Here is a 53,290-nt window from a genome sequence, read left to right as displayed (position 1 = left end):
ATGCCGCCAGCGTTCAATCTGAGCCAGGATCAAACTCTTCAGTTTAATCTCTGTTACTTTGCCCTTTTACAGGCACCGTCATTGCTGACGGGTCGCTCACTCAAAAAACTGACAGGCCACTACTTTCGTAGCGCCTATTTCATTATTTCTTGTGAACATTTGATATTTTAAGTTAGACGCCAATCCGAAGATTGACGCTGCACTTACATCAAATGCCCACACTTATCGACTGTTAATTGTTAAAGAACTGTATTCGGTGCTACTTTCGCGCTATTAACAAAGCGTTGTGTTTGTCAGCTGCGAAGAAGGAAGAGTATGAAGCGTTTCGGCTAATTCGTCAACCTTCTTTTTTACTACCCAGCCCCGGAAGGCCGCCCCTTTTGTGCCGCAAACTACTGCGTCTCATCGGGGAGGCGAATCATATCAAAGACCGTCGAAGTTTGGCAAGCGCTTTTCCAGGAAAGCGTGCATGCCTTCTTTTTGTGCAGGCGTGCCGAAGGCAGCCTGGAACAAGCGGCGCTCATAGGCGACGCCATCGGTCAAGGTCGTTTCAAAGGCGCGGTTGACGCAATCCTTGATCATCATGGCCACCGAGGTCGGCATGGCGGCGATGGTCTTGGCGGCAGCCAGGGTTTCTTCCAGCAACTTATCGGCCGGCACGACGCGCGACACCAGGCCGATGCGTTCCGCCTCGGCGGCATCGATGGTGCGTGCCGTGAGCAGCAGATCCATGGCCTTGGCCTTGCCGATGGCGCGCGGCAAGCGCTGCGTACCGCCCGCGCCAGGCGTGACGCCAACCTTGATTTCCGGCTGGCCGAATTTGGCGCTGTCGGCGGCGATCAGGAAATCGCACATCATGGCCAGTTCGCAGCCGCCACCGAGCGCATAGCCGGCCACCGCGCCCACCACCGGTTTGCGCACGCGCAAGATATGCTCCCAGTTGCGGCTGATGTAACCCTGGGTAAAGGTATCGGGATAAGTATAGTCGGCCATGGCGGCGATGTCGGCGCCGGCGGCAAAGGCTTTTTCGCTGCCCGTGAGCACGATGCAGCCGATATTCTCGTCCGCGTCGAATTTCAGCAAGGCGTGGCCCAGCTCATTCATCATGTTGTCGTTCAAGGCATTCAAGGCCTTGGGACGGTTCAGGCGGATGACCGCCACCTTGTCCTGGATGTCGATGATCAGGTCTTCGTATTGCATAGTGTCTCCTCTCGATGAACGGTGCAACGATTGTAGCGGCTAACGGCAGCGGCGCGGCAGGTGCGCTGCTATTATTGTGAGTCCGATCACCTTTATCGAGCAGCGTATTTTCTCCTCCTTCTTCCAGTACTGCACCCGCTATCTGCGCGGCGACGGCAGCGCCGCCAGCGTCAATTTCCGCCGCCTGTGGTTCAGCAACGGCCTCAATTGCTTCGGCGCCCAGATCACCTCGCTGGCCCTGCCCCTTTGCGCGGTACTGCTGCTGCATGCGACGCCGGAACAGATGGGCGTACTGGTCGCGCTACAGGCGCTGCCGTTCGCCCTGTTTGGCTTGCCCGTCGGCGTGCTGCTGGACAGGCGCAGCAAGCACCCGATCATGCTGTTCAGCGAAAGCATGTCCGGCCTGGCCCTGGCCAGCGTGGCCGTGGCCTACTGGTGCGGCGTGCTGTCGATGCCATGGTTATATATAGTGGGATTCATCATCGGCACGGGCTTTGTCGTCGGCGGCGGCGCCGAACAGGTGTTTCTGACTTTCCTCGTGGGCCGCGATGGCTTGATCGATGCGCAATCGAAATTTGCCGCCACGGAATCGGCTTCGCGCCTGATCGGCCCCGGCCTGGCCGGCGTGCTGGTGCAAGTGCTGTCGGCGCCCGTCGCCATCCTGTGCACGGCTTGCGGCTATCTGGTTTCCGTCTTCAATCTGCGCGCCATGAGCGTGCGCGACCCGCGACCGGTTCCCTCCGACAAGCACGCCCTGCGCGACATCGCCGACGGCTTGCTGTTCGTCTGGCGCGAGCCGCTGCTGCGCGCGCTTGCCTGGGGCGCCGGCATCTGGCACTTCCTGTTTTACGCCAGCATGGCCTTGACGGTGCTGTTCGCCACGCGCGACCTGGGCATGAGCCCTGGCGTGCTGGGCATGACGCAGATGCTGGGCGGCGCCGGCGTCTTGCTCAGCGCCTTTATCGTCAAGCCGCTGACGACGCGCTACGGCGCTGGCCGCACCATCCTGATCGGCCTGGCTTCGACCTCGCTCTGCTTTGCCCTGACGCCAACGATTCCCGCCGCGCTGTTCGGCAGCGCGGCGGCCAGTGCCGTCGCCTATGCCATATTGATGTTCTTTTTCGATTGCGGCGTGATGCTGTTCTTTATTCCCTACCTGGGCTTGCGCCAGAAAGTCACGCCCGATCCCATGCTGGGCCGCATGACATCGACCATGCGCTTCCTGACGGTGGCAACGGCGCCGCTGGGCGCGCTGGCCGCCGGCTGGGTCGCGGAACATTTTGGCGTGCGCAATGGCCTGGCCTGCATCGCGGCAGGCAGCATTGCGTTGACGGTCGCCATGGTATGGGGCACGCCGCTGCGTAGCGTGCGCACCTGAAGCGAGGAACGGGCATACACTGATGAAAGATTGCCTTGGCGACACTATTCATGCCAAAGCCTGTGAGGTTTGATTTACATCAAGGTTTTAATTGATGTAAATCCATAAGCTGTCTTACATCACTTGAGGAGCACGCCATGTTTAACACCATCTTATTTCCCACCGACGGCTCGCCGTTGTCCGACAAAGCCGCCGAGACCGCCCTCGCCTTTGCCCAATTGAACAAGGCCAAGCTGGTCGCCATCAGCGTGGTGCAACCGTTCCCGTTCTCGCCGATGGCCGACGGCGGCATCGTGCTCGACGCCAGCCTGTATGAACAGCAGATGCAGGAAGCTTCGCAACGCGCGATCGACAAGATCGGCGCAGCGGCGCGCGCCGCCGGCGTGGCTTTCGAAGGCGTGGTGGCAGTGTCACCGAGCCCGCACGACGAAATCGTCAATGCGGCGCAAACCTACCATTGCGACATCATCCTGATGGCCTCGCATGGCCGCAAGGGCTTGAACAAGCTGTTCGTGGGCAGCGAAACGCAAAAAGTGCTCGCGCATACGCATTTGCCGGTCATGGTTCTGCGTTAAGCCAGACAATAACTACCCCGGCGTCGCGCGCAGCAACTCACCGCGCCGGTGCCTGCTTCGGCAACAATACCCACACGGCGCCGCTCTGCTTCATGCGGCCCGCATTCTCGGCCGCTTCCGCGCCAAAGCCAAAGAAATAATCGACACGGATGGGCCCGCGAATGGCGCCGCCCGTATCCTGCGCCATCACCAGGCGCTGCATGGGAATCTCGCTATTGGCTTGCGTCGTGGACAAAAACACGGGCGCGCCCAGCGGCAGGAAGCGCGAATCGATGGCCACCGAGCGCTGCGGCGTCAACGGCACGCCCAGCGCACCCTTCGGCCCCACTTTCGGATCGGGCAAACGCTCTTCCTTGAAGAAGACATAGCTGGGGTTAGCGTTGAACAATTCATCCTTGCGCGTCGGGTGGCCGGCAATCCACGCCTTGATGCCTTGCGCGGACGCCTGGCTCAGGGTCAGCTCGCCCTTGTCGACCAGGTAGCGGCCAATCGACTTGTAGGGGTGGCCGTTTTGATCCGCATATGCCACGCGCACGGTTTCCTGCGTATCGGTCAGCTGCACGCGGCCGGAACCCTGCACCTGCAGGAAGAACGCCTCGACTTCGTCATCCACCCACAGCAATTCCTTGCCCGTGACGGACGTGGCGCGCTCGATATCGGCGCGGGTCGCGTACGGTATCACCTTCTTGCCGACCAGCTTGCCCCGCAGGCGCATGTTCTTCAGTTCCGGATACACGCCAGCCAAGTCCACCGAGACCAGGTCGTCAGGCACCTTGTACAGTGGCGTCTGGTATGGACCGCCGCGCTTGCGCGCGCCGTGCAGCAGCGGCTCGTAGTAGCCGGTGACGAGGCCCGTGCTGGCACCATCGGCCGTAATGACTTGATTGGGCACAAAGAAGGTCTCGAAGAACAGACGGATGGCCTTGTCGCTGTCGGCATTCACCTGGCGCGCGATCGTGCACGATTCCTTCCAGTCCGGACGCTTCACCAGCACGCCGCACGAAGCCATGAAGGCTGGCCAGGCGGCGCGCATGTCGTCGCGGGCCCAACCAGGCAAGGCGGCGAACTTGGCGGGCACAAAGGTGGGCGCTGCCACATCCGCGGCATCCTTGGCGTCGGCCGGCTTGGCGGGCACGGGCCTGACGACGGTCGGCGCGATGGGCGGCGCCTTGCCGCCGGCGGCGGCCGGTGGCGCCGATGGCGTGGTACAGGCGGAAAGCGCAAGCGCGACGGCGCCGATGGAAACGGGTAGACTACCGCGTGTCAACAGACGGCGGGTAAATACTAAGCTGCGGGTAAATAACATAGGGGTGCGTATGTGGATCTTGATGATAGAGGCGCTGGTGGCGTTCTTCTTGCTGGCATTTATAGTCTGGTGGACCATGTATTCGGGTAAAAAACCCGCGCCACCGGCACGCAAACAGCTCGGCGAAGAACAGGACGGCACCGAGAAACTGAAATAAGGGGGCGCGAGCCCCCGGCGAGGCATCAATGCAGGGTGCGCGGCACCGACAGCACGAACTCGGGAATCGGCGCTTCGAACTGATGGCCGTCTTCGGCCACGCAGAAGTATTCGCCATGCATCGAGCCTTGCGGCGTGCCCAGCATGGTGCCGCTCGTGTACTCGAACTGCTCGCCCGGCTGCAGCAGCGGCTGGTGGCCGACGGCGCCCAGGCCCCGTACCTCTTCCACCTTGTTGTTCGCATCCGTGATGACCCAGTGGCGCGAAATCAGTTGCGCGCCGGCCGTGCCCGTGTTGACGACGCGGATCGTGTAGCTGAACACGTGCCGCCCCTGGTCCGGTGCCGATTGCTCGGGCAGGTATTGCGTCTTGACCGTTACCGTAAATTCATAAGTCGCCATCGTCATTCCTATTCAGACATTGCCAGTCGTATTGTGTGTCGCGCGCGACGCATTGACCATCGCGCGATGCGTATTCTGTGTTTCACGGTCCTTCAATGAAGCATGGTACCGGCGTCAAGCGTAAAATAGCGCATCTTCGCATTTTCTACTCTCAGCCTTTAGCCACCATGACAACATTCCGTATCGCTCCCAGCATCCTGTCCGCCGACTTTGCCCGCCTCGGCGAGGAAGTGCGCAACGTCGTTACCGCCGGCGCCGACATCATCCACTTCGACGTGATGGATAACCATTATGTGCCGAACCTGACCATCGGCCCGCTGGTGTGCGAAGCGATCCGCCCGCACGTGCAAGTGCCCATCGACGTCCACCTGATGGTCAAGCCTGTCGATCGCATTATCCCGGATTTCGCCAAGGCTGGCGCGAACATCATCACCTTTCACCCGGAAGCGTCGGATCACGTCGACCGTTCCTTGCAGCTGATCCGCGACAATGGCTGCAAATCGGGCCTGGTCTTCAACCCGGGCACGCCGCTGCACTACCTGGAACACGTGATGGACAAGATCGACATCATCCTGATCATGTCGGTCAACCCGGGCTTCGGCGGCCAGTCCTTCATCCCGCAAGCGCTGAAGAAAATCGCCGAAGCGCGCCGCATGATCGACGAATCGGGCCGTGACATCATGCTGGAAGTCGATGGCGGCATCAAGATCGACAACATCGCCGCCGCCGCAGCAGCAGGCGCCGACACCTTCGTCGCCGGCTCGGCCATCTTCGGCAAGCCCGACTACAAGGCCGTCATCGACGCCATGCGCGCCGAGCTGGCATCCGTCAAGGGCGCCTGATGCAAGCGGGCACGGTGAAAGACCACGTACTGGCCGGCGTGCGCGCCGCCATCATCGACCTCGATGGCACGATGCTCGACACCGTGCCCGATTTTCATGTCGCCATCAACGGCATGCGCGCCGAACTGGATCTGGCACCCATCAGCGCCGAGGCCATCAAGCGGATGGTGGGCAAGGGCTCGGAAAACCTGATCCGCACCGTGCTGGCGCTCGACTTCGACGCGGCCGGCGTGGAACAGCATTTCGAGCAGGCGATGGACGGTTACCAGCGCCACTACCTGGCCATCAACGGCCAGTTCAGCACCCTGTATCCGGACGTGGAAGCGGGGCTGGCGGCGATGAAGGCGGCGGGCCTGCGCCTGGCCTGCGTCACCAACAAGCCGATCGCCTTTGCCCTGCCCCTGCTGAAACTGAAAAACCTCGACCAGTATTTCGAGATCGTCTACGGCGGCGATTCGCTGCCAAGGAAGAAACCGGATCCGCTGCCGCTGCTGCAAGTGTGCGTGGACTTCGACCTGGCGCCCGCCAAAGTGGTGGCCATCGGCGACTCCTCGAATGACGCGCAAGCGGCCAGGGCTGCGGCTTGCCCCGTATTGACGGTACCGTATGGCTACAATCACGGACACTCTATACACGATACCGATTCCGATGGTATAGTAAAGACACTGCTCGAAGCAGCACGTTTTATTGGCATGCAAAACTAAGCGGCATACTGACCAAACCCAACACCATATCGTGAACACGTTTCTCATCAAAAAACACAATGTCACCCAAACCGGCTCGATTGAGGCCTGGCTTTGGCGACGCTGGCAATCCTGGCAGGCTTAAGGGCCGAGCCGTTACGATTGCTGCCGGCTGCACACGCGTCCTTTGCGCCTCTTGCGCAAGTTCCATGTACCGGCAAGTTTTTTGATAACCCACCGCAGGGTTTGTGCACTATGCACACTCATACCCTGACGGCATGGAGAGAAACATGACCGAACTCGAATTCAAATCGCTGGGCCAGCAAGGCTACAACCGCATCCCCCTGATCGCGGAAGCGTTCGCCGACCTGGAAACCCCGCTCACCCTGTACCTGAAACTGGCACAGGCCCAACACGGCGGCAAGAACACCTTCCTGCTCGAATCCGTCGTCGGCGGCGAACGCTTCGGCCGCTACTCCTTCATCGGCTTGCCCGCCACGACCGTGTTGCGCAGCTACGGCAAACGCACCGAAATCGTCAAGAACGGCAGCGTGATCGAAGAACACGAAGGCAATCCGCTCGACTTCATCGAACAATTCCAGTCGCGCTTCAAGGTCGCCCTGCGCCCCGGCATGCCGCGCTTCTGCGGCGGCCTGGCCGGCTACTTCGGCTACGACACCGTGCGCCACATCGAGAAAAAACTGGCCGGCGGCGCGCCGAAAGATGACCTGAAGCTGCCCGACATCCAGCTGATGGTGACGGAAGAACTGGCCGTCATCGACAACCTGTCCGGTAAACTCTACCTGATCGTCTACGCCGACACGGCGCAGCCCGAATCGTTTTCGAAAGCACAGCAGCGCCTGAAGGACTTGCGCATGATGCTGCGCCGCGGTGTCGATGCGCCCGTCACCAGCGCTTCCGTGCGCACGGAAACCATCCGCGATTTTTCCAAGGAAGACTACCTGAAGGCGGTCGCCAAGGCGCATGAATACGTGATGGCGGGCGACCTGATGCAGGTGCAGATCGGCCAGCGCATCCGCAAGCCATATGTCGATTCGCCGCTGACCCTGTACCGCGCCTTGCGTTCGCTCAATCCATCGCCGTATATGTACTTCTATAATTTCGGCGACATGCAGATCATCGGCGCCTCGCCCGAGATTTTGGTGCGCAACGAAACGACGGCTGACGGCGGCAAGAAAGTCACTTTGCGTCCGATTGCCGGCACGCGTCCGCGCGGCGCCACGCCCGAGCGCGACGCCGAGCTGTCGGCCGAGCTGCTGGCCGATCCGAAAGAGATCGCCGAGCACGTGATGCTGATCGACCTGGCGCGCAACGACATCGGCCGCATCGCCGAAACGGGCAGCGTGCAAGTCACCGACCGCATGGTCATCGAAAAATACTCGCATGTGCAGCACATCGTCTCGAACGTGGAAGGCACCCTCAAGGAGGGCCTGTCGAACCTGGACGTGCTGCGCGCGACCTTCCCCGCCGGCACCCTGACGGGCGCGCCGAAAGTGCGCGCCATGGAAGTGATCGACGAACTGGAAATCACCAAGCGCGGCATCTACGGCGGCGCCTGCGGCTACCTGTCGTTTGGCGGCGAAATGGACGTGGCGATCGCCATCCGCACGGGCGTGGTCAAGGACGGCATGCTGTATGTGCAGGCCGCGGCCGGCATCGTGGCCGACTCCATCCCCGAAATGGAATGGCAGGAAACTGAAAACAAGGCGCGCGCCGTACTGCGTGCCGCCGAACAAGTGCAAGATGGCCTGGATGGAGGGTTTTAAGATGCTGCTAATGATCGACAACTACGACTCCTTCACCTACAACATCGTGCAGTATTTCGGCGAGCTGGGTGAAGACGTGCGGGTCTACCGCAACGATGAAATCACGATCGCACAGATCGAGGCGCTGAACCCGGACCGCATCTGCATCTCGCCCGGCCCGAAAGCGCCGGCACAGGCGGGCATTTCGGTGGAAGTACTGAAACACTTCGCCGGCAAGAAGCCGATACTGGGCGTATGCCTGGGCCACCAGGCCATCGGCGATGCGTTTGGCGGCAAGGTCATCCGCGCCAAGCAGGTCATGCATGGCAAAACTTCCCTCATCGCGCATACGGGCGTGGGCGTCTTCAAGGACATTCCCAGCCCCTTCACAGTGATCCGCTACCACTCTTTGGCGATCGAACGCGCCTCGCTGCCTTCCTGCCTGGAAGTGACGGCGTGGACGGACGACGGCGAAATCATGGGCGTGCGCCACCGGGAATACGATATCGAGGGCGTGCAATTCCACCCTGAATCTATCCTCTCGGAGCACGGCCACGCCCTGCTGAAGAATTTCCTCGAGCGCTGATCCCATGCGCACGCCCCGGCGTGCCATCAGTGTCCTCCTGCGCCATCATTGAAGAAGGAAGCATCATGCCGATCACCCCACAAGAAGCCCTGCTGCGCTGCATCGAACACCGCGAGATCTTTCACGACGAAATGCTGTACCTGTTCCGCCAGATCATGTCCGGCGAAATGTCGCCCACCATGATCGCGGCCCTCACCATGGGCTTGCGCGTGAAAAAGGAAACCATCGGCGAAATCGCCGCCGCCGCGCAAGTGATGCGCGAGTTTTCCACCAAGGTGCCCATGGCCGACACCACCAACCTGCTCGACATCGTCGGCACGGGCGGCGACGGCGCGCACACGTTCAATATTTCCACCGCCTCGATGTTCGTGGCGGCGGCGGCGGGCGCGCGCGTGGCCAAGCACGGCGGGCGCAGCGTGTCGTCCTCGTCCGGCAGCGCCGACGTGCTCGATTCCTTGGGCGTCAACATCAACCTGCAGCCCGAGCAGATCGCCCAGTCGATCGCGCAAACGGGCATCGGCTTCATGTACGCGCCGAACCACCACGCGGCCATGAAGCATGCGGCGCCCGTGCGCCGCGAATTGGGCGTGCGCACGATCTTCAATATCCTCGGTCCGCTGACCAATCCCGCCGGCGCGCCGAACATCCTGATGGGCGTATTCCACGCCGACCTGGTCGGCATCCAGGTGCGTGTGCTGCAGCGCCTGGGCGCACAGCATGCGATCGTCGTGTATGGCCGCGACAATATGGATGAAGTGTCGCTGGGCGCGGCCACCATGGTGGGCGAATTGATCAACGGCGAGATCCGCGAATATGAAATCCATCCCGAAGACTTCGGCATGTCGATGATCGCCAGCCGCAATCTGAAGGTGGCCGATTCCATCGAATCGAAAGCGAAGATGATGGAAGCGCTGCGCGGCGAGCCTGGTGCCGCCGCCGACATCGTGGCCCTGAATGCGGGCACGGCGTTGTACGCGGCCGGCGTGGCCAGCTCGATCGAAGACGGCCTGGCGCGTGCGCGCACCGCCGTCAGTTCGGGCGCCGCGCTGGCGAAACTCGACCAATTCGTGCGCGTGACGCAGCAGCTGGGTGCCCCGCCGCAAGCGTAAGCTCTCCGCCCTCCTTGATAGAATAGCGACCATCATGTCCGACATACTCGATAAAATCCTGGCCGTAAAAGCCGACGAAGTGGCCAAGGCCAAAGCCCGCCGCAGCCTGGCCAGCCTGCGCGGCGACGTGGAAAGCGACAGCGCCCTGCGTGCCGGCCTGCGCGGCTTTGAAGCGAGCCTGCGCCAGCACATCGCCGCCGGCAAGCCCGGCATCATCGCCGAAGTCAAAAAGGCGTCACCGTCGAAAGGCGTGATCCGCGCCGACTTCCGTCCGGCAGACATCGCCGCCAGCTATGCGGCGCATGGCGCGGCCTGCCTGTCCGTGCTGACGGACGAACAGTTCTTCCAGGGATCCGTGGATTATCTGCAGCAGGCGCGCGCCGCCTGCGCCATTCCCGTGCTGCGCAAGGATTTCATGGTCGACATGTACCAGATCTATGAAGCGCGCGCCATGGGCGCCGACTGCATCCTCCTGATCGTCGCGGCGCTCGACCATGGCCTGATGGCCGAGATGGAAGCGTGCGCCCACGAACTGGGCATGGGCGTGCTGATCGAAAGCCACGACGGCGAAGAACTGACGGCGGCATTGAAACTCAAGAGTGCGCTGATCGGCATCAACAACCGCAACCTGCGCACGTTCGAAACGTCGCTCGACACGACCATCAATCTCTTGCCGAGCATCCCGCAGGACAAATTGATCATCACTGAATCGGGCATCCACAGCACGGCCGACGTGCAACGCATGCGCGATGCGCACATCCACAGCTTCCTCGTGGGCGAAGCGTTCATGCGCGCACCGGACCCCGGCGTGGAGCTGGAACGCCTGTTCAGTTAAACCATGGTAGGCTGGCAGTCATGAGACACGCGATCACCGTCCTTGCCACTGCTGCCCTGCTGTCGGCTTGCCAGACTGCGCCCCCGCCAGCGGAGCGCATGCCCCGCACGCCGGCCGCGATACAGCTTGCCGCCAGCATCGACGCCTACAAGGCGCTGGTGGCACAGCAGATCATGGCGGCCAACGCAGAATACACGTTCAGCGGGCGCCTGCCGCTCATGCTGCCGGCCATCGTCGTGCTCGACCTGAGCGTGGGTCCCGATGGCGAACTGAAAAGCGTGCACGTGCACCGTTCGCGCGACAGCGAAGCATCGGCCGCCGCGCTGGCCGCCGTGCGGCGCGTGCAGGTCTTCTTTCCGCCGGCCGCACACCTGATGCGCCGCCACGCCCGCACCTTCGATTTTTCCGAAACTTTCCTCTTCAACGACCAGTACCGCTTCCAGCTGCGGACATTGTCCGGTCCTCAGTAAACGCACAAGCATCGAGTTCGATGCGGTCTCGTCCACGCTCCTTGGCCAGGTACAGGGCCGCATCGGCGCGCGACAGCAACTGTTCCAGCCCTTCCACCACCGATGCCTGGCAAGCGACGCCGATGCTGACCGTACATGGTGGCAGCCCCGCATGACTGGGCTCGCGCAGCAAGGCGCGGATGCGTTCGGCCACGCCCAGCGCGTTATGCACCGGCATATCCGGCATCAGCACGACGAACTCCTCGCCGCCGAAACGCGCCACGCAATCCGATTCGCGCAGGGCGCCTTTGATAACGGCGGCCACATGCGCCAGCACCTGGTCGCCCACCGCGTGACCGTGGCGGTCATTGATCAATTTGAAGTAATCGAGGTCGATGCTGAGCAGTGTCAGCGGCAAACGGCGGCGCCGCAGATTGCCTATCTCGCGCGCATAGGCGTCGCCAAAGCCGCGCCGGTTCAGCACCTGCGTCAGCGGATCGTGGGTCGAGCGGCGCTCCAGTATCTGCTGCAGGCGCCGGGTCGCCACCGTCATGAAGCCTACCGTCAGCAGCAGCGCCATGAAATTGGCAACCGCCAGATAGATGCCGGCCGGCGTGCCTGCCACCGTCAGGTTCACGCTGGCGCCGCCATGCAGCAAGGCCGACACGCCGCGCACCAGCACCACGACGGCTTGCAGCAGCATCAGCGCGCCAAAGAACAAACTCGAGAAATGGCGCTCGCCATGGCGCCATACCAGTTGCACCTGGCGCGCATAAAACAGGAAGACCAGCAGGGAGAATACCGCCACGCGCGCCGAGAAGTCGGGGTGCGCCAGCAGCCACCAGCAATTGCCGGCGATGGCCAGGACAAGTATCAGCAGATAGGCGCGGCGGCTGGGCGCCAGGCCAAAGAATTTCTCCGTGCCCAGCATCGACAGGCCGATGCCGGCCACCAGCGCCGCATTGGCCGCGATTATGGACAATGCCTGCGGCAGCACCTCGCGGGTGCCGAACAGCAAGGACGCGCATACCAGCAGCAGCAAACCGGCCGCCCAATGTCCGAGGCCATGCACCTCGCGCCGGAAACTGCGGTACACCGAGAACATGACGACGCTCATCGCCCCGCACATCAGGGTCGTCATCAGCATAATCGTTCGAGGATCGAGGGTTTGCACGTTGGGCGCGGTCGAAAAGAATCAGTTCGGCAATTTTAGTTTAGTTAAAGAAAAATTAGTTCATTTGCAGTAAATATGATGGCAATACGCCAATTTCAGGGGAGGCGTCACATTGAGACATTGCTGCCTGAAATAGAAAACCGGCCAGTGAGGCCGGTTTTCTGTCTTACTGCATGACAAACAGCATCATGCCGCGCTAGGACGCTTCGGCCCCGTGGCTTTCTTTGTCGCCGGCAGCAGGGCCAAGCTGACACCGGGCACGCGGTCGCCCTGCAGAACGGCGGCAAACGTCATCAACTCGTCGCGGCGGAAGGCGTGCACCGTCACTTTGGCACCGACGGCATAGCGGCCCAGCAAGGTGTCGAGGTTCGCCGGGTTGCCCGTCACGCGCAAGCCATCGACGGCCACCAGCACGTCGCCCGCCGACAGGCCCGCCACGTGGGCGCCGCCGCCCTGGTGCACCTGCGCCAATTTGGCGTCATTGCCGTCGCGGCCCAGGTTGACGTCCAGGCTGGCTTTTTCCGCCTTGCGCGCGTCGCTGTATTTCACGCCGAACGGCGCCAGCAGGCGCGCCAGCGGCACGTCGTCCGTGCCGCGGATGTAGCGCTCGAAGAACGGTTTCATGCGCGTGCCTGAAACCTCGTCGAACAGGGCTTCGACTTCGGCCGGCGTCACGCCGCGCGCTTTACCCTTGTAGAAATCACGGCCATAGCGCTGCCACAGCGCCTGCATCACATCGTCCAGCGATTTTGCGCCATTCGTCTTGCTGCGCAAAGTCAAATCGAAAGCCAGCGCGATCAGCGAACCCTTGGTGTAGTAGCTGACGATGGCGTTCGGCGCGTTTTCATCCTGGCGGTAGTACTTGCCCCAGGCGTCGAAGCTGGAATCGGCCACGCTTTGCTTGGTGCGGCCGCTGCCGCGCAGCACGCTGTTGACGGTCTTGCCCAGCAATTTGAAATAGGCCGCTTCGTCGATCAGGCCCGCGCGCACCAGCATCAGGTCGTCGTAATAGCTGGTGAAACCCTCGAACAGCCACAGCAGCGGCGAATAGCTTTCCGCCTGCAGGTTGTACGGCGCGAAGGCGGCCGGCTTGATGCGCTTGACGTTCCAGGTGTGGAAGTACTCGTGGCTGCACAGGCCCAGGAATTTCAGGTAGCCATCGCCGATTTCCGTGCCATTGGAGGCCGTCGTCGGCAGGTCAGCGCGCGCGCAGATCAGCGCCGTCGAGGCGCGGTGTTCGAGGCCGCCGTAACCGTCGCCGACGGCCATGGTCATGAACACATAGCGGTCCATCGGCGCTTTCTTCGTCTTCGGCTCGAAGAAGGCGATCTGCGTTTCGCAGATGGCTTTCAGGTCGCGGCACAAACGCGGCAAGTCCAGGTTCGGCACCTTGCCCGTGACGACGATATCGTGCGGCACGCCATATGCGGTGAAGGTGGCCAGCGCGAAGTCGCCCATTTCCACCGGATGGTCGATCAGCTCATCGTAGTTGGCCGCCTGGTAGCTGCCGAAGCCGTAGCGCTTGGCCTTCAGTTCCGGCAGGGTGGTGGCGACTCGCCAGGTCTTGCAGGCCGCATCCTTGGGCTGCACGATGTGCACTTCATGGGCGTCGGATTCCTGGCCCAGCACGCGCAAAAACACGCTGGTGCCGTTGAAGAAGCCATGATTCTGGTCCAGGTGGGCGGCGCGCACGGACAGGTCCCAGGCGTAGACGTCGTATTCGACCGTCAATGGGCCCTTGCACGGGGCGGCTTGCCACGAATGCTTGTCCAGTTTGGTCAGCGCCACGGCCTTGCCCTCGGACTCGGCGCGGATGCTGACGATGTTGCGCGAAAATTCGCGGATCATGTAGCTGCCCGGGATCCAGGCCGGCAAGGCAAATACCTGGCCGATGGCGGCTGGCGACTTGACGGTCAACGTCACCTTGAACATGTGGCCAGCCAGATCAGCGGCGGCGATGCTGTAGATGATGCCGGCGGCCGTCGTGGTTTTCACTGCGATTTTCACTGCGGTTTTCGCCGCGGCTTTGCTTGTGGCTTTGCCGCTTGCCTTGGCTCCCGCCTTGGCGGTGATTTTTTGAATCGGTGCTTTCTTCATGTTTTCCTCGTGTCTGGCATGGATGTTCTACAATCGCCCGGGCGCGCCAGGCACCGGCGACAAATCGTCAGGGGTATCAATATCGCGCAAGATGCCGCCGTCGTCCACTGTCACTTCGCACACGGCATGGCTGTTGACGATGCTGCGCGCGCCCTGGTCGCCATCGAGCGCCAGCAGCAGCGGCAAGTGAAGAGCGCTGAATGCGACAGGATTGCCGCGCCGTCCCTGGAACACGGGCACGGCGATGTGCGCACCATCGCCGACAGCTTGCGACAAGGCGGCGATTGTAGCCGCTTCCACGAAAGGCATGTCGCCCAGGGCGATCAGCCAGCCCGGCGCGCCGCGCACGTAATCGATGGCGCAGGTCAGCGACGCGGCCATGCCCGTGTCGGCGTCATGGCAGACGCGTACCTCGCAGCCGAGCGCGCCGAGCACGCGCGCCACCTGCGTATCGTCGGCGCGCACCACGGCCAGCACGCGCGGCAGGGCCGCCAGCATGTTCCTGGCCGCTGCCACTACCACGGGCAAGCCCGCATGCGGGCCTTCGGCCAGCGGCTGCAATAATTTGTTCTGTACGCCGGAAGGGTCGAACCTGCGTCCCCTTCCGGCTGCCAGCAAGATGCCGACCGTACTCAAAAAACCGCTGCCGTCATGCGGCCGCCAGGTCGAACGGCAGCTTGCGCAGGCGCTTGCCCGTCAGGGCGAACAGCGCGTTGGCAAACGCGGGCGCCAGCGGCGGCACGCCCGGTTCGCCCATGCCCGTCGGCGCATCGCCCGACGGCACCAGGTGCACCTCGATCACAGGCATGTCGGGCATGCGCGGCACGGGGTAGTCGCCGAAGTTCTGCTGCTCCACCACGCCATCCTTGAGCGTGATGGCCGCGCCGGGGATGGTCATGCCCAGCGCCATCAGCGCGGCGCCCTGCACTTGCGCCTCGATCGTCAAGGGGTTGACGGCCAGGTTGCAATGCACGCCCGCCCATACCTGGTGCAGCTTGGGCGCCCCCTCCACCACGGAGGCCGTCACCACGTAGGCGACGACAGAGTTGAACGACTCGTGCATGGCCACGCCCCAGGCCTGCCCTTTCGGCAGCTTCTTCTTGCCATAACCGGACTTGGCCACGGCAAGGTCCAGCGCGGCGATGTGGCGCGTGTGCTTGGCGTCGATCAGCTGCTTGCGGTAGGCGACGGGATCCATCTTCGCCACGTGCGCCGCTTCGTCGATCAGCGTCTCCATGACGAAGGCCGTATGCGTCGAGCCGACGGAGCGCCACCACAGCACGGGCACGTTTGCCTTGGCCGTATGCACGGACAGCTTCATCGGCAAGGTGTACGGCTCGCCCATGCCTTCGACCATGGTGCCGTCGACGCCATTTTTCACCATGAACGCTTCGAACGGCGTGCCGGCCATGATGGACTGGCCCACGATGGTGTGGTCCCAGGCGAGTATCTTGCCCTTGGCGTCGAGGCCGATCTGCGCGCGGTGCACATGCGACGGCCGGTAGTAGCCGCCCTTGATGTCATCCTCGCGGCTCCACATCAGCTTTAATGGACCGCTCTTGCCCGCAGCCCGGTACGCCTTGGCGACGTTGACGGCTTCGACCACGTAGTCGGACGAGGGCACGGCGCGCCGGCCGAAGCCGCCGCCCGCCATCATCGTGTGCAGGGTCACCTGCTCCGGTTTCAGGCCGGAAGTAGCGGCAATCGCCGCCTGGTCGCCCGTCTGGAATTGCGAACCGACCCACATCGTGCATTTGTCGGCCTGCAGGTCGACCACGCAATTGAGCGGCTCCATCGGCGCGTGCGCCAGGTAGGGGAATTCGTAGATGGCTTCGATCTTCTTCGGCGCCTTGGCCAATGCCGAGACATCGAATGCGCGCGCCACCGTGCCCGGCGTCCTGGCCAGCGCCTTGAAGGCGGCCAGCTGCTTGTCGCTGCTGACCTTTTCCACGGCGCTGCTGTCCCACTCGATCACCAGCGCATCGCGCCCCTGCTTGGCGGGCCAGTAACCGTCGGCGATGACGGCCACGCCGCTGCCGCCACGGTCGGTTTTCACTTCCAGCACCTCCAGCACGCCCTTGATGGCTTTCGCCTTGCTGGCGTCGAATTTCGCCACCTTCGCGCCAAACACGGGCGGGCGCGCCACCATGGCCACCTTCGCGCCGGGCGGCTTGAAGTCGATTCCGAACTGCTGTTTTCCCGTGGACTTGGCGGCCGCGTCCAGGCGTTTCACGGGTTTGCCGATGATGGAAAATTCGCGCGGGTCCTTCAGCTTGACGGTGGCGGGCAAGGGCTGGCGCATGGCCGCGTCGGCAAACTCGCCATACGTCGCCTTTTGTCCGCCGGGGCCATACAGCACGCCCTTGGCGGCCCGTACCTGGTCGGGATTGACTTTCCACTGCGCGGCGGCGGCGCCCACCAGCATGGCGCGCGCCTTGGCGCCGATTTCGCGGTACTGCGTAAACGAATGGGCGATGCTGCCCGAGCCGCCCGTCATCTGCATGCCATAGGCGGCATCCTTGTACTGCTCGCCAGCCGGCGCCAGTGCGCCATGCACCAGGCTCCAGTCGGCGTCGAGTTCCTCGGCGATCAGCATGGGCAAGCTCGTTTGCACGCCCTGGCCGAATTCCAGCCGGTTCACCTGCACCGTGACCGTGTTATCGGGGGCGATGTGCAAAAAGGCGTTCGGCGCATACACGGGCTTGGCGGGAGCGGCATCGGCCGCCTGCGCCAGCTTGCCTGCGCCGGGCAGGAAAAATCCCAGCATCAAGCCGCCGCCGGCCACCGCGCCGGCCTTCATGAATCCACGCCGCGAGACGCCATCGGCCACCGGCGCCGATGCCAGCGCCGTGCCCAAGGTCACTGCGCCATGCTGCAATGCTTCCTGATTCAACCATTCGATACGCATGTCGCTCTCCTCAGGCCAGGGTCTTGGCCGCGTCCTTGATGGCTGCGCGGATCCGTTGATAGGTGCCGCAGCGGCAGATATTGCCGCTCATGGCGCCGTCGATGTCGGCATCGCTGGGCGACTTGTTGGTGCGCAGCAGCGCCGTGGCGCTCATCACCTGGCCGCTTTGACAGTAGCCGCATTGCGGCACGTCGTGGCGCACCCATGCCGCCTGCACGGCCTTGCCCACTTGGTCGTTTTCCATCGCTTCGATGGTGGTGATCTTTTGCGCGCCCACAGATGAAATGGGCGTGATGCACGAGCGGATCGGCTGGCCGTCGAGGTGCACCGTGCAGGCGCCGCACAGGGCCGCGCCGCAACCGAACTTGGTGCCCGTCATGTTCAGGTTATCGCGCAGCGCCCACAAGATGGGCGTGGAAGGATCGGCGTCGACTTGCGTGTCGCGTCCGTTGATATTCAAGGTAATCATCTGCTGCTTCCCCTTTTTTGGATTGTTATGGCGTCTACGAACTACACTTGATGATACGACAGCGGAAAAAAACGCAAAAAAAAGCGCGCCTTGCGAGGGCGCGCCGTCCAGCCTTCCTGGCGACAGCCCGGATTACTTAATGGTCGAGAATTTCTGTTCCAGCGTCTTCGCATCGACCGCGCCCGGAATGCGGCTGCCGTCGGCAAAGAAGATGGCTGGCGTGCCCGAGACGCGCAATTGCTGGCCCAGGGCGAGGATTTTTTCGTGCGGGTTGGCGCAAGTGGCGGCGACCGTGGCTGGCGCCTTGCCGTTCAACATCCAGTCATCCCAGGCCTTGTTGCGGTCCGGCGCGCACCAGACATTGCGCGACTTGACGATGGAGTCCGGCGACAGGATGTTGTACATGAAGGTGTAGACGGTGACGTTGTCGATTTCCTTCAGCGCGTTCTGGCGGAAGCGCTTGCAGTAGCCGCAGTTCGGATCTTCGAACACGGCGATCACGCGCTTGCCGTTGCCCTTGACGGTTTTCATGGCCGAATCGAGCGGCAAGTCCGAGAACTTGATGCGGTTGACTTCGTCCAGGCGCACCTTGGTCAGGTCCTGCGACGTCTTGGCGTCGAAGACGTGGCCGACGAACAGGTATTGCGCGGATTTGTCCGTGTACAGGATGTCGCCGCCCGTGCGCACTTCGTACAGGCCGCCGTACGGGGTTTCCTTGACCGAGTCCACCTTGGCGCCTTCGCCCAGGCGCGGCTCGATCAGCTTTTTGATGCTCGCTTCCGTCGGCGTTTCCGCGCCGGCGCACGACATCATCAGGCCCGAGGCCAGTACCAATGCGATTCTGCTCATTTTGATCACTATCACTTCTCCACTTGAAACGCCCGGCGGGACTGGCCTCTGGCCCGGCGTCGTTATCTTTTCGACAAAACGATCGCCGCAGACCAGCTGCGGCGACCTTGAATTTTCACTGCTGCCATTATCCGGCGATATCTTAAGATACGCTGATATTTACGGATGTCCCAATGCGTGCGAGATCATTTTTCGCTTCAGCGCAGGTAATTTATCCAGCAAGTTTAATCCCAAATTGCGAACCACGCGCAACGGCTCCAGATCGGCGCCGAATAACCGCGCCAGGCCGTCGGTCGCCAGCTGCATCAACAGCACGTCTTCCTTGCGCGCGCGCGCATAGCGCGCCAGCACGCGCTCGTCGCCGATGCCGCGGTGCGCTTCGCGTTCGCCGATCGTCTTGACCAGCTGCGCCACGTCGGCAAAACCCAGATTCATGCCGTGGCCGGCCATCGGATGGACCACGTGGGCGGCGTCGCCGACCAAAGCCACGCGCGGCGCGACCATGGCGTGCGGGCGCATCAGGGTCAGAGGAAACGCGCGCACCAGCTCCGGCTGCAGCGGCGTGAGTTTACCCAGCTTATCGTGGCAATACGCGGCCAGGCGCGCGGCCAGGGCGTCGGCCGGTTCGGACATCAAGGTATCGGCCAGCGCATCGGGCGCCGACCAGACGAGAGAGACGCGCTCGCCCGGCAGCGGCAGCAGCGCGACGATGCCTTCGCTGCCCGTAAACCACTGGTGGGCCGCGCCATGGTGCGGCTTTTCGCAGGCGAAGTTGCTGACCACGCCGCGCTGGCCGTAGGAGCGGTAATCGAGACCGATGTCGCACTGGCCCCGCACCCACGACTGGGCGCCGTCGGCGCCCACGACCAGCGCGCAAGTGATGGTGTCGCCGCCGTCGAGGTGCACGATGGCCGAGTCGTTCGTCCATTCCAGGCGGCTGGCGCGGCCCTGCAGCACGCTGACGTTCGGCGCGAATTTCAGGGCGGCGTCCAGCGCCTGGCCCAGGTTGCGGTCTTCGATGATCCACGCCAGTGCGCCCACATGGGCGCCGTAGGCGTCGAAACCGAGTCCGCCCGCCTGCGCGCCGTCGCCGTTGACCAGCATGGCATCGACGGGCGCCACCCTGTCGCCCTCCAGCGCGCCCCATACCTTCAGCGACGACAGCAGCTGGTGCGCAGTATGATTGAGCGCATACACGCGCACATCCCAGCTGGCTTCGACCGGCCTGGCGGTGGGTGCCGGAGGGTTCGCCGGGGATAACAGCGTGACGCTTTGTCCTGCCTGGGCAAACGCCAGCGCCGTGGTTTTCGCGATGGCGCCATTGCCGACGATGCAAACGTCGCTGTGGCTGTGCATGAAGCGCCGCATGGTGGGGGGAGTGGGACTGTTCATGCGGTCATTATAGCGTTTGCCGCCCCCGTTTCAGCTAGTCAGGAAGTACAGAACGCATGCCCCAGGTCAAGCGGCGCCATGAAACACGGGCAGCACGTATTCGCCGATCTCCTGCATCGTCTCGGCCAGCGGGCGCCGGTTCTGCCGCAGCTGCAGGCCAATATGCCGCACGCCGGCCGCGCGCATGGCGTGCAGCTCGGCGATCAGGCCATCGCGCCCCGTACGCCCGCCGAAGCGGAAGCGCTGCAGCGGCAAGGTCGGATCGTCATCCAGGTCCAGGTGGATGAAGCTGACATACGGCTTATCGTCCCCGGCCACGGCGCGCCATTGGGCGGAACGCCGGGCATGGTCTTCCGGCGTGCCCGGATAGGCGAGCCAGCCGTCCATCTGCGCGCCTATCCAGGCCGGCGACTGCTGCGCCAGCCCCGCCACCAGCAGCGGCAACGGTGCGGCCGGCTTGGGCAGCAGGCGGATGCCGGGCGGCAGGCGTATATCTCCCCAGTCGCGCAGCATGGCCACCTGCTCGCGAAAAGCCTCACCGCGCTGCGCGAAATCGCGGCCGAAGACGGGATACTCGACGGGCCGGTCGCCGCTGGCCACGCCCAGCAGCAAACGCCCGCCGCTCAACTGGTCGACGCTGGCCGCCGCTTTTAAAGTCAGCACCGGTTCGCGCAGCGGCAGCACCACGGCGGCCGTGCCCAGCAAGATGTTCTCGGTGACGCCGGCCAGGTAGCCCAGATACGTAAATACCTCGAAGACCTGGGCCGCGTCGCCGAACGACGGATCGTACAGGGGCACGTCGCGCAGCCACAGGGTCCGGAAACCCAGGCGGTCGGCCAGCTTTGCCAGCACCGCATGCTGTCGCATGTCCGGCTCGCCCGGCACGCGGCCGCAGGCCGCATTCGCCTGGCGCCCCGTGGACCACCAGTCATTATCGAGCGGCAGTTCCAGGCCGATACTGAAACCGCCCTGCCCCAGCTTCGTCATGGCGCCCATCTCAATCCCACTGCGGCGCCAGGCCGTCCGGGTTGGCCAGGCGCTCGCCCCGTTCCAGGGCGGCCATCTGCGCCATCTCGTCCGGCGACAGGGTGATGCGCCGGAAATGCAGGTTCGCTTCCAGGTTGGCGCGCTTCGTCGACGACGGAATCACGGCAAAGCCCTGCTGCAGCGACCAGCTCAGGGCCACCTGCGCCGGCGTCACGCCATGTCTGGCTGCAATGGCCGCGATCACGGGGTCGGCGACCACCTTGCCGTACGCGAGCGGCATATAGGCCGTGATGTGGATGCCCTGGCTGCGCGCGAACTCGATGACCTTGCGGTTTTGCAGGAAGGGGTGGATCTCGACCTGCTGCGTGGCGATTTCCGCCGCGCCCACCGTATCGATGGCTTGCCGCAGCTGCGCATTCGTGAAATTCGATACGCCGATGGCCTTGGTCAGCCCTTGCGCCTTGGCCTGCGCCAGCGCCGCCATGTACTCGGCCACGGGAATCGCGTCCTGCGGCGACGGCCAGTGGATCAGCGTCAAATCCAGCTGCTCCAGCTGCAGCTTGTGCAGGCTGTCTTTTAAACTGGGAATCAGCTTGTCGCGCTGCAGATTGTCGATCCATATCTTGGTGGTGACGAACAACTCGTCGCGCGGGACGGCGCTGGCCGCGATCGCCTGGCCCACGTCGGCTTCATTGCCGTAGATTTGCGCCGTGTCGATATGGCGGTAGCCGACGTCGAGGCCCGTCGTGACGGAATCGATGACGACCTGCCCCTGCAGGCGGAAGGTGCCCAGGCCGATTTCAGGGATGGCGGTGTGTTGGGTAATGGCGTGCATGCGGTAATCCTCTCAAATACATTTCGATGGCCACACTATGCGCCCATCCTTTGTTGAGAAAAATACCGTTTATATCAAATCATATTTGACCCCTGCGCAAGTAACGGAGTGTAAATCCTGGAAATGCAGGAAAAGTCGCAGCTGGCTCTTGCATTCCCGTTTTGGTCTGCTATAATTCGCCACCTTGGCCTGGTAGCTCAGTCGGTAGAGCAGAGGATTGAAAATCCTTGTGTCGGTGGTTCGATTCCGCCCCGGGCCACCAAGAATTCAGCAGCACCTATCAAAAACGCCACCTTCGGGTGGCGTTTTTGTTTGTGGGCGCTGAAATTTCAACTGAAGCCTGACCTACCTCTGATACCGATACGGCTTCCGCCGCTATGATGCAACGGTACGCCTTCAACTCTTGTTGACTCAAAATACTATACGGCCATCAACTTCGAGGAAACACCACGGATGGGACGTTACTGGAGAGCACAGGCGACCGGACACCACACGGACATGTATGTATAATTTACCCACAATGGAACGAATTCATTCGATCAATGCGTCCCGAATAGCTTGGTGCTGCGCTGACCACGGCATGACTACTGACGAACTTGCGGCTGAGGTCAATATCACGCCGAATAGCATGGATCGCCTCATGAATGGCGGAGGCCTGACATTCACTCAACTAAGTAAAATTGCTGAATATTTTGGACGAGGGGTATTATTTTTTCTCGAACCAGGCCCGGCAATTGAAGAGCAAGTACACACCTTGGCTTTCCGCACACTTGCGAACCAAAAGCCTGAGATGACAACGAAGCTAAAGAAATTCATCGAACGTGTGGAACGCCAGCGTTCGGTTTATTTAAGCTTGCGTGATGAACTGAGCAATCAAGATTTGCCAATTTTCGCACCACCAGATCTTCCCCTCGACAACCCACGTGAAGCGGCAAAAATTGCAAGAAACTGGTTGCAATTAAATGTCACCAATACGTTTGATACATATCGCGATGCTGTCGAAGCGCGGGGAATTCTCGTGTTCCTTAGTAATGGATACAATGGGAAGTGGCAAATTGCGAAAGAAAATCCAATTCTCGGTTTTGCACTATACGATCCCGAGTGCCCAGTCATTGTGGTCAAGAAGCAGCAATGGCATCCGCAACAATCATTTACACTCATGCATGAACTGGGGCATCTCCTGCTACACAAAGCAAGTTCAATCGATGACGAAGATGATATGCATTCGCACCGCGGCTTAGAACGTGATGCAAATGCGTTTGCAGGTCATATGCTGGTGCCGGACGATTTTTTGGCCAGCATCGATGATGCGACTCGCCCAGCCAACGCGGCAGAATTCGATACTTGGTTGTCGTGGGAGCGAAAAGCTTGGGGCGTCAGTGCCGAAGTCATTTTACGACGATTGCTTGATAGCGGACGATTACAACAACATCAATATTCGGCTTACCGTGAATGGCGATCCAATTTGGTTTTTCCAGAGGGCGATGGCGGATCGCGGGCCTATCGACATCGAGAACCCAAACATATTTTCGGGGATACATTTGTTCGCACGGTATTAAATGCCCTCAGCGGCCGCCATATTACCCTTTCGAAAGCTAGCAGCTATCTTGATGGTCTAAAACTTAACGATCTGCATCAACTGGAACGTTACTATGCAGGTGTTTGACGCATCCGCTATTGTCTATGCTTGGGACAACTATCCCTTAGCCCAGTTCCCTAGCATGTGGCGATGGATAGCAGATAAATTAATCGATCACACTATCACAATGCCTAATGTAGCATTGTCTGAAGTCGGACATGTGGCACCTGAGTGCGCGCGGTGGCTCGAAGACAACAAGATAGGCACGTTTGCCATGAGCGATGCCATTCTTCAAGATGCCGTACGCATTAAAAATTTACTTGGAATCATCGGCGATCAATACGGGGGTGGGGTCGACGAGAATGACCTAATGATTATCGCCACCGCACGCGCCGCTCAAGCGCGTCTTATTTCCAATGAGGCAGCACAGCCTGGTCGCCCAAAATCAATGGCAAATTATAAAATTCCAGCGGTATGCGCACTGCCAGAAGTTAGGGTGAATTGCATCGCTTTCGTGGAATTCATCAAGCAATCCAAAGTCGTATTCGGCTAACAATCACCTTATCACCCGTTGTCTTCACCCAGAACCGCAGCGTCCTGTTTTACCACATCAAATCATCAGGAATCTGGAACGCCGCGTACGGATCGTCCTCATCCACTTGCGTGCTGGCCTGTTTCACGCGCACGACGATGGCGGGGTCGCGTTCGGCGATCTTGTCGGCGATGATGCGCGGCACCAGCTCCACGGCGCCGCCGAGGCAGACGATCACCAGACGGCCCGCCACCAGGTGGGCTTGCACGGCGGCCGTCACATAGATGCGCTCGATCTTGTTGTTGAACGTGAAGTTATACGGCACGTCGCCGTTGTTGCCCTTGCTCTGGCGGTTCTTTTGCACCATTTGCGCGATTTGCGCCACGATGGCTTTCTGGTTGGCGGCCGCGTCGCGCTGGGCGTTCAGTTCGCGCGCGCGCTCGGCGTTCTTGCGCTGGGTCTCGAGCGCGGCCAGGCGCACCTCGTCGACGCTTTGCGTGCCGCTCTTGCGCTCGTCCTTTTTTTGCTTGCTCTTGTCCTGGTTGGCCAATTTGACCTTCTTCTTGTCGACCAGGCCGGCCTTTAAAAACTGCTCTTGCAACGAGACCATAACTACTCCGTAATGAGGGTGCGCCGGCCAAGGCAGCGGCATCGGCCGGTGGAAAGACGCTAGCATAGCAAAAAACGGGGCCGCTGCCGCCGCAACATGGCGGCCCGGGCCAGCCGGCGGGGACTTGGCGCCAGGCCGTAACAAAAAGACACACTCGAGTGGAAATTTTGTTGATAAATGTCATATAGTTAGTTACGTTCTGCATATCGGCACTTTCCAGCCGGTTGCATGCCCCTTCCATCGTTTGCGTCTAAAGGATTTGCCATGAAACAATTAATCGCCCTCTGCATCGCCGCCGCGTTTGCCAGCACCGCCTTTGCCGCCGCACCGGAAGCGGCGCCCGCCGCCAAGACGGCGCAACAGTCGAAAATGACCACCTGCAATGCGGATGCCGCCGGCAAGAAAGGCGATGAGCGCAAAACCTTCATGAAGGAATGCCTGAGCGCCAAGCCGGCGCCGGCCATGACGCAGCAAAACAAGATGAAGGCGTGCAATGCCGACGCCAAGGACATGAAGGGCGACGCGCGCAAGGCGTTCATGAAAGAATGCCTGAGCGCGCCAAAGAAATAAGCGCCGCTTCGAAGCGCCCGTGTGCGCTTCACTGCACAGCGCCAGCCGACAGGCTGGCTTTTTTTTGCTCCCATCAAACGGCGCGGCGCCCAGGGCAGAATGACCATCCCCGCCAAAGGGCCGATGAATGAGGCAGCCACGCGGAACGCCGGCAATCATGACCAATGATCAAGATGACAAGAGGATTGATAGCGCGTAATATTTACTCAGCAGTAATGCACGGCGCGGCGGCAGCTTACCCCAGGGGAAGGATGGCAGCGTGGCGATATCGAGCGATCTCGCGCACTGGCGCGGCCTGGTCTTTACCCGCCTGTTGCAGGTGGTGCTGCTGCTTGGCATCGTCACGGCCATTCCCAGCGCGCTGCTGGCCGCGAGCGAGGCGATCTGGTCCATCGTCGTCCTCGACTTGCTGGCCATCGGCTGGATCGGCCTCATCTGGCATAGTCGCGCCATGCCCTACCGCTGGCGCGTGTGGCAATTCCTCATCGTCGCCTATCTGGTGGGCGTAGGCCTGCTGCTGAAAATCGGTCCCGTCAGCCAGATTTACATGATGCTCATGCCCGTGCTGGCGGCACTGCTGCTGGGCATGCGGCCAGCCTTGTCGACCCTGGTCCTGACCACGCTGACCATCTTTTTCCTCGGCCTGCATCCCGACGTCGCCCTGCGCCTGCCGGGCACGCCCGACTCTCCCGTGCTGCGCGCGCTGATCGTGGCCCTGAACTTCCTGTTTATCGCCGCCGTGCTGACCCTGTCCTGCGCCTTTCTGCTGCGCCACCTGGAAGACAGCAGCCAGGCCTTGTCGCAGCTGAACGCCGAGCTGCGCCTGACGGCCACGGCGCTGGCCCGTCTGAACGACATGGTGATGATCGCCGAAGTGCTGGACGGCCCGCCCGACCCCGGCGCCGGGACGGTATCGGCCACGCGCATCATCTTCGTCAATGACGCCTTCGAACGCAGCAGCGGCTATGCGCGCGCCGAGGTGCTGGGCCGCAGCCTGCTGTTCCAGCAAGGCCCCGCCACCGATGCGGACGAACTGGCGCGCATCGCCGCCGCCATGGCCCGTGCCCAGCCGGCCAGGGCGGAATTGCTGAACTACAACAAGGCGGGCAAGGCGTACTGGGTCGAAGCGGAACTGGTGCCCTTCACGGATGCGGAAGGCAGGCAGACGCACTGGGTGGCCGTCGAGCGGGAAATCGACGAGCGCAAGAAATCGGAAGCGGACATCCACCGCCTGGCCTTCTACGACGTGCTGACGGGCTTGCCCAACCGGCGCCTGCTGATGGACCGCATCGGCCACCTGCTGGCCGCCGCGCCGCGCAACCAGACCATCAGCGCACTGATGTTCATCGACCTCGATCACTTCAAGCACATCAACGACGCGCGCGGCCACGCCACAGGCGACGCGCTGCTGCGCCTGGCGGGCGAACGGCTGGCGCAGCTGATGCGCAAGGCCGACACGGTGGCGCGCATCGGCGGCGACGAATTCGTCGTGCTGCTGGCGCACCTGGCCGATGACCTGGACAGCGCCGCCCGCGCGGCGGCACAGGTGGCCGAGAAAATCCGCGCCGCCATCGCGCGCGACTTCGAGATCGGCGCGCAGTCCTATCATTGCAGCGCCAGCATCGGCGTGACCCTGCTGCCGAAAGCGGGCCAGCAGGCGCACGACCTGCTGCGCGAAGCGGACATCGCCATGTACCGCGCCAAGGCGGAAGGACGCAACGGCATCGCCTTCTTTGAAGCGGCCATGCAGGCGGGCGTGGAGCGCCGCCTGACCCTGGAACGGGCGCTGGCGCGCGCCCTCGACCTGGGGCAATTGTGCATGCACGTGCAGCCGCAGGTCGACCGCCACGGCCGGGTTTCGGGCGCCGAATTGCTGATGCGCTGGTCGCAGGCGGACGGCAGCCATATCGCGCCGGATATCTTCATTCCGATTGCCGAGGAATCTGGGCTGATCGTCAAGCTCGGGCACTGGGCCCTGCGCGAAGCGTGCCGCGCCGCCAGGGTGCTGGCGCAAGCTGGTCAGCCCATCCCCCTGTCCGTCAACGTCAGTCCGGCGCAGTTTCGCCAGCCCGATTTCGCCGCCCGCGTGCAGGCGGCGCTGGCCGAACACGGCACGCTGGCCGGCGCCCTGATCCTGGAATTGACGGAAGGCTTGCTGATCGACCAGCGCGACGCCTCGCTGGCGCGCATGCGCGAACTGGCGGACCTGGGCATCCGCTTTTCCATCGACGATTTCGGCACCGGCTATTCCAGCCTTTCCTACCTGACCTCGATGCCGCTGTACGAACTGAAAATCGACAAGCGCTTCATCGACGACACGCCGCGCGATGCGCGCGACACGGCCATCGTGCAGGCGATCCTGGCCATGGCGCGCCACCTGGGCTTGCGCGTCGTGGCCGAAGGCGTGGAAACGCAGGAGCAGGCCGACTTCCTCGTCGCCCACGATTGCGACGGCTTGCAAGGCTTCCTGTATGCGCGGCCGATGCCGCTTGACGACTTTCCCGGCTGGCTGGCCCGGCATCAAGCTTAGCTTTCCGACATTTCCTGCACGAAACTCCTCCGCTAGAATACCGGCCTCATAGCCTGTACCTTCACCATCCCCCTTGATTAAAGCGATCTCCGATGCGTCTGGTTCTTCCCCTGCTGCCGCTCCTGCTGCTATCTCTGCTGCCCGCCGCCCATGCGGCCCCCTCCCCCGCCGCGCCCACGCCGATCACGCTGGACCAGGCCATGGCCGATCCCGACTGGATCGGCACACCCGTCGAAGCGGCATGGTGGGGCTGGAATGGCCAGCTTTACTACAAACAAAAACGCCTCGGCTCGCCCCTGCGCGACACGTTTCACGTATCGGGCGCGCATGCGAAACTCAATAGCGGCAAGAGGGTCGACGATGCGCAGCTGGCGAACCTCGATGGGCAGCAGATGATCGTCAACCGGGCCGGCACGCGCGCCATCCTGCTGCGCAACGGCGACTTGTTCGAGCGCGACCTGAAAAACGGCGCCTTGATCCAGATCACGCGGGGCGTCTCCGCCATCAGCGACCCGCAGTATTCCGCCGACGGCGGCGCCGTGCAGTACCGCAGCGGCACCGACTGGTTCAGCTGGAGCCGTGCCGACCGCCTGAGCGCCCCCGTCGCCCTGCTGCGCGCGGCCAAGGACCCGGACGCCAAGCCGGAAGCGGACGCCCTGCGCGAGCTGCAGCTGCGCCTGATCGTCAACCTGGCGCGCCAGAAGGACGACCGCGACGCGAGCCGCGAGCGCCGTCACGAAGAGCGCCGCCTGGACGCCACGCGTGCGCCGGAACCGATCTACCTGGGCGACAAAGTGACGATTTCCGGCAGCGCCCTGTCGCCGGACGGCCGCTGGCTGCTGTTCGTCACGCAAGACAAGGCCGCCGAAAAGGGCAAGCTGGGCAAACTGGCACGCTACGTCACGGAAACGGGCTATCCGGAAGCGGACGACGAGCGCACGCGCGTGGGCCGCAACATGCCGATCGCGCAAAGCCTGAAACTGGCGGACCTGCGCACGGGCCAGGTACGCGAGATCGCTTTCGACAGCCTGCCCGGCATCGCCACCGACCCGCTGGCCAGCCTGCGCGCCGAACAGAAGCTGCCGCCGCTGAAAGGCAACCGCCCCGTGCGCATCGACGCCCAGCGCGACGGCATCGCCTGGACCGATGACGGTTCCAAAGCGGCCGTGCGCGTGCGCGCCATCGACAACAAGGACGGCTGGCTCGCCACCGTCGACCTGGCCAACGGCGCCCTCGTGCCCGCGCACCGCATCAGCGACACGGCCTGGGTCAACCGCCGCGCCGAGGAATTCGGCTGGCTGCCCGACAATGCCACCCTGTGGTATCTGTCCGAGGAAAGCGGCTACGCCCACCTGTACACGAAAACGGGCACCGCACCCGCGCGCGCCTTGACCAGCGGGCAATGGGAAGTGAGCGCCGTCGAATGGAGCCGCGACGGCAAGACCGCCTATTTTATGTGCAACCCGCAAGCGCCAGGCACGTATGAAGTGTGTGCCAGCACGGCCAAGGATGGCGGCGCGCGCGAAGTCACCAGTTTGAAAGGCGTGGAAAACTTCGGCCTGTCGCCCGATGGCGGCAAGCTGCTGCTGCGCTATTCGACCAGCTATATGCCGGCCCAGCTGGCCACGGTTTCTGTCTCTGGCGGCAAGGCGACTATCCTGACCGATACGCGCAGCGACGCCTTCAAGGCGCGCAACTGGGTCATGCCGGAACTGGTGCAAGTGCCGTCCACGCATGGCGCGGCGCCCATCTGGGCCAAGCTGTATCGCCCGGCGCAGCTGGAAGCGGGCAAGCGCTACCCGATCGTCATGTTCGCGCACGGTGCCGGCTACCTGCAAAACGTGACGCAGCGCTACCCCGTGTACTTCCGCGAACAGATGTTCCACAACCTGCTGGTGGAGCAGGGTTACATCGTGCTCGACGTCGATTACCGCGCCTCGCTCGGCTACGGCAGCGCGTGGCGCACGGCCATCTACCGCCAGATGGGCCACCCGGAACTGGAAGATTTCATCGATGGCGCCAACTGGCTGGCAGCCCAGCACCAGGGAGACATCAAGAATGTGGGCATCTATGGCGGCAGCTATGGCGGCTTCATGAGCCTGATGGCCCTGATGCGCGCCCCGGAAATCTTCAAGTCGGGCGCCGCCCTGCGTCCCGTGACGGACTGGACCACCTACAACCACGAGTACACGGCCAACATCCTGAACACGCCGGACGTCGATCCGCTCGCGTATAAAATCTCGTCGCCGATCGAATATGCCGACAAGCTGACGGGCAACCTCCTGATCGCCCACGGCATGATCGACGACAACGTGTTCTACCAGGATTCCGTGCGCCTGTCGCAGCGCTTGATCGAGCTCAAAAAGGATAACTGGGAAATGGCCAGCTACCCGATGGAGCGCCACGGCTTCGTGCAGCCGGAAGCGTGGTATGACCAGTACCGCCGCATCTATCAGCTGTTCAATCGTACGTTGAAATAAGCGATATCAACAAAAAATGTCGGATTACGCGGCTGCGCCGCTAATCCGACCTACTCGCTCAGGTGTAGGTCGGATTAGCCCGCAAGGGCGTAATCCGACACCACACCCACCACAAGCACTCAGTCAAACGGCACCGGCCGCGGCGTTATGTCGCTCGATGGCGGCAGGATCGGCAGCACGAGGTGCGGCTGCTTGCCCGTGAGGGTTTTCAGGAAAGCGACGAGTTGCGCGTTTTCATCGGGCGCAAACGTGCGGCCTAGCTGCAAACGGCCCATCACGTCGACGGCCTGCGTCAGGGTGGCCGCTTCGCCATCGTGGAAGTAGGGATACGTCAATTCCACGTTGCGCAGGGTCGGCACCTTGAAGTTGAAGCGGTCGGCATCCTTGCCCGTCACGGCCGAGCGCCCTTGCGCCGTCATCGCCGTCTTGTACGGTTCCACCACACCCATCTTCTGGAAAGTATTGCCGCCGACGGCGGGGCCGTTATGGCAGGCGATGCAGCCGCTGGATTTGAACAGCTGGTAGCCGGCCAGCTCGTCTTTCGTCAGCGCGCTTTTCTTGCCCATCAGCCATTGGTCAAAGCGCGAACCGGGCGTCACCAGCACTTCCTCGAAGGCGGCGATGGCGCGCGTGACTTGCTCGATGGTCAATTTATCCTGGCCAAATACTTGCCGGAATTCCGCGCGGTAGGCGGGAATCGAGGCCAGCACGTCGATGGCCAGCTCGTGCGTAAAAGCCATCTCGCCCGGATTGGCGATGGGGCCGCCCGCCTGCTCCTGCAAATCCTTGGCGCGGCCATCCCAGAATTGCGCCACGTTCATGCTGGAATTGAGCACCGTTGGTGAGTTGATGGGTCCGCGCTGCCAGTTGTGGCCGATCGACGTCTTGATGTTATCCGTGCCGCCCATGCTCAGGTTATGGCAGCTATTACAGGAAATAAATCCGGAACGCGACAGCCGCGGATCGAAAAACAGTTTCTTGCCCAGTTCGACCATGGCCGGATTGGCCACCTTGGCGGCCGTGATGGGCTGGATCGGCTCCTTGCTGGCGGCGTGCAGCGTGCCGCTGAAAGCGAGGCTGGCGATGAAGACAAAGGGGGAGAGGGTACGGCGCATAGTCTAACTCCTGGAAGCATTCCCGAATCGGCGGTGCACGCCGGCGCGGGAATGCAGCGCGGCGGCCCGGTCGCCACCCGACCATCGCTGATTGGATGTTGATTTATATTAACTTTGACGGCTTGATAATGAAAATGACCGGCGTCAAGGATCGTCCAGCGCGCGAATCGCGCTTGCCATTTGGGCAAGCGTGGCACATGATGAAGGCATGCATACACCTACCTACTCCGCCCTGCGCGCCGCGTGCGCCGCCATCCTGCTGCTGGCCACCAGTGCCTGCGGCAGCGCCCCCGCACAAGATGCGCCGCCCGCGCCCGGCAATGCCGGCTTGCTGGCGCAAATCCAGGCGGAAGTGGGCGCCGCCGCCTGCGATTCCACGCAGCAATGCCAAACCATCGCCATCGGCGCCAAAGCCTGCGGCGGCCCCGAGCGCTACCTGGCCTGGTCCAGCAAGGACAATGACGGCAAAAAACTCAAGGCCTTGGCCCAGGCGCAAGCCGAGGCCAGCCGCAAGCAGCAGCAGGCGGACGGCATGATGTCGACCTGCTCCATCGTCACGGACCCGGGCGCCACCTGCGAGGCGGGACGCTGCGTGCTGCAAAAGAGCGCCATGGGCGGCAGCTCGGCGATGTAAAAAAAGCCGCTGGATCAGCGGCTTGCGTGATGCTGCAACACGTCAGGACTGCAGCTGCAAGGTCTTGACGATCTTGCTTTCCACCTTCTCGCCCGCACCCGAGGTGGCATTCTTGCTTTCCTTGCGCAGCAACAATAGATGGTCGCCGCTGACGCCATACTGGCGCGTCTCGTCCGTCTTTTGCGTAAAGCTGACGACGACAAAGGCGCGCCCGCTCACATCAAAGTGGAAATGGCTGGCCAGCGGCGTGCCGTCGGCGGCGATCCACACCTCGATGCCGCCGTCGAACTTCTTCACATACTTGCGGTCTTTCTCCGGCACCTTGTCGAGCGACAAGGTAAAGCTGAGCAGGCGCGCGGGCTTGCCCTTGTAGCTATCGATCTTTTCCCCGCTGAACACGGCTTCCTCGATCTCGCGCGACAGGGAATCGGCCGCCGACACCATGGAACGCAACTCCGCCGCCTTCATCTCCCCCAGCGCAAAGCCGATCGGCGTCTTGACCTTCGGGTCCTTCACCCTGGCGCGCTGCTCGGCCTCCACTTTCGCCAGCAAATCCTTGCCGTAGAGCACTTGCAAGCCCGCCGGTCCGCCCTCGACAGCCACCGTGGCCTGGCCGCTATCCTCTTCCGCCGCCTTGCCCTCGCCCTCGCGGCGCCAGGTTTTCGATTCCACCTGCGCCTTGATGGGTAGCTGGCCCTGCAAGCGCGCCAGCGCCGCATTCAGATCGGCCAGCCCGTCGGCCCGCGCCGTACCGCAAAACAAACTGAACAAGCCTGCAGCCGCCAGGCCCTGCACTCCAATACGTCGCTGCATCGCCACATCCCTTCAGCTCATACAAGGATGCCAAAACACCATGTTTTGACCATCTGTTGCATTTGAACACAGCTAGCTCTGGTCAGGTGGAAAGTCTTTCTGCTATAATTCGCCGCCTTGGCCTGGTAGCTCAGTCGGTAGAGCAGAGGATTGAAAATCCTTGTGTCGGTGGTTCGATTCCGCCCCGGGCCACCAAGAATTCAGCAGTGCATAGCAAAAAGCCAACCTCCGGGTTGGCTTTTTTGTTTTCGCCTGCAAACAACACCATGGCATCCATCCGCCGCTATGTACGCAAACGAACGGACTGCAGCCGCCCAAGGGGCCATGCTGCAGGCAGACCATCACTTTCCCTCCCGCCGCCAGCGCCCTGCGCAACACGGCAGACGGGTCGGCTGGTCAGCTCTCCCGCCACACCGCCATGCGAAACTCGCGCCCGACGCCGTCGAGCCGTTCCGTACATTACGGCTCACTGCCAAAGGATGCATCATGAAACCTACCCTGATATTGCTCGCGCTCGCCTCTACCCTCGCCCTGACCGCTTGCCAGCGCGAAGCGCCACCCGCACCGACCGTCGTCCAAGTCGTTCCCGGCCCTGCCGGCGCGCCTGGTCCTGCCGGCGCCACGGGCGCCAAGGGCGCTGAAGCGCCTGCCGGCGCGACCGGTGCCACCGGCGCCACGGGCGCCACGGGCCAGACGGGCGACAGCGGTGCCGCCGGATACGATGGCGCCAAGGGCGCTACCGGTGCGCAAGGCAACGACGGCGCCAAGGGCGACGACGGTGCCAAGGGCAAGACGGGCGACACGGTGATTGTCGTTCCGCAACGCTAATACCGTTAGCGCCGGCTATCGGCGACAACCTTGTTCAGCCACAACGCCAACCCCTGCGGTTGGCGTTGCTGCGTATGCGCTGTACCGCACAGTAACTTCGGCCGCATCGGCCTACCCTGTCGTCATGACACAGGGAGATATCGCATGCTGACGCTCATATTGATAGTGGCCCTGCTGGGCCTGGTTGTACTGTTCGCGCCCGGCCCCGTGCGCCGCGCCCTGATTTCCCCGCACCTGCTGACCCTGTTCAAGCGCATCCTGCCGACGATGTCCGACACGGAACGCGACGCGCTCGAGGCGGGCACCACGTGGTGGGATGCCGAGCTGTTTTCCGGCCAGCCCGACTGGACAAAATTGCTGGCATATGGACGCGCTTCGCTCAGCGCCGAAGAGCGCCATTTCCTTGACCACGACGTCGAACGCTTGTGCGAACTGGTCAACGACTGGGAAACGCAGCAGGCGCAGGACTTGCCACCGCAAGCCTGGGCCTACATGAAAAGCCAGGGTTTCCTCGGCATGATCATTCCCAAGCAATACGGCGGCAAACAGTTCTCCGCCTACATGCATTCGCAAGTGGTGATGAAACTGTCGAGCCGCTGCTCGGCGCTGGCCGTGACCGTGATGGTGCCCAATTCGCTGGGACCGGCCGAGTTGTTGTTGCACTACGGCACCGAGGAACAGAAAAACCATTACCTGCCGCGATTGGCTGCCGGCACCGAGATTCCCTGCTTTGCCCTGACCAGCCCGTATGCGGGCTCCGACGCGGCCGCCATCCCCGACCTGGGCGTCGTGTGCATGGGCATGCATGAAGGAAGATCGACCCTGGGTTTCCGCCTCAGCTGGAACAAGCGCTACATCACCCTGGCGCCCGTGGCGACCTTGCTGGGACTGGCATTCCAGACCAGCGATCCCGACCACTTGCTCTCCGACAACGACGCGCCCGGCATCACCTGCGCCCTGATCCCCGCCAGCCACGACGGCGTGGTGATCGGCCGCCGCCACCATCCCTTGAACGCCGCCTTCCAGAACGGCCCCACCTCCGGCAACGATGTCTTCATTCCCATCGAGTGGGTCATCGGCGGCCAGGCGCAAGTGGGGAAAGGATGGCGCATGCTGATGGAATGCCTGGCGGCGGGACGCGCCATCTCGCTGCCCTCGTCCAGCGTGGGCATGGGCAAGATGGCCGTGCGCGGCACCGGCGCGTATGCGGCCGTGCGGCGCCAGTTCAACATGCCGATCGGTAAGTTCGAAGGGGTGCAGGAAGCGCTGGCCCGCATGGGCGCCAACCTGTACCTGATGGACGCGGCCCGCACCCTGGCCGCGCATGCCGTCGACCTGGGCGAAAAGCCGGCCGTCATTTCCGCCATCGTCAAATACCACGTCACGGAGCGGGGACGCGCGCTCGTCAACGACGGCATGGACATTCTTGGCGGCAAAGGCATCTGCGTGGGCCCGAACAATTTCCTCGCCAGCGCCTACCAGCAAATCCCCATCGCGATCACGGTCGAAGGCGCCAACATCCTCACGCGCAGCCTGATCATCTTCGGCCAGGGCGCCATCCGCGCGCATCCATATGTACTCAGGGAAATGGCCGCCGTCAACGAAAGCGACGGCCGCAAGGCACTGCGCGATTTCGATGCGGCCTTCTTCGGCCACGTGGGCTTTGTGCTGGGCAACCTGGTCAGGGGGTTGTGGTACGGACTGGGCGGCGCCCGCCTGGCGGCCGTGCCCGATGCCGGCGCGCCCGCGCTGGCGCCCTACTACCGCGCCCTGACGCGGCTGTCGACGGCGTTTGCCGTCATGACGGATATGTCGATGTTCGTGCTTGGTGGCGAACTCAAGCGCCGCGAGCGGCTGTCCGCCAGATTGGGCGACGTGCTGGCGCAGCTGTACCTGGCTTCGTCAGTGCTGAAGCGCTACGAGGACGATGGCCGGCCCGAGGCCGACCTGCCCTACGTGCACTGGTCGCTGCAGGATGCACTGGTGAAGGCGCAGCAGGGCTTGACGAGCGTGCTCGACAATTTCCCCGCGCGCGTGCTGGCCGTGCTGCTGCGCACCTTGCTGTTCCCGTTCGGCCTGCCCCACCGCCCACCGTCCGACGAGCTGGGCAGCGAAGTGGCGCTGGCCCTGCAAACGCCGGGCGCGGACCGCGAACGCCTGCTGGCCGACGGCCATGTCGCCAGCGAGGGCAACGATCCCGTCGCCTGCGCCGAGCGGGCGCTGGCCTTGCTGCCCGAGGTTTTGCACATCGAAAAACGCCTGAAGGACACGCCCGAAGGCGCGGCCCTGCGGCACCTGCCGCAAAGCCTGTCCGCCATGCAGCCGTGGCTGGCTGCAGCCAAGGCGGCAGGCACCATCAGCTGCCAGGAACACAATTCCTTGCTGGAATATGCGCGCCTGGTCGACGGCTTGATCCAGGTCGACGATTTTGCGCCCGATGCGGCGCATCAGGCTCACAGCGGCGGCGTGCGCCGTCTTGACGACGCGCCGACCGGCGAGAGCCGCGCGGCCTAGTCCAGGCTGCTTTGCGGCCTATACTGAATGGAGCGGGTGCTGTGCCCGCTCTTTGCAGAAAGGAGTCGATCATGACGCGCAAATTCATCGATTGCCGGGAATTCCCCAGCGACACGCATTGCTCGGTGGCCATCTCGGCCGACAGCGAAGAAGAGCTATTGGGTATTGCTGTGGAGCACGCAGTCTCGGTACACCATCACCACGACACGCCGGAGTTGCGCCAGCAACTGCGTCAATTGTTCAAGGACGGCATGCCGCCCGAACACTTGCCCATGACGGGGCAGGCCGGCAGCAGCGGAGCCTCGCACACGCACTAGCCTGCCAGGGCTTGCGCCGGCCTCTGCAAGCGCAAGCCCAGCACAAGCGGCACCAGCGCCGCATACACGACGATCACCGACAACCAGACGGCGCCGGGCCAGTACGCCCTGACGCCAAAGTAAATGCTGGAAAACACCAGCGGGCACAGCACGGATGCCAGGCTCACGGCCGAGGCCAGCACGCCCTGGAACTGGCCTTGCCGGTCGTCGGGCACTTGCCGCGTGGCCAGCGATTGCAGGGCCGGCGCGCCGATGCCGCCCAGGGCGAACACGGGCATGATGGCGAAGATCATCCAGCTGCGGGTGGCAAAGGCCATGGCGACCAGCGCGATGCAGGCGCACGCCACGCCCCCCAGGATGGTGGCGCGCTCGCCCAGCAGCTTCACGGCGGGGCCGGGCAGGAAGGCCTGGGCCAGCGCCTGGCACACGCCAAAGGCGCCCAGCGACAGACCGATCCACAGCCCGTTCCATTCGAACGCATCGTGGCCCCACAGTGCCCAGCACACGCCATACACTTCGCCGGCCGCGCTGAAGGTAAAGAAGATGGCGGTGATCGGCAGCAAGCTTTTCTGAGAAAACACCCAGCGCAGCGGGCGCAGTGGATTCAATGCCGCCAGGTCGATTTTTTCGCATGTCGGCGTTCGTGATTCGGACAACGTGAACAAGGCCAGCAGCAGGTTGCCGGCATTCAAGATAGCCGCCGCCATGAACGGCAAGCGCAATCCGTAATCGCCCAGCGCGCCACCGAGCACGGGGCCGATGATGAAGCCGGCGCCGAACATGGCGTTGAGCAAGCCGAAACGGCGCGCCCGCGTTTCTTCGGGAGAAATATCGGTGATGTAGGCCGTGGCCACGGACACATTGGCGCTCGTCAAGCCTGCGATGGCGCGCCCCAGCAACAGCATCCACAGGCTGGGCGCAAACGCGAGGAACAGGTAATTGACGGCCGCGCCCGTGAGCGAGAGCAGCAGCACGGGGCGCCGCCCCAGGCGGTCGCTCAGCGCGCCCAGCACGGGCGCAAAGATGAACTGCATCAGCGCATACAGGGCCGTCATGATGCCGATGTACGCCGCCACGTTATCGGCATGCGTGACGTCGCGCAGCAGCGCGGGCAAGATGGGGAAGACCAGGCCGATGCCGATGGCATCGAGCACGACCGTGGCAAAGATGACAGGCAGCGCAGTCGCCGGAATGGCTATTTTCATATACTCAATCTAAATATGTACTCAGTACATAAATAGTACGCCCAGCCTGGCTGCACCATCAAGCCTTATCTGTACTCAGTACACTTCGTGTATGATCGGGGCAACATGACGATTCCTTCCGACCTCCGCTCCCGCAAACGCCTTGCCACCCGGCAAGCCATCTCAAATGCCGCCACGCGTTTGTTTTTCGTGCGCGGCTTCGAGCAGGTGACGGTGGACGAGATCGCGGCGGCTGCCAGCGTGGGGCGCATGACGGTGTTCAACCACTTCCCCCGCAAGGAAGACATGTTCTTCGACCGCGAGGAAGAGGGACGCGAACTGCTGCGCGCCGCCTTGCGCCAGCGTGATCCCATGGTGCCCCCGGTCGAAACGCTGCGCCTGCTGGCGCACCGCCTGGTACGGAAAGACAGTCCCTACGTCACGTTTTCCGCCGCCGGCCAGGGTTTTATTGCCACCATCGAGGCCAGCGAGACCCTGAAAGCGCGGGCGCGGGCGATCCGCGACGAGTTGGCGCAAGTGGTGGCAACGGCGCTGACCGACAGCACGGGGCGCGACGCGCACGATCCCCAGGCCCGGCTGGCGGCCAGCCTGCTGCTGGCCACCTGGAGCACGGCCCTGATCGAAGCGCACCGGCACTTCCGCCAGCATGGCGACACACAGCTGGCCAAGACCTGCTTTCTGTCTTTGGTGGACCAGGGGCATGTCGGTCTGAAGGCAGCGTTGGCGGGCACGCCTTACGTCTGACGTTGCCGGGCATCGGATGTCAATCCCTTGACCCAAGGCAAGGCAATCCGGCGCCAGCCCGCCTACAATCGCCGGCTTTGCCCATCCCATGCGCCACGCTCCCGAACTCCTCCTGCCTGCCGGCTCCCTGGCCAAGATGCATGCCGCCTTCGACTATGGCGCCGACGCCGTCTACGCGGGCCAGCCGCGCTACAGCTTGCGCGTGCGCAATAACGATTTTTCGACCTTGCAAGCCTTGCAAGAAGGCATTGATGGCGCGCATGCGCGCGGCAAGCAATTCTTTGTCGCCAGCAATATCTTTGCCCACAACGCCAAGCTGAAAACGTATCTGCGCGACATGGAACCGGTGATCGCCATGCGCCCCGACGCCCTGATCATGGCCGATCCCGGCCTGATCATGATGGTGCGCGACAAGTGGCCGGAGATTCCCGTGCACTTATCGGTGCAGGCGAATGCCGTCAACTGGGCCGACGTGAAGTTCTGGCACCGCATGGGACTGACCCGCGTGATCCTGTCGCGCGAACTGTCGCTCGACGAGATCGAGGAAATCCGCCAGCGCTGCCCAGAAATGGAACTCGAAGTGTTCGTCCATGGCGCCTTGTGCATCGCCTATTCGGGCCGCTGCCTGCTGTCCGGCTATTTCAACCACCGCGACCCGAACCAGGGCACATGCACGAATTCCTGCCGCTGGGATTACAAGGTGAAAAATGCCGCCGAAGACGCCAGCGGCGACCTGGGCGGCATGCAGGTGGTGCCGCTGGAATTTCATCAGGCGCTGGCCGAGGCCGACAATAACGCGTTTTCCGCCCTGCACCAGCAGCCGCGCCACCCGCTGGCCGACCAGCCCTACTTCATCGAAGAAGCGCAGCGCCCGGGCCAGCTGATGCCCATCCTCGAAGACGAGCACGGCACCTACATCATGAATTCGAAGGACTTGCGCGCCGTCGAGCACATCGAGCGCCTGGTCAAGATCGGCGTCGATTCGCTGAAGGTCGAGGGCCGCACCAAGTCGCTGTACTACGCGGCGCGCACGGCGCAAGTCTACCGCCAGGCCATCGACGACGCCGTGGCGGGCCGCCCCTTCGATATCAGCCTGCTGGGCCAGCTGCAAGGCCTGGCCAACCGCGGCTACACGGACGGTTTTTACCAGCGCCACCACACGCAGACGCACCAGAACTACATGCGCGGCGCGTCCGAGGCGGACCGCAGCCAGTACGTGGGCGACGTGCTGAGCGTGACGGATGGCTGGGCCAGGGTGGACGTGAAAAACCGCTTCGCCGTGGGCGACCGCATCGAAGCCCTGCACCCGGGCGGCAACCGCGACTTCACCATTACCCGCATGCTGGCCGACGACGGCAGCGAAATCCAGGTGGCGCCCGGCAGCGGCCACTTCGTGCGCATCGAACTCGACGGGGCGCTAAATAAAGCCTTGCTGGCGCGCTATTTGTAACCGCCAGTCTGGCGGCGGCATCGGCAAACCAGTCAGCAAGTGTTTGATTTGACAAGAGAAGTTTCGATTGCTAGCGCCTAAATAATTTGTTTAGGCTTCAACATTGCTATACGATACGGCCACCCTGCGCCCGGGGGCCTGATCGGCATCCCGGGCATCCCTGACACGTTCACCGGAATCCCCGATGCCACCTGCCACCTCTGCCCTGATCACCAATGACGCCGTCGTCCTCGGCCTGCTCGCCATGACCCTGGGGGGCGTCTTCTGGACCGCCTCGCGCGCCAACGGCTTCTGGAAAAAGTTTTATACCTATATCCCGTCGCTGCTGATGTGCTACCTGATCCCGGCGCTGCTCAATACCTTCGGCATCATCGACGGCAACGCCTCCGGCCTGTACGCCGTGGCGCGCGACTACCTGCTGCCCAGCGCCCTGGTCCTGCTGTGCGTGGCCATCGATTTCGGCGGCATTATCCGCCTGGGCCCCAAGGCCATCATCATGTTTTTGACCGGCACCCTCGGCGTCATGCTGGGCGCCCTCGTCTCGTTCGAGGCGCTGCGTTTGATCCACCCGGAAACGGTGGCGGGCGACACCTGGCGCGGCATGACGACTGTCGCCGGTTCGTGGATAGGCGGCGGCGCCAACCAGGCGGCCATGAAGGAAGTATTTGAAGTGGACGCCACCCTATTCGGCCAGTTCGTCGCCGTCGACGTGCTGGTGGCCAACGTCTGGACGGCCGTGCTGCTGTTCCTGGCCGGCCGCGCGGGCGCCTTCGACCGCTGGACCGGTGCCGACTTGACGGCCATCAATGCGCTCAAGGACAGCATCGAAAGCTACCGGGCCCAGCATGCACGCGTCGCCAATCTGACCGACATCATGATCATCCTCGGCGTGGGCCTGGGCGTGACGGGCCTGTCGCATTTCCTGGCCGGCCCCATCATCAGCTGGATCACCACCCTGCCGGCAGAATGGCGCCTGCAGGATTACAGCCTGACGTCGAACTTCTTCTGGATCGTCGTGCTCGCCACCACCTTCGGCCTGCTGCTGAGTTTTACCCGGGCGCGCAGCCTGGAAGGCGCGGGCGCCTCGACCATCGGCTCGGCCATGCTGTACGTGCTGGTGGCCACCATCGGCATGCACATGGACTTGAAAGCCCTGTTCGACAAGCCTTTCCTGTTCCTGCTGGGCCTGATCTGGATCGCCGTGCATGGCGGCCTGATGCTGCTCGTCGCCAAGCTGATCCGCGCGCCGCTGTTCTTCATGGCCGTCGGATCGCAGGCGAACATCGGCGGCGCCGCCTCGGCCCCCGTCATCGCCAGCGCCTTCCACCCGGCCCTGGCGCCCGTGGGCGTCCTACTGGCCGTGCTCGGCTACGCGCTGGGCACCTACGGCGCCTACATCACGGGCTTGATCCTGCGCAGCATGGCGGGGTGATGCCCACCCGGCTTGAGCAGCCAAACTTGCCACGACAACGCCAGCCTTCGGGCTAGCGTTGTCGTTTACTGCTCGCATCGGCCGCAGTGTCCTGAAAACTCCCCATAATGTAGCAGAAACCCCTCAAAACCAAATTTCCGCACCATTTTTGTGCGAAATCTGCGATGATAGTTTCCCAAATAGCCGATTACCTCCATGGAATTCTGATGAAATACGCATCTGCTCACGAGTATGTCCAGCATGTCGCCGCACGCAATCCAGGTCAGCCCGAGTTTCTGCAAGCCGTCACCGAAGTCATGGAGAGCTTGTGGCCGTTCCTGGAACAGCACCCGAAATACGCGGAACAAGGCTTGCTGGAACGCTTGATCGAGCCGGAGCGCGTGGTGATGTTCCGCGTGTCGTGGGTCGATGACCATGGGCAGGTGCAAGTCAATCGCGGCTACCGCATCCAGCACAGCATGGCCATCGGGCCGTACAAGGGCGGCATCCGCTTCCACCCTTCCGTCACCCTGTCCGTGCTGAAATTCCTTGCCTTCGAACAGACGTTCAAGAATGCGCTGACCACGTTACCGATGGGCGGCGGCAAGGGCGGCGCCGATTTCGATCCGAAGGGCAAGAGCCCGGGCGAAGTGATGCGCTTCTGCCAGGCGTTTGTCAGCGAACTGTTCCGTCACGTGGGTTCGGATACGGACGTGCCGGCCGGCGACATCGGCGTGGGCGGGCGCGAAGTGGGCTATATGGCCGGCATGATGAAAAAGCTCAGCAACCGCGCCGACTGCGTGTTTACGGGCAAGGGCGCCAGCTTCGGCGGCTCGCTGATGCGTCCGGAAGCGACGGGCTACGGCACCGTGTATTTCGCCGAGGAAATGCTGAAAACGCGGGGCCGCTCGTTCGAAGGCATGCGCGTGTCCGTTTCCGGCTCCGGCAACGTGGCGCAGTACGCGGTGGAAAAAGCCATGGCCATGGGCGCGAAAGTCATCACCGTCTCCGATTCCAGCGGCACCGTCATCGACGAAGACGGCTTTACGCCGGAAAAGCTGGCCATCCTGATGGAGGTCAAGAACCATTTGTATGGCCGGGTCAGCGATTACGCAGAACGCACGGGCGTGCGCTTCGAAGCGGGCGTGTCGCCATGGCATGTGCCGGTCGACATCGCCCTGCCCTGCGCCACGCAAAATGAACTCGATATCGCCGATGCGCGCCTGCTCATCGCCAATGGCGTGCAATGCGTGGCCGAAGGGGCCAACATGCCTACCACTATCGAGGCAGCCAAGGCCTTCGAGGCGGCCGGCGTGCTGTACGCGCCGGGCAAGGCCAGCAATGCGGGCGGCGTGGCCACTTCCGGCCTGGAAATGAGCCAGAACGCGGCCCGCATTTCATGGCCGCGCGAAGAAGTCGACGCGCGTTTGCTGCAGATCATGCAAGGCATCCATGCCGCGTGCAAGCAATACGGCACGCGCGCCGACGGCACGGTCAGCTACGTCGATGGCGCGAACATCGCCGGCTTCGTCAAAGTGGCCGATGCGATGCTGGCGCAAGGGGTCATTTAAGCGTAGGTCGGCTTAGCGCGAAGCGCGTAAGCCGACACCACCGCAAGCATCAACAATGTCGTCGGATTACGCGCGGCGTTGCCGCGCTAATCCGACCTACAACATCTCGGGCTTCATCAGGCTCTTGCGGCTGATGGTCCGGCCCGATACCATGAACTCGCCGTTGCCCCGGTAGTGCAGGGTTTCGGGCAGCTTGGGCGAGGTGGCCACGTGGGCTTTCACGCATTCGAAGATGAAGAAGCCGCCCTTCGGGTTGCCCGCCACCTGGGCCAGCTTGCATTCGAAGTTGGCGTAGCACTCGGTGATCAGCGGCGCGCCCACCAGCTCGGCCGGCTGCGGCGTCAGGCCGAAGGCCGTGAACTTGTCCGTGTCTTCGCCGCTGCAATTGCCGATGGCGACCACCTGATCGACCATGTCGGCCGTGGGCAAGTTGATCACGCACTCCATGCTGCGCTTGATCATTTCATAGCTGTGGTTCGCGTCGGAAATAAAGCAGCCCAGCAACGATGGCGTAAATTCCATCAGCATATGCCAGGCCATGGTCATGACGTCGCTTTCGCCCTGCCACGTTGAACTGACGAGCACCACCGGGCCCGGCTCGAGGAAGCGGCGGATATCGGCGACGGGATAATCTTCTTTGTGATAATTTTTCATCTGCTCTCCAGGACGCGGTACGCCATAGCATAGACCAACGGCGCCTTCGCGGGCGCGCGGCTGGGCGATGGCGGCGTGTCATCCGCGCCGCGATTTGCGCCGTTCATCGCAAATTTCTCCCCATTGGAGATGTTGCAACATAGAATACACTGATCAACTACTCAAGGAAACCGCCATGCGTCCTCTGTTCCTGTTGCCAGTCCTGTCCCTCGCTTGCCTCGCTACCGTCGCGCATGCCGACGAGCAAACCCGCACGGTCGCCGCCTTCAACGCCATCGATATTCGCGGCCCCATCAGCATGGAAGTGGAATCGGGCAAGGAGCAAAGCCTGCTGCTGCGCGGCGACCAGAAATTCCTCAGCGGCGTGATCACGGAAGTGGTCGATGGCGAGCTGAAAATTTCCATGAAGGATAAAGATCTCAAGAAGACCGAGGGCGACCCGCGCATCATTATCACCATGCCTACCTTGCGCAAGCTGATCGCGGAAGGCGCGGGCGAGAAGATCTTGACCAAGCTCAATGGTCCAAGAGTCGACATCAGCTACAAGGGCGCGGGCCGCCTGGCCGCCGATGGCCAGGTCGACTGGCTGCGCCTGAAGGCGCAGGGCGTGGGCGAAGTCGACACGAAAGCCTTGCTGGCGAAAAACGTCGACGTCAATTTCGAGGGCATCGGCTCCGTCAAAGTGTATTCCTCGGGCGAGCTGAACGCCGTGGTGCGCGGCATGGGCGAACTGACCTATTACGGCAAGCCGAAGATCGTGCACAAGTCGATCGCGGGCATCGGCAGCGTCAACGCCGCCAAGTAAGCTTTTCCATAAAAACAGGCCATCAGGCCACTGGAGACCGCATGACCGTTTTAGAACATACCGATGCGCCGCTGGTGCTGCGCGAGGACGAGGGTGGGCTCGTCACCCTGCGCCTGAACCGTCCCCTGCAATTCAATGCCCTGTCGGAAGCCATGCTGGCCGCGCTGCAGGAAGCGTTTGATGCCATCGCGCAGCAGCCGCACGTGCGCTGCGTGGTGCTGGCCGCCGAAGGCAAGGCGTTTTGCGCGGGCCACGATTTGCGCCAGATGCAGGCCACGCGCCAGCTTGATTACTATCAAACCCTGTTCGCGCAATGCTCGCGCGTGATGCAAGCCATTCAAACCTTGCCCGTGCCCGTGATTGCCCGCGTGCACGGCATCGCCACGGCGGCCGGCTGCCAACTGGTCGCCAGCTGCGACCTGGCCGTGGCGGGCGCGTCCGCCCGCTTTGCCGTGTCCGGCATCAACGTGGGCCTGTTCTGCGCCACGCCGTCCGTCGCCCTGTCGCGCAATGTGTCGCCCAAGCGCGCCTTCGACATGCTGGTGACGGGCCGCTTCATCGACGCCGACACGGCCGCCGACTGGGGCCTGATCAATGAAACGGTGGCCGACGCGGCGCTCGACGAGGCCGTGGCGCGCCTGGCGCAGCAGATCATGGCGAAAAGCCCGACGGCCATCCGCTACGGCAAGCAGATGTTCTACCGGCAGCGCCAGCTGCCGCTGGACGAGGCGTATGCGTATGCGGGCGACGTGATGGCGCGCAATATGATGGAAGAGGATGCGGAGGAAGGCGTGAGCGCCTTCCTTGAAAAGCGGCCGCCCGGCTGGGCGACCGTCAAGTAGCTTAACGCTCCTGTTTTAGTTGCTGCTGCACGGAAAGACTCAAGGTGCCGAGGTCTTCCTTGCCCAGCAGCGGCAATTGCGCCAGCAGCTGCATCAGGGCCGAGCTGCCCGTCACGTCCAGCTCGGACGACTGCACCAGCACCGTGCCGGCACCCGTGAAGTCAATCTGCTTTTCCTCGCCCGACAGGGTAAAACCCGTGAGCGCGCCGGCGGCCGAGGCCCAGCCCTGCACGTGGGCGTAGTCGTAGTGGTAGGAAGGGCTGGGGCAATCGGCCCAGCCCAGCACGGCCTGCTCGTCCACGCGGCACGGCAATTCCAGGAAGTGCACGGGGCCGTTCGACGAGGCGATCACTTTACCGGTGCCTATCATGGTCAGATAGCCGGGCAAGGTCGATTCCTGGCAAATCACGTCCTTGGTAAACCCCAGCAGGTTTTTCGCGCGGATGGTCATGTTGGCGTTGTCCAGGTCGTAGCACGCCAGGTCGTTGCCGTTGTCGCCCAGGATCAACTGGCCCTGGCCTTGTGCCACGACAAAGTGGTGCACGTATTTCGGTGCATTGAAGGCATTGCGCACGATCAAGTCGAGCACGCTGCTGCCCATGGCTTCGAAGCGCAGCTCGCCATAAAAGGCGATCATCTTGCCCTTGCGAATGAAGATCTGTTCCTTGACGTCGATGACATACGAAAAACGGTTCAGGTTATCGTTCTTCGGCAAGGTATCGGGGTTGTAAATCGTCATGGCTTACCTTTCGCTCGCTTGGATGTAGACCGTGCCCTGGCCCGTAAATTTCACCTGGTACGATTCGCCGGACGCCTGGCCGACAAAGGTTTTCCAGTTCAGGTCCGTGACGATGGTCGAGCTCAGCTGGCCCGTGTGGCCGATATACGCTTGCGGGTCGACGAAGACGGGCACGTCCGGCGTGACGGGCAAGCCGATGGCATTGCCGTCGGACAAAATCGCCACTTCGCCCGTGCCTTGCAAGGTGGTGGTAAACAAGCCCTGGCCCGAGGCCATGCCGCGCACCACGCCCTGCACGCCGCCCTGGTTGCCGAGGAACATGGTGCCGGCCGTCAGGCGCGCATCGAAGGCCAGCAGGGAGTCGCTTTCCACATAGAACGTTTCGCCGCGCACGGGCACGATGGTGACGAACAGGCCGCCCTGCGCGTAAAACACGCTGCCCGTGCCGCGCGCCGACATCAGGGCATAGCCCTCGTTCGTGACGGCGCGCATGGCCAGGCTTTGCACGCCCTGGCCGGCCAGGAAGGAGCGGCTGAACGCCACGTCGCCCTGGTAGGACACCATGGCGCCCTTGCGGGCGAACACTTCTTCATTGCCGAGTTTAACCTCGAGCATCTTTTCATTGATTTGCTGATAGACAGGCATCGCGGGTCCTCGCTGACTTAACGTTCGGCGGGCTGGATAAACACCACGCCCTGGCCTGTGAATTTGTGCTGGTACGATTCGCCCGAGCTCTGGCCGATCATGGTGCGCCAGTTGACATCAAAAACGAATTCCTGGCGGATATCGCCCTTGAAGCCGACGAAGGCGTCCGGGTCCACGCGCAGCGGGTGCGCCGGCGTCACTTCCAGCATGATCAGGTTGCCGCGCGAAATGACGGCCAGGTTGCCGTGGCCTTCGACGGTGGTGGAAAACAGGCCCTGGCCGGAACTGGCGCCGCGCAGGCCCGCAAAGCTGGTGCCCGTCTTCAGGCTCGTGTCGTAGGCCAGCAGGCTGCTGCTTTCGATGGTCAGCTTTTCGCCGGCCAGCGCCATGACGGTGATTTCGGCCGCATTCTGCGCGAAAAACACGGTACCCGTGCCGGCGGCCTGCATCACCTGCATGCCTTCGTTCGTCACCTTGCGCTTGAGCGCGCCGAAGAGGCCCTCGCCGCCCAGCAGGGATTTTTCAAATTTGATGCTGCCCGTATAGGCGACCATCGCGCCGGCAATCGCCAGCACTTTTTCATCCTGCAGGCGCACTTCCAGCAGGCGGTCGGTATTGGTGCGGAAACTGGTCACGCGCGACTCCCCAAGAATGCCAGGACACAAAGCCATGGCTATCCGACAAGATACCGGGGGCGTTACCGCCATGCAAGTGCTATTCCTCCCGAACGGGGGGGTGCATAAAAAAAAGGCGTGCCAGGAGGCACGCCTTGCGTTCACGAAAAGAACGGTTTATTCAGCCAGCACCGGCCTGGCGGCGCGCGCGTTCTGGAACAGCGGCACGGGATCGTTGGTATTGACCTCGACCACCGTGACGCCCTGCACCACGCCAGCGACCTGGTAGCCGACGGCGCCCAGGTGACGCTTGCCTTCGGCCAGGTTGGACCAGCTCAGGGAGACCGTCGCCGTGCCGCCCGTGTAGGCCGTGCCCGGCATCAGCGCCTTGAAGTTGCCGTTGTTCAAGCCCGGCGCCAGCACCCACGACGACAGGGTGTAGTCGGCCTGGCCGTTTTGCGGCGCAAAGCCGATCACGCACACCTTGTACGTGCCGGCGGCCGGCAGGCGCAGTTCCACCTGTTCATTGGAACTTTCATTGCCGCTGCTGCCGACCAGTACATTGGCGGCGTTGTAGACCTCCATGTCCATGTCGGTATTCGCGCCGCCCGTCGTTTCCGCGTCGTAGGTGGCAAAGCGCGCCGCCAGGGTGCCGGCCGGGATCACCACGTTGTGCACGTTCACGCCCGTGGCGCCGCCCGCCTTGCAGGCAGCCGATGCGGCAGCGCCCGTCGTCGCCTGGCCGATCGTGCGCGTCTGGCGCACGGCTTCGACGAGACCCGACTTGACGCCGACCAGCGCCCCCGAGAAGCCCGTGCCCAGGGTCAGCACCTTGCTGCCCGTGGCCGCTTCGCTGCTGACCAGCGGAATGGCGGCCAGCGAGGTGCCGCGCGCCGTCAGCGGGCTGCGCACCGTGTGCGTGCCATCCGTCCAGCTCAGGGCGCCGTAGGTCCAGGTATTGGCCGGCGCCGTGGTGCGCGTCAGCTTGACCTGGTACTGCGCCTTGGCGCCCGGCGCCAGGCTCAGGCTCGTTGGCGTCACCGCCACCGTGTAGCCGGGCAGGCTGGCCGAGACGTTGTAGACGGCGCTGCTGGCACCCACGTTGGTCACCGTGCGCGTCAGCACTTGCGTGCCCAGTACGTTGGCCGCCGTCAGCGACGCCAGGTTCAGGTTGTAGGCGGGAATGGTGCCGACGGCCTGGCAGGTGGCGGGACTGTAGACCTTCAGGTTCAGGCCGCACAGGAAACGCGCATAGTCGATTTCCGACACGTCGTACACGAGGCCGGGATCGGCGGCGCCGTTCGGCGCGATGTGGCCGGCGCCCTGGCCCCACGGCAACTGGCCCGAGTTCTTCGCCGTGGCATCCCACGACACTGAACCGTTCAAGCCATCGGGATACGTGCTGAACGCCGTCGTCATCAGCGCCGACTTGATGGCCGCGGGCGACCAGCTCGGATGCTGCTGCTTGAGCAGCGCCGCCACGCCGGCCACGTGCGGACTGGCCATCGAGGTGCCGGAATAGAAATCCCACTCCGCTGCTGGCGCCACACCACCGGCGGCCACGGCATCGCGCTGCGCCGGCGTCAGGTCGGCCGTCACGCCGGCCAGGATGTTGGTGCCGGGCGCCGACAGATCGGGTTTCAGGATGTTCGCGTTGGCCACGTTCGGCCCGCGCGAGGAGCGGTCGCTGACGATCGGCGCCTGCACCGTGGTGTCGGCGATGGTGTGGATTTCGCCCAATGCCGCCGTGCCGTCCGGATTGGCCGCCATGAACGCCTTCAGCGCGTCGCCCTGCGCCTGCGCCAGGTGCACCGTCGACAGCACGTGCGCCTGATTGATGATGGTATTGGCGCCGCCGACCACGTTGGCGATGACCACGCCCGCCCCGCCCGCCGTCTTGGCATTCGCGCTCTTGTTGACCAGCACGTTGCCGCCGCGGTCGCACACGAGTATCTTGCCAGCCACTTTCGCCGGGTCCAGATAAGCCGGGGCGGCATCGGCCGCGCCGAAGCAGCGCAGCAGATTGACGTCCGTCGGCGACACGCCGGCCAGGCCCGCGTCGCGCGAGCGGATCAGCGGCAGCGCCGGCGTCTTCGCGTTGCTCGATGCGCCTTCCAGCTTGCTGCCATTGCTGAGGATGACGTTGCCCGCGTACAGGCGGTTGTGCGTGGAATTGGCGACCGTTGCCAGCCAGGGGCTGATGTGCGAGACGGGCGCCGGCACGTCGGGCGCCGGCGTGGATGGACCGGAATTGCCGCCGGAGGTGGCGACAAACACGCCGGCCGCCGCCGCGCCGAGGAAGGCGACTTCCGTCGGTTCGTCGAAGGCGCCGCCGCCCGCGTTCGGGCCGATGGAAAAGTTAATGACGTTGACGCCATCCTTGACCGCCTGGTCGATGGCGGCCACGCTGTCGGCCGTGGCGCAGCCGTTGCGGCCAGTCGACGCGGCCGTCCAGCAGACTTTATAGGCGGCGATACGGGCGCGCGGCGCCATGCCCGAGGCCTTGCCCAGCGACACACCGTTCGAGGTGGCGATGGCGCCATTGTTGCCGCCGGCCGTGGAGGCCGTGTGCGTGCCATGGCCGCCGTGCCCCGTCAGGCCGGCGACGGAATCGCGCGGCGACAGGAACTCCGTCCAGTGCAGCGCCGCCGTGGAAGCGCGGTAGTAGCGCGCGCCGATCAGCTTGTTGTTGCAATTCTCGGCGGAGAATCCCTCGCCCGTCTGGCACGTGCCTTGCCAGCTGGCCGGCGGCGCGCCGTACACGACATTGCTGCCGCTGTGGCTGGGCACGCCGTTCTCGTCAAGGCGGTCGGCAAAGGCCGTGTTCTCGGGCCAGATGCCGCTGTCGACGATGCCGATGACGATGTCTTCGCCCGCGTGCGCCTTGCCGCCCAGCTGCTCCCAGAGGCCGCCCGGCTTGTCCAGGCCCAGGAAGCTGGGCGTGTAGGTGGTGTCGAGCTGCAGGATGGAGTCGGCGCTGATGCTGGCCACGCCGCTGTTTTTCTTCAGGGCCCGCACTTCATCGTCCGTCAGCAAGGCGGAAAAACCGTTGAAGACGACGCTGTACTGGTGCGTGATTTCAGCCGCGCTGACGGTGCCGGCCACGGCGGCCTGCTTGCTGTCGAGGTAGCTCAAATAGGCCTGCACGTCGGCGGCGCCCACATTGATGCGCGCGCCCGGGGCCGGCTTGGTGGCGGCCAGGCCGTCAACCTGGCCCGTATAGGTGGCGGCCGGCTTGTCGACCAGCTGCACGATGTAGGAACGGCGTTCCTGCGCCTGCGCCGTTTGCGCCAGGCTGGCGGCCAGCAGGAGGATGGCGAGTGAAACGGGACGTAATTTCATCTCACGCTCCTTGCACGGTGAACGCGGCGACCTTGCCGCTGCGGCGGCGCGACAGCATGCCGATGGCGCCCAGGCCGGCCAGCAGCAGCAGGTAGGTCGACGGTTCCGGCACGGCGCTGACGTTGATATTATCGAGCGCAAACTGGCCCTGGTTAAAGGCGGGGAAATCGATGGAATTGCTGCACACGCCAGTGTCATTGAAAATGCAGGCGTTGAAGGTCAGGCCCGTGAACGCATAGTTGCTGAAACCGCCCAGCAGGGAAGCGCCCTGGAAATGGTAATTGCCATCGCTGCCCTGGCCGGGAAACGCCAGCGAGGTGCTGACCACCTGGCCGTTGCTGAGGGTGCCGCTCAGCTGCAGTTCGCCCCACTGCATGTTGGGCAAGCCGGAGACGGGCGCGATGAAGGAATAGTCGAATCCGGCCAGGCTGAACGCCTGGCGGTCGGCACGCGCGAAATTCACGCCGCCATCGTTGAGGATGGCCAGGTAGTTGCCGGTGGCGCCCTGCGGGCAGGCGGCGATATCGCACGACGAACCCACGCGGCCATCGAGGATGGCGCCCACGCCGCTGACGCCGCCGCCGGCCGCCGTGGTCGGGTCGGCCAGGAACCGCAGGTTGTAGCTCGACGTATTGAGCGTCTGGCCGCTTTCATACACGTCGGGACGCAAATTATCGAAGGTCAGGACATCGGCCATGGCCGGTGCCGAGACCAGCACGGACACGGCGGCCAGCGCGGCCAGGACGGTGGTGCGGCCGCGGGTAGCGGGTGGATAGACGGTGGCGGGTGATACCCGCGCATGTGATGGACGATTCATTCTATTCCCTTGTTTGTTGTGGATAGATAGGTCGGCAGGTCTGGTGCCCGCTTTCAGCTTTTTCACAAAAGTGTCAACAAATATAGCAAATCGCATAAAACAAATATCATATTTTTAATATCATTTATTTATTTTTTATCTAAGCCTGCGAAACTTTGTTTTGTTTTATCTATGAAAGTTTGAGTAAGCTCAACGTTACATTGGAACAACAATGCATCGCACTGCAGGCGTGCGCGCCAGCGTGCCGGCGCGACTTCAGATAAGCTCGAAAACCGTGCCTACGGCCAGCGCAAGCGCCCACCGTCACATCGCGGCACACCTGTTCCATCCTGGAACAGTCATCCCCTCCCCTGCCCCGCATGACGCGCCCCCAGAGGCCCCTGCGCCGATGGCATGAAGCTTGCACAACAAAGAGATCGACCGTGCTCAGGGAGCAGCATCATGGAACACTACCAACTGGCCGGCAGCGGCCGCGCAGGCACGCGGCCGGCCCGGCGCATCCTCGTGTGCTGCGCGCTGGCACTGGCTTTTTTCCTGCTGGCCGCCAGGCTGGACCTGGCCGAACGGCTGACGCACGCGCTCTGGCGCCAGGAACACTGGCAACTCGATGAACTGGCCCTGAGCCTGTTGCTGCTGGCGCTGGCGCTGGCCGGCTTTGCCGTGCGGCGCGGACGCCAGGTGGCGCTGCTGCTGGCGCAAAACCGCGCCCTCACACAGCGCCTGCTGCGCGCGCAGGAAGAAGAGCGCTGCGCGCTGGCGCGCGAGCTGCACGATGAAGTGGGACAGGATTGCACGGCCATCCGCGCCGCCGCCAGCTACATCCTGCGCGCGCGCGACGGCGACCAGGCGAACGTGCAGGCGTGCGCCGCCAGCATCGCCCGCTCGTCGGAAGCGCTGCACGCGATGGTGCGCACGATGCTGCGCCGGCTGCGCCCGCCCGTGCTCGACAGCCTGGGATTGGCGCCGGCCCTGCAGGCGCTGTGCGACAGCTGGGCCCAGCAGCACGGCATCGCCTGCCATTTCGCGCCGCACGCCGTCCCCGCCAGCCTCGACGACTGCACCGCCACCGCCGTCTACCGCCTGGTGCAGGAAGGCTTGACGAACGTGGCGCGCCACGCGGGCGCCGACCGTGCCACGGTGGAATTGCGCGCCGATGCGCACGGCGTGCTGCACCTGGCCATCGAAGACAATGGCCAGGGTTTTGGTCCGGATAGAACGCCAGCAGATGGCTTCGGCATGCTGGGCATGCGCGAAAGAGTGGCCGGCCTGCGCGGCCATATCCGCTGGATCAGCGCGCTGGGCAACGGCTTGCGCATCGAAGTGGCGATGCCGCTGGCGGCCGGTGCGGCATGAACGCGGCCATGACCCCGATCCGCGTGATGCTGGTCGACGACCACCCTGTGGTGCGCACGGGCTACCGGCGGCTGCTGGAACAGGGCGGCGACATCGCCGTCGTGGCCGAGGCCGGCAATGGCGAAACGGCGTATGGCCTGCACCAGGAGCACGCGCCCGACGTCTGCGTGACGGATTTGTCCATGCCCGGCCTCGGCGGCCTGGAATTGCTGCGCAAGCTGCTCGCGCGCGACGCAGGCGCGCGCGTGCTCGTGTTTACCATGCACGACACGCCGCAGCTGATCGCGCGCGCATTGGACGGCGGCGCCTGCGGCTTCGTCAGCAAGCAAGCCGACCCGGAACACCTGGTCGACGCCGTGCGCGCCGCCCACGCGGGCCGCCGCTACCTCGATCCGCACAGCGCACCGGGCGTGCTGCACGGTACGGCCCGCATGGAAGCGGAGCGTTTGAGCAGCCTGAGCCAGCGCGAATTCGAAATCTTCCGCCTGCTGGCCGAAGGCCGCAGCGCCGCCGACTGCGCCCGCCTGCTGCACCTGAGCAGCAAGACGGTGGCCAACCACCAGACCTGCATCAAGGAAA

The 53,290-nt window shown here is 63.2% G+C and carries 49 protein-coding genes and 2 tRNA genes (1 of these 51 running past the window's edge); 29 read left to right on the top strand and 22 right to left on the bottom strand.

The genetic code is table 11. The features are described from left to right. Positions 1-423 precede the first annotated feature (423 nt). Positions 424-1,200 carry an enoyl-CoA hydratase gene (locus JAB8_RS27955; protein WP_070292462.1) on the bottom strand — a complete coding sequence of 259 codons (777 nt, stop codon included), beginning with the start codon at positions 1,198-1,200 and terminating at the stop codon, positions 424-426. Positions 1,201-1,276: 76 nt separating this feature from the next. Here JAB8_RS27955 and JAB8_RS27950 point away from each other — a divergent pair, with 76 nt between their 5' ends. Together JAB8_RS27950 and JAB8_RS27945 are read left to right on the top strand one after the other, a co-directional pair. Beyond that, positions 1,277-2,578 carry an MFS transporter gene (locus tag JAB8_RS27950; protein ID WP_070292461.1) on the top strand — a complete coding sequence of 434 codons (1,302 nt, stop codon included), beginning with the start codon at positions 1,277-1,279 and terminating at the stop codon, positions 2,576-2,578. 137 nt (positions 2,579-2,715) lie between these two features. Further along, a complete protein-coding gene (locus JAB8_RS27945; protein ID WP_070292460.1) occupies positions 2,716-3,153 on the top strand; it encodes a universal stress protein in 438 nt (145 codons plus the stop codon). A 37-nt stretch (positions 3,154-3,190) separates the two neighbouring features. Here JAB8_RS27945 and JAB8_RS27940 read toward each other — a convergent pair whose 3' ends face one another. Next, positions 3,191-4,186 (bottom strand): murein transglycosylase A, encoded by a 996-nt coding sequence (locus JAB8_RS27940; RefSeq protein ID WP_343216124.1) that lies wholly within the window; start codon positions 4,184-4,186, stop codon positions 3,191-3,193. A gap of 283 nt (positions 4,187-4,469) precedes the next feature. On the opposite strand from JAB8_RS27940, the gene JAB8_RS29665 reads away from it, so the two are divergent. Continuing rightward, positions 4,470-4,616 (top strand): hypothetical protein, encoded by a 147-nt coding sequence (locus tag JAB8_RS29665; RefSeq protein ID WP_162995539.1) that lies wholly within the window; start codon positions 4,470-4,472, stop codon positions 4,614-4,616. Positions 4,617-4,641: 25 nt separating this feature from the next. Here the strand turns inward: JAB8_RS29665 and apaG are convergent, their stop codons facing one another. Continuing rightward, the gene (gene apaG / locus JAB8_RS27935; RefSeq protein WP_034753698.1) at positions 4,642-5,016 is read right to left on the bottom strand and encodes a Co2+/Mg2+ efflux protein ApaG; all 375 of its coding nucleotides are present in this window, start codon (positions 5,014-5,016) and stop codon (positions 4,642-4,644) included. A 167-nt stretch (positions 5,017-5,183) separates the two neighbouring features. Between apaG and rpe the strand changes: the two genes are divergently transcribed. The 7 genes from rpe to JAB8_RS27900 all read left to right on the top strand — a co-directional run bounded on the left by rpe (position 5,184) and on the right by JAB8_RS27900 (position 11,307). After that, positions 5,184-5,858, top strand: coding sequence for a ribulose-phosphate 3-epimerase (gene rpe / locus JAB8_RS27930; RefSeq protein ID WP_070223781.1), 675 nt, complete (start codon positions 5,184-5,186; stop codon positions 5,856-5,858). Then, positions 5,858-6,562 (top strand): phosphoglycolate phosphatase, encoded by a 705-nt coding sequence (locus tag JAB8_RS27925; protein WP_070292459.1) that lies wholly within the window; start codon positions 5,858-5,860, stop codon positions 6,560-6,562. The genes rpe and JAB8_RS27925 overlap by 1 nt, the downstream gene beginning before the upstream one ends. Before the next feature lie 269 nt (positions 6,563-6,831). Then, on the top strand, positions 6,832-8,328 hold the full coding sequence (trpE, locus tag JAB8_RS27920; protein WP_070292458.1) for an anthranilate synthase component I: 1,497 nt from the start codon (positions 6,832-6,834) through the stop codon (positions 8,326-8,328). Between the two features lies 1 nt (position 8,329). Further along, positions 8,330-8,893 carry an aminodeoxychorismate/anthranilate synthase component II gene (locus JAB8_RS27915; protein ID WP_070223786.1) on the top strand — a complete coding sequence of 188 codons (564 nt, stop codon included), beginning with the start codon at positions 8,330-8,332 and terminating at the stop codon, positions 8,891-8,893. Positions 8,894-8,958: 65 nt separating this feature from the next. Next, a complete protein-coding gene (gene trpD, locus JAB8_RS27910; protein ID WP_070292457.1) occupies positions 8,959-10,002 on the top strand; it encodes an anthranilate phosphoribosyltransferase in 1,044 nt (347 codons plus the stop codon). A 34-nt stretch (positions 10,003-10,036) separates the two neighbouring features. Further along, positions 10,037-10,837, top strand: a complete 801-nt coding sequence (gene trpC / locus JAB8_RS27905; protein ID WP_070292456.1) for an indole-3-glycerol phosphate synthase TrpC — start codon at positions 10,037-10,039, stop codon at positions 10,835-10,837. A 20-nt stretch (positions 10,838-10,857) separates the two neighbouring features. Further along, positions 10,858-11,307, top strand: a complete 450-nt coding sequence (locus JAB8_RS27900) for an energy transducer TonB (protein ID WP_139143206.1) — start codon at positions 10,858-10,860, stop codon at positions 11,305-11,307. On the opposite strand, the gene JAB8_RS27895 is transcribed toward JAB8_RS27900, so the two are convergent. The 9 genes from JAB8_RS27895 to dkgB all read right to left on the bottom strand — a co-directional run bounded on the left by JAB8_RS27895 (position 11,258) and on the right by dkgB (position 21,997). Beyond that, the gene (locus tag JAB8_RS27895; protein WP_254679607.1) at positions 11,258-12,427 is read right to left on the bottom strand and encodes a GGDEF domain-containing protein; all 1,170 of its coding nucleotides are present in this window, start codon (positions 12,425-12,427) and stop codon (positions 11,258-11,260) included. The two genes, JAB8_RS27900 and JAB8_RS27895, sit on opposite strands and share 50 nt — an antisense overlap. A 219-nt stretch (positions 12,428-12,646) precedes the next feature. Then, positions 12,647-14,455 carry a M61 family metallopeptidase gene (locus JAB8_RS27890; RefSeq protein WP_275528115.1) on the bottom strand — a complete coding sequence of 603 codons (1,809 nt, stop codon included), beginning with the start codon at positions 14,453-14,455 and terminating at the stop codon, positions 12,647-12,649. Between the two features lie 129 nt (positions 14,456-14,584). Beyond that, on the bottom strand, positions 14,585-15,193 hold the full coding sequence (locus JAB8_RS27885; RefSeq protein ID WP_070292453.1) for a nucleotidyltransferase family protein: 609 nt from the start codon (positions 15,191-15,193) through the stop codon (positions 14,585-14,587). Between the two features lie 13 nt (positions 15,194-15,206). Beyond that, the gene (locus JAB8_RS27880; RefSeq protein ID WP_070292452.1) at positions 15,207-17,465 is read right to left on the bottom strand and encodes a xanthine dehydrogenase family protein molybdopterin-binding subunit; all 2,259 of its coding nucleotides are present in this window, start codon (positions 17,463-17,465) and stop codon (positions 15,207-15,209) included. A 10-nt stretch (positions 17,466-17,475) separates the two neighbouring features. Continuing rightward, positions 17,476-17,934 carry a (2Fe-2S)-binding protein gene (locus JAB8_RS27875; RefSeq protein ID WP_070292451.1) on the bottom strand — a complete coding sequence of 153 codons (459 nt, stop codon included), beginning with the start codon at positions 17,932-17,934 and terminating at the stop codon, positions 17,476-17,478. Positions 17,935-18,066: 132 nt separating this feature from the next. After that, positions 18,067-18,783, bottom strand: coding sequence for a DsbC family protein (locus JAB8_RS27870; RefSeq protein ID WP_070223812.1), 717 nt, complete (start codon positions 18,781-18,783; stop codon positions 18,067-18,069). Positions 18,784-18,942: 159 nt separating this feature from the next. Further along, entirely contained in the window at positions 18,943-20,175 is a 1,233-nt protein-coding gene (locus JAB8_RS27865; protein ID WP_070292450.1) for an FAD-dependent monooxygenase, read from the bottom strand. Between the two features lie 66 nt (positions 20,176-20,241). Continuing rightward, positions 20,242-21,171 carry an LLM class oxidoreductase gene (locus JAB8_RS27860; RefSeq protein WP_070292449.1) on the bottom strand — a complete coding sequence of 310 codons (930 nt, stop codon included), beginning with the start codon at positions 21,169-21,171 and terminating at the stop codon, positions 20,242-20,244. A 1-nt stretch (position 21,172) separates the two neighbouring features. After that, positions 21,173-21,997 carry a 2,5-didehydrogluconate reductase DkgB gene (dkgB, locus tag JAB8_RS27855; protein WP_070292448.1) on the bottom strand — a complete coding sequence of 275 codons (825 nt, stop codon included), beginning with the start codon at positions 21,995-21,997 and terminating at the stop codon, positions 21,173-21,175. Between the two features lie 186 nt (positions 21,998-22,183). Here dkgB and JAB8_RS27850 point away from each other — a divergent pair. From JAB8_RS27850 to JAB8_RS27840, 3 genes are all read left to right on the top strand, one after another. Continuing rightward, positions 22,184-22,259, top strand: a tRNA-Phe gene (locus JAB8_RS27850). A 240-nt stretch (positions 22,260-22,499) separates the two neighbouring features. Continuing rightward, positions 22,500-23,663, top strand: a complete 1,164-nt coding sequence (locus tag JAB8_RS28430) for an XRE family transcriptional regulator (protein WP_275528114.1) — start codon at positions 22,500-22,502, stop codon at positions 23,661-23,663. Beyond that, complete coding sequence (locus tag JAB8_RS27840; RefSeq protein WP_070292446.1) at positions 23,650-24,129, top strand: DUF4411 family protein; 480 nt, start codon at positions 23,650-23,652, stop codon at positions 24,127-24,129. Before JAB8_RS28430 ends, JAB8_RS27840 begins: the two co-directional genes overlap by 14 nt. Before the next feature lie 49 nt (positions 24,130-24,178). Here JAB8_RS27840 and JAB8_RS27835 read toward each other — a convergent pair whose 3' ends face one another. After that, complete coding sequence (locus JAB8_RS27835; protein WP_070223805.1) at positions 24,179-24,718, bottom strand: DUF2058 domain-containing protein; 540 nt, start codon at positions 24,716-24,718, stop codon at positions 24,179-24,181. A 264-nt stretch (positions 24,719-24,982) separates the two neighbouring features. Here JAB8_RS27835 and JAB8_RS27830 point away from each other — a divergent pair, with 264 nt between their 5' ends. From JAB8_RS27830 to JAB8_RS27820, 3 genes are all read left to right on the top strand, one after another. Then, positions 24,983-25,288, top strand: a complete 306-nt coding sequence (locus tag JAB8_RS27830) for a PsiF family protein (RefSeq protein ID WP_070292445.1) — start codon at positions 24,983-24,985, stop codon at positions 25,286-25,288. Positions 25,289-25,547: 259 nt separating this feature from the next. Continuing rightward, entirely contained in the window at positions 25,548-27,818 is a 2,271-nt protein-coding gene (locus JAB8_RS27825) for an EAL domain-containing protein (RefSeq protein ID WP_070223807.1), read from the top strand. A 92-nt stretch (positions 27,819-27,910) separates the two neighbouring features. Beyond that, complete coding sequence (locus tag JAB8_RS27820) at positions 27,911-30,298, top strand: S9 family peptidase (RefSeq protein ID WP_070292444.1); 2,388 nt, start codon at positions 27,911-27,913, stop codon at positions 30,296-30,298. A gap of 119 nt (positions 30,299-30,417) precedes the next feature. Here JAB8_RS27820 and JAB8_RS27815 read toward each other — a convergent pair whose 3' ends face one another. Beyond that, positions 30,418-31,413 carry a cytochrome-c peroxidase gene (locus tag JAB8_RS27815; protein WP_070222994.1) on the bottom strand — a complete coding sequence of 332 codons (996 nt, stop codon included), beginning with the start codon at positions 31,411-31,413 and terminating at the stop codon, positions 30,418-30,420. Between the two features lie 208 nt (positions 31,414-31,621). On the opposite strand from JAB8_RS27815, the gene JAB8_RS27810 reads away from it, so the two are divergent. Further along, positions 31,622-32,047: a hypothetical protein gene (locus tag JAB8_RS27810; protein WP_070292443.1), complete on the top strand. Its 426-nt coding sequence runs from the start codon at positions 31,622-31,624 to the stop codon at positions 32,045-32,047. A 42-nt stretch (positions 32,048-32,089) separates the two neighbouring features. On the opposite strand, the gene JAB8_RS27805 is transcribed toward JAB8_RS27810, so the two are convergent. Then, complete coding sequence (locus JAB8_RS27805) at positions 32,090-32,860, bottom strand: hypothetical protein (RefSeq protein ID WP_254679606.1); 771 nt, start codon at positions 32,858-32,860, stop codon at positions 32,090-32,092. 119 nt (positions 32,861-32,979) lie between these two features. Here JAB8_RS27805 and JAB8_RS27800 point away from each other — a divergent pair. The 4 genes from JAB8_RS27800 (at position 32,980) to JAB8_RS27785 (ending at position 36,519) form a co-directional block, all read left to right on the top strand. Beyond that, positions 32,980-33,055, top strand: a tRNA-Phe gene (locus JAB8_RS27800). A 291-nt stretch (positions 33,056-33,346) separates the two neighbouring features. After that, the gene (locus tag JAB8_RS30225; RefSeq protein ID WP_070292442.1) at positions 33,347-33,688 is read left to right on the top strand and encodes a hypothetical protein; all 342 of its coding nucleotides are present in this window, start codon (positions 33,347-33,349) and stop codon (positions 33,686-33,688) included. 144 nt (positions 33,689-33,832) lie between these two features. After that, a complete protein-coding gene (locus JAB8_RS27790) occupies positions 33,833-36,202 on the top strand; it encodes an acyl-CoA dehydrogenase (protein WP_070292441.1) in 2,370 nt (789 codons plus the stop codon). 71 nt (positions 36,203-36,273) lie between these two features. Next, on the top strand, positions 36,274-36,519 hold the full coding sequence (locus JAB8_RS27785) for a DUF1059 domain-containing protein (RefSeq protein WP_070292440.1): 246 nt from the start codon (positions 36,274-36,276) through the stop codon (positions 36,517-36,519). Here the strand turns inward: JAB8_RS27785 and JAB8_RS27780 are convergent. After that, positions 36,516-37,724 carry a TCR/Tet family MFS transporter gene (locus JAB8_RS27780; RefSeq protein WP_070292439.1) on the bottom strand — a complete coding sequence of 403 codons (1,209 nt, stop codon included), beginning with the start codon at positions 37,722-37,724 and terminating at the stop codon, positions 36,516-36,518. The two genes, JAB8_RS27785 and JAB8_RS27780, sit on opposite strands and share 4 nt — an antisense overlap. A gap of 105 nt (positions 37,725-37,829) precedes the next feature. On the opposite strand from JAB8_RS27780, the gene JAB8_RS27775 reads away from it, so the two are divergent. From JAB8_RS27775 to gdhA, 4 genes are all read left to right on the top strand, one after another. After that, entirely contained in the window at positions 37,830-38,468 is a 639-nt protein-coding gene (locus JAB8_RS27775) for a TetR/AcrR family transcriptional regulator (protein WP_070292438.1), read from the top strand. Positions 38,469-38,556: 88 nt separating this feature from the next. Then, entirely contained in the window at positions 38,557-39,918 is a 1,362-nt protein-coding gene (gene yegQ / locus JAB8_RS27770; protein ID WP_070292437.1) for a tRNA 5-hydroxyuridine modification protein YegQ, read from the top strand. 184 nt (positions 39,919-40,102) lie between these two features. After that, on the top strand, positions 40,103-41,350 hold the full coding sequence (locus tag JAB8_RS27765) for a DUF819 family protein (protein WP_070292436.1): 1,248 nt from the start codon (positions 40,103-40,105) through the stop codon (positions 41,348-41,350). 206 nt (positions 41,351-41,556) lie between these two features. Then, positions 41,557-42,900 (top strand): NADP-specific glutamate dehydrogenase, encoded by a 1,344-nt coding sequence (gene gdhA, locus JAB8_RS27760; protein WP_070292435.1) that lies wholly within the window; start codon positions 41,557-41,559, stop codon positions 42,898-42,900. A 96-nt stretch (positions 42,901-42,996) separates the two neighbouring features. Here the strand turns inward: gdhA and JAB8_RS27755 are convergent, their stop codons facing one another. Further along, positions 42,997-43,554 carry a flavin reductase family protein gene (locus JAB8_RS27755; protein WP_070292434.1) on the bottom strand — a complete coding sequence of 186 codons (558 nt, stop codon included), beginning with the start codon at positions 43,552-43,554 and terminating at the stop codon, positions 42,997-42,999. Positions 43,555-43,729: 175 nt separating this feature from the next. Here JAB8_RS27755 and JAB8_RS27750 point away from each other — a divergent pair, with 175 nt between their 5' ends. Both JAB8_RS27750 and JAB8_RS27745 read left to right on the top strand, forming a co-directional pair. Then, complete coding sequence (locus JAB8_RS27750; RefSeq protein ID WP_070292433.1) at positions 43,730-44,359, top strand: head GIN domain-containing protein; 630 nt, start codon at positions 43,730-43,732, stop codon at positions 44,357-44,359. Between the two features lie 41 nt (positions 44,360-44,400). Continuing rightward, entirely contained in the window at positions 44,401-45,201 is an 801-nt protein-coding gene (locus tag JAB8_RS27745; protein ID WP_070292432.1) for an enoyl-CoA hydratase, read from the top strand. Position 45,202: 1 nt separating this feature from the next. Here the strand turns inward: JAB8_RS27745 and JAB8_RS27740 are convergent, their stop codons facing one another. The 5 genes from JAB8_RS27740 to JAB8_RS29770 form a co-directional block, all read right to left on the bottom strand. After that, positions 45,203-45,940, bottom strand: a complete 738-nt coding sequence (locus JAB8_RS27740) for an AIM24 family protein (protein ID WP_070217678.1) — start codon at positions 45,938-45,940, stop codon at positions 45,203-45,205. Positions 45,941-45,943: 3 nt separating this feature from the next. Next, the gene (locus JAB8_RS27735; RefSeq protein ID WP_034784288.1) at positions 45,944-46,585 is read right to left on the bottom strand and encodes an AIM24 family protein; all 642 of its coding nucleotides are present in this window, start codon (positions 46,583-46,585) and stop codon (positions 45,944-45,946) included. Between the two features lie 17 nt (positions 46,586-46,602). Then, a complete protein-coding gene (locus JAB8_RS27730; protein WP_083287479.1) occupies positions 46,603-47,256 on the bottom strand; it encodes an AIM24 family protein in 654 nt (217 codons plus the stop codon). Between the two features lie 120 nt (positions 47,257-47,376). Next, positions 47,377-50,541: a S8 family serine peptidase gene (locus tag JAB8_RS27725; RefSeq protein WP_070292431.1), complete on the bottom strand. Its 3,165-nt coding sequence runs from the start codon at positions 50,539-50,541 to the stop codon at positions 47,377-47,379. A gap of 1 nt (position 50,542) precedes the next feature. Next, a complete protein-coding gene (locus tag JAB8_RS29770; protein WP_070292430.1) occupies positions 50,543-51,358 on the bottom strand; it encodes an NF038120 family PEP-CTERM protein in 816 nt (271 codons plus the stop codon). Between the two features lie 441 nt (positions 51,359-51,799). Here JAB8_RS29770 and JAB8_RS27715 point away from each other — a divergent pair, with 441 nt between their 5' ends. After that, entirely contained in the window at positions 51,800-52,711 is a 912-nt protein-coding gene (locus tag JAB8_RS27715) for a histidine kinase (RefSeq protein WP_070292429.1), read from the top strand. Between the two features lie 8 nt (positions 52,712-52,719). Beyond that, positions 52,720-53,290, top strand: partial view of a response regulator transcription factor gene (locus JAB8_RS27710; RefSeq protein ID WP_070292478.1) — the 5' portion only. Its footprint extends 77 nt past the window's final position; 571 of the gene's 648 nt are visible here — the first part of the coding sequence; the start codon lies at positions 52,720-52,722; its stop codon lies off the right edge, out of view.

Origin of the sequence: Janthinobacterium sp. HH106, assembly GCF_001758725.1 — a bacterium.
Lineage (GTDB): Bacteria > Pseudomonadota > Gammaproteobacteria > Burkholderiales > Burkholderiaceae_D > Janthinobacterium.
Note: the sequence above shows the minus strand (reverse complement) of the source record. Positions and strands in the feature narration are given on the sequence as shown.

Coding starts and splice junctions, on each gene's coding strand:
- JAB8_RS27785 (WP_070292440.1), top strand. CDS start 36,274: ATGACGCGCAAATTCATCGATTGCCGGGAATTCCCCAGCGACACGCAT.
- JAB8_RS27750 (WP_070292433.1), top strand. CDS start 43,730: ATGCGTCCTCTGTTCCTGTTGCCAGTCCTGTCCCTCGCTTGCCTCGCT.
- JAB8_RS27860 (WP_070292449.1), bottom strand. CDS start 21,171: ATGGGCGCCATGACGAAGCTGGGGCAGGGCGGTTTCAGTATCGGCCTG.
- JAB8_RS29665 (WP_162995539.1), top strand. CDS start 4,470: ATGTGGATCTTGATGATAGAGGCGCTGGTGGCGTTCTTCTTGCTGGCA.
- JAB8_RS27715 (WP_070292429.1), top strand. CDS start 51,800: ATGGAACACTACCAACTGGCCGGCAGCGGCCGCGCAGGCACGCGGCCG.
- JAB8_RS27880 (WP_070292452.1), bottom strand. CDS start 17,465: ATGCGTATCGAATGGTTGAATCAGGAAGCATTGCAGCATGGCGCAGTG.
- JAB8_RS27915 (WP_070223786.1), top strand. CDS start 8,330: ATGCTGCTAATGATCGACAACTACGACTCCTTCACCTACAACATCGTG.
- JAB8_RS27790 (WP_070292441.1), top strand. CDS start 33,833: ATGCTGACGCTCATATTGATAGTGGCCCTGCTGGGCCTGGTTGTACTG.
- dkgB (WP_070292448.1), bottom strand. CDS start 21,997: ATGCACGCCATTACCCAACACACCGCCATCCCTGAAATCGGCCTGGGC.
- JAB8_RS27765 (WP_070292436.1), top strand. CDS start 40,103: ATGCCACCTGCCACCTCTGCCCTGATCACCAATGACGCCGTCGTCCTC.
- JAB8_RS27725 (WP_070292431.1), bottom strand. CDS start 50,541: ATGAAATTACGTCCCGTTTCACTCGCCATCCTCCTGCTGGCCGCCAGC.
- JAB8_RS27730 (WP_083287479.1), bottom strand. CDS start 47,256: ATGGCTTTGTGTCCTGGCATTCTTGGGGAGTCGCGCGTGACCAGTTTC.
- JAB8_RS27925 (WP_070292459.1), top strand. CDS start 5,858: ATGCAAGCGGGCACGGTGAAAGACCACGTACTGGCCGGCGTGCGCGCC.
- JAB8_RS27815 (WP_070222994.1), bottom strand. CDS start 31,413: ATGCGCCGTACCCTCTCCCCCTTTGTCTTCATCGCCAGCCTCGCTTTC.
- trpC (WP_070292456.1), top strand. CDS start 10,037: ATGTCCGACATACTCGATAAAATCCTGGCCGTAAAAGCCGACGAAGTG.
- JAB8_RS30225 (WP_070292442.1), top strand. CDS start 33,347: ATGAAACCTACCCTGATATTGCTCGCGCTCGCCTCTACCCTCGCCCTG.
- JAB8_RS27810 (WP_070292443.1), top strand. CDS start 31,622: ATGCATACACCTACCTACTCCGCCCTGCGCGCCGCGTGCGCCGCCATC.
- JAB8_RS27870 (WP_070223812.1), bottom strand. CDS start 18,783: ATGAGCAGAATCGCATTGGTACTGGCCTCGGGCCTGATGATGTCGTGC.
- JAB8_RS27865 (WP_070292450.1), bottom strand. CDS start 20,175: ATGAACAGTCCCACTCCCCCCACCATGCGGCGCTTCATGCACAGCCAC.
- JAB8_RS27840 (WP_070292446.1), top strand. CDS start 23,650: ATGCAGGTGTTTGACGCATCCGCTATTGTCTATGCTTGGGACAACTAT.
- trpE (WP_070292458.1), top strand. CDS start 6,832: ATGACCGAACTCGAATTCAAATCGCTGGGCCAGCAAGGCTACAACCGC.
- rpe (WP_070223781.1), top strand. CDS start 5,184: ATGACAACATTCCGTATCGCTCCCAGCATCCTGTCCGCCGACTTTGCC.
- JAB8_RS27945 (WP_070292460.1), top strand. CDS start 2,716: ATGTTTAACACCATCTTATTTCCCACCGACGGCTCGCCGTTGTCCGAC.
- JAB8_RS27820 (WP_070292444.1), top strand. CDS start 27,911: ATGCGTCTGGTTCTTCCCCTGCTGCCGCTCCTGCTGCTATCTCTGCTG.
- JAB8_RS27895 (WP_254679607.1), bottom strand. CDS start 12,427: ATGACGACCCTGATGTGCGGGGCGATGAGCGTCGTCATGTTCTCGGTG.
- apaG (WP_034753698.1), bottom strand. CDS start 5,016: ATGGCGACTTATGAATTTACGGTAACGGTCAAGACGCAATACCTGCCC.
- JAB8_RS27735 (WP_034784288.1), bottom strand. CDS start 46,585: ATGCCTGTCTATCAGCAAATCAATGAAAAGATGCTCGAGGTTAAACTC.
- JAB8_RS27775 (WP_070292438.1), top strand. CDS start 37,830: ATGACGATTCCTTCCGACCTCCGCTCCCGCAAACGCCTTGCCACCCGG.
- JAB8_RS27745 (WP_070292432.1), top strand. CDS start 44,401: ATGACCGTTTTAGAACATACCGATGCGCCGCTGGTGCTGCGCGAGGAC.
- JAB8_RS27780 (WP_070292439.1), bottom strand. CDS start 37,724: ATGAAAATAGCCATTCCGGCGACTGCGCTGCCTGTCATCTTTGCCACG.
- JAB8_RS27740 (WP_070217678.1), bottom strand. CDS start 45,940: ATGACGATTTACAACCCCGATACCTTGCCGAAGAACGATAACCTGAAC.
- trpD (WP_070292457.1), top strand. CDS start 8,959: ATGCCGATCACCCCACAAGAAGCCCTGCTGCGCTGCATCGAACACCGC.
- JAB8_RS27835 (WP_070223805.1), bottom strand. CDS start 24,718: ATGGTCTCGTTGCAAGAGCAGTTTTTAAAGGCCGGCCTGGTCGACAAG.
- JAB8_RS27830 (WP_070292445.1), top strand. CDS start 24,983: ATGAAACAATTAATCGCCCTCTGCATCGCCGCCGCGTTTGCCAGCACC.
- JAB8_RS27900 (WP_139143206.1), top strand. CDS start 10,858: ATGAGACACGCGATCACCGTCCTTGCCACTGCTGCCCTGCTGTCGGCT.
- JAB8_RS29770 (WP_070292430.1), bottom strand. CDS start 51,358: ATGAATCGTCCATCACATGCGCGGGTATCACCCGCCACCGTCTATCCA.
- JAB8_RS28430 (WP_275528114.1), top strand. CDS start 22,500: ATGTATAATTTACCCACAATGGAACGAATTCATTCGATCAATGCGTCC.
- JAB8_RS27940 (WP_343216124.1), bottom strand. CDS start 4,186: ATGCGCGCCGCCTGGCCAGCCTTCATGGCTTCGTGCGGCGTGCTGGTG.
- JAB8_RS27955 (WP_070292462.1), bottom strand. CDS start 1,200: ATGCAATACGAAGACCTGATCATCGACATCCAGGACAAGGTGGCGGTC.
- JAB8_RS27755 (WP_070292434.1), bottom strand. CDS start 43,554: ATGAAAAATTATCACAAAGAAGATTATCCCGTCGCCGATATCCGCCGC.
- yegQ (WP_070292437.1), top strand. CDS start 38,557: ATGCGCCACGCTCCCGAACTCCTCCTGCCTGCCGGCTCCCTGGCCAAG.
- gdhA (WP_070292435.1), top strand. CDS start 41,557: ATGAAATACGCATCTGCTCACGAGTATGTCCAGCATGTCGCCGCACGC.
- JAB8_RS27875 (WP_070292451.1), bottom strand. CDS start 17,934: ATGATTACCTTGAATATCAACGGACGCGACACGCAAGTCGACGCCGAT.
- JAB8_RS27805 (WP_254679606.1), bottom strand. CDS start 32,860: ATGCAGCGACGTATTGGAGTGCAGGGCCTGGCGGCTGCAGGCTTGTTC.